A 57,671-nucleotide genomic window follows, 5' to 3' on the forward strand; every position below is an offset into this window, starting at 1 on the left:
CCACGGCACGCAGGTGGTTTTCGAACTGGCTGCACTCGGCGCCTTCGGTGGTCCAGTGCCCGGAGTTGTGCACGCGCGGGGCGATCTCGTTGGCCTTGAGGCCACCGTCGACTTCAAAGAACTCGAACGCCATCACGCCGACGTAATCCAGCTGCTTGAGCACACGGCTGGAGTAGTCTTCGGCCAACGCCTGCAGCGGGTGACCGGTGCTGGCCACCGACAGCTTGAGGATGCCGCTGTCGTGGGTGTTGTGTACCAGCGGATAGAACTTGGTTTCACCATCACGGGCACGCACGGCGATCAGCGAAACTTCGCCGGTGAACGGCACGAAGCCTTCCAGCAGGCAGGCAACGCTGCCCAGCTCGGCGAATGTACCGACGACGTCTTCCGGCTTGCGCAGGACTTTCTGACCCTTGCCGTCGTAACCCAGGGTGCGGGTTTTCAGCACGGCCGGCAGACCGATCGAAGCCACGGCGGCGTCCAGGTCGGCTTGCGATTGAATGTCGGCGAAGGCCGGAGTCGGAATGCCCAGCTCCTTGAACATGCTCTTCTCGAACCAGCGGTCGCGAGCGATGCGCAGGGCTTCGGCGCTCGGATAGACCGGGACGAATTGGGAGAGGAACGCCACGGTTTCGGCCGGGACGCTTTCAAACTCGAACGTCACCAGGTCGACTTCATCCGCCAGTTGGCGCAGGTGATCCTGATCGCCGTAATCGGCCCGCAGGTGTTCGCCCAGTGCTGCGGCGCAAGCGTCCGGCGCCGGGTCGAGGAAAGCGAAGTTCATGCCCAGCGGAGTGCCCGCCAGCGCCAACATGCGGCCCAACTGGCCGCCACCGATTACACCGATCTTCATCTCAACAACCTCAGGCAATACGTGGGTCTGGATTGTCCAGGACGCTGTCTGTCTGCTCGGCACGGAAGGTTTTCAGTACCGCATGGAACTGTGGATGCTTGGCACCAAGGATGCTCGCCGAGAGCAGCGCGGCGTTGATCGCGCCGGCCTTGCCGATGGCCAGGGTGGCAACCGGGATGCCCGCCGGCATCTGCACGATCGACAGCAGCGAATCAACGCCCGAGAGCATCGACGACTGCACCGGAACGCCCAGTACAGGCAGGTGGGTCTTGGCCGCACACATGCCTGGCAGGTGGGCTGCGCCACCGGCACCGGCGATGATCACCTCGATGCCGCGGCCCTCAGCCTCTTCGGCGTACTGGAACAGCAGATCCGGGGTGCGGTGGGCAGAGACCACCTTGACCTCGTACGGGATGCCGAGCTTTTCCAGCATATCGGCGGTGTGGCTAAGGGTGGACCAATCGGACTTGGAGCCCATGATCACGCCAACCAGTGCACTCATCGTCGCGCCTCTTCTCTCTGGGCGCCCGCAGGCGCGTCAAAAACAACAAGCCACGCAGGATTGCGTGGCTTGATTGTACGAAAAATGGCCGGACGTACCGGCCGAAGGCCGCGCAGTATACCGCAAAGAAAGCAATAAACAGCCCCCGAAACGACCATCTGTCAAATCAGCGAAAGGCCCGGTTTTATTGACTTGAAGGTCAGCGACAGAACACCGCAAATCAGCCCTGTGGGAGCGGGCTTGCTCGCTAAGGCGTCAGGTCAGATACATGAATCTCGACTGACACACCGTATTCGCGAGCAAGCCCGCTCCCACAATTGGATCTGCGATGGCTCAGGAAGCCTGTGCAGCGCCGCCTTCAAGCTTGCGCCACAGCAACCGCACGTTGGCCTTGCGCACCAGTGCGCAGCGATACAGGCGAATCTCCAGCGGCACGTGCCATTGCGGGCCGCCGCAGACCACCAGTTCGCCGCGAGCCAGCTCTGCCCGCACACTCAACTGCGGCACCCAGGCGATGCCGAGCCCCTCCAGGGCCATGCTCTTGAGGCTGTCGGCCATGGCGGTTTCATAGATGGTGGTGAAACGCAGCTGACGCTGGCGCAACAAACCATTCACCGAACGTCCGAGAAACGCCCCGGCGCTGTACGCCAACAGCGGCACACTGGCCTCGCCTTCCAGATCGAAAAGCGGTTTGCCATCGGCATCGGCTGCGCACACCGGGAGCATTTCAGTCTGGCCCAAGTGCAACGACGGGAAAATTTCCGGGTCCATCTGCATCGCCGCGTCCGGGTCGTAGAACGCCAACATCAGGTCGCAGCCGCCTTCGCGCAACGCATGCACCGCGTCGCCGACGTTGGTTGCCACCAATCTCGTCGCTATGTTCAGCCCTTCGTTGCGCAGTTGCGCGATCCAGCGTGGAAAGAAACCCAGCGCCAGCGAGTGCGCGGCCGCGACTTGCATCACTTCGCCCTGCCCGCCTTCCAGGTGATGCAGATGGCGCAGCACTTCGCCGAGCTGTTCGACCACGGTGCGCGCGGTCACCAGAAACAATTGTCCCGCCGCCGTCAGCTCGATCGGCGTGCGCGAGCGATTGACCAGCGTCAGCCCAAGCGCCGCCTCCAGGCTGCGGATCCGCCGACTGAATGCAGGCTGGGTCACGAAGCGCCGTTCGGCCGCCTGCGAGAAGCTGCGAGTGGCGGCCAGGGCACTGAAGTCCTCGAGCCATTTGCTTTCCAGATTCATCACGCCCTCCCGGACACGCACCAAAACAGGTCACACGTCTGCCGCGCAGGCGGCGTCACACGGGCATTATGCCGAATGTGCATAGGCCAGTGTTTAACAGCATTGGCCCAAAAAATCCCACAAGCCTAGCATTCGCAGCGTTCCGGCACAGACCGGGTCCATATCGAGATGATTTCTATCATGTCCTCCGCTGCATCTTTCCGCACAGAAAACGACCTGCTTGGCGCCCTCGAAGTACCGGCTCAAGCGTATTACGGCATCCAGACCCTGCGAGCGGTGAACAACTTCCGTCTCTCCGGCGTTCCGATTTCGCATTACCCGAAACTGGTTGTCGGTCTGGCGATGGTCAAACAGGCCGCCGCTGACGCCAACCGTGAGTTGGGTCATCTGAGCGAAGCCAAGCACGCTGCCATCAGCGAAGCCTGTGCCCGATTGATCCGCGGTGATTTTCACGAAGAATTCGTGGTCGACATGATTCAAGGTGGCGCCGGTACTTCCACCAACATGAACGCCAACGAAGTGATCGCCAACATTGCGCTCGAAGCAATGGGTCACCAGAAAGGCGAGTACCAGTACCTGCACCCGAACGACGACGTCAACATGGCGCAGTCGACCAACGACGCCTACCCGACCGCGATCCGCCTGGGTCTGCTGCTGGGTCACGACGCGCTGCTGGCCAGCCTCGACAGCCTGATTCAGGCCTTCGCGGCCAAGGGCAAAGAATTCGATCACGTCCTGAAAATGGGCCGTACCCAGCTGCAAGACGCCGTACCGATGACTTTGGGTCAAGAATTCCGTGCTTTCGCCACCACCATGGGCGAAGACCTGGCCCGTCTGAAGACGCTGGCCCCGGAACTGCTGACTGAAGTGAACCTGGGCGGCACCGCGATCGGCACCGGCATCAACGCCGACCCGCGCTATCAAGCGCTGGCCGTTCAGCGTCTGGCGCTGATCAGCGGTCAACCGCTGGTGCCGGCCGCCGACCTGATCGAAGCCACCTCCGACATGGGCGCCTTCGTGCTGTTCTCCGGCATGCTCAAGCGCACCGCGGTCAAGCTGTCGAAGATCTGCAACGACCTGCGCCTGCTGTCCAGCGGCCCACGCACCGGCATCAACGAGATCAACCTGCCGGCGCGTCAGCCAGGCAGCTCGATCATGCCCGGCAAGGTCAACCCGGTGATTCCGGAAGCCGTTAACCAGGTGGCCTTCCAGGTCATCGGTAACGATCTGGCGCTGACCATGGCAGCCGAAGGCGGCCAACTGCAACTGAACGTGATGGAGCCGCTGATCGCGTTCAAGATCCTCGACTCGATCCGTCTGCTGCAACGCGCCATGGACATGCTGCGCGAGCACTGCATCGTCGGCATCACCGCCAACGAAGCCCGCTGCCGCGAACTGGTCGAACACTCGATCGGTCTGGTCACCGCGCTGAACCCGTACATCGGCTACAAAAACGCCACCCGCATCGCCCGTATCGCCCTTGAAAGCGGCCGCGGCGTGCTGGAACTGGTGCGCGAAGAAGGTCTGCTCGACGAAGCCATGCTCGCCGACATCCTGCGCCCGGAAAACATGATTGCCCCGCGTCTGGTTCCGCTCAAAGCCTGAGCCGACGCGTTATTTGTAGCACCGCTCACCAGGTCGAGGGACTAGACACCTCTCACCTTTTGAGGGCTTGGGGATTTGTCCCCAAGCCCTTTTTTTTAACTTTCTGATCCTGAGACCCGTATGTCTGGGGACTGAACAATGTGGGAGCGAGCCTGCTCGCGAAGGCGGCACATTCAACGCCAATGCGCCTGATACACCGCTTTCGCGAGCAGGCTCGCTCCCACAGAAGAGCAGTTCCCGCACAAGCCCGGCGCCGGTAACGCCGGGTGTTTCAACGCTTCGTTTCGTCGCTTGCACCACGAGCGTGCAGACGGGCGCCGCACTGATCGGTATAGTGCCGCCCCTCTTCGCGTGAGCGGTCGTCGGTAACGAGGCCATAACCCATGCGAAACCCGAACTAATAACAAACCCGCGAAATGGATCCGGGACGAAACCTTCGCCTCACCTGTCGTGCCGCGCGCAAACCGGTGTAACGCGATGTTTCTGAACATCCAGCATTTGCTTACACAAAAAACAGCGAGGAAAAATCCATGCTCGAAGTCATCAACGACTTCCTCTCAGGGAAAGTACTGATCGTGCTCATTGTCGGGCTCGGTAGCTACTTCACGATTCGCTCGCGTTTCGTTCAATTGCGGCACTTCTTCCACATGTTCGCGGTGTTCCGCGACAGCCTGAAAAGCAGCGGCGGGCAACTCAGCTCGTTCCAGGCCCTGATGCTCAGCCTTGCCGGCCGCGTCGGTGCAGGCAACATCGCCGGTGTCGGCATCGCCGTGACCCTCGGTGGTCCGGGTGCGGTGTTCTGGATGTGGGTGACCGCACTGGTCGGCATGTCCAGCAGCTTCTTCGAATGCACCCTGGCGCAGGTCTACAAGCGCGCCGATGGCGACGGTCTGTACCGTGGCGGCCCGGCCTACTACATCCAGCACGGCCTGAAGTTGAAAGGCATGGCAGTGGTGTTCTCGGTCCTGCTGCTGGTCACCTACGGCTTCGCCTTCATCGGCCTGCAGTCCTACACCGTGACCCACTCGCTGCAGAACGCCTTCGCCTTCGACCCAAGCCACACCGGGATCGTCCTGGCGGTGCTGCTGGCCATCACCTTCATCGGCGGCATCAAGCGCATCGCTGCAGTGTCCGATCTGCTGGTGCCGGTCAAGACCCTGGCGTACATCGGCGTGACCCTGTACGTGATCGGCACCCAGATCGAACACGTGCCAGCGATGCTGGAAACCATCTTCAAGAGCGCCTTCGGTCTCGACCCGGCCTTCGGCGGCCTGCTCGGCAGCGCCATCGTCATGGGCGTGAAGCGTGGCGTGTTCGCCAACGAAGCGGGCCTGGGCAGTGCGCCGAACGTCGCCGCCGTGGCCTCGGTGAAACACCCGGGCGCCCAGGGCGTGGTTCAGGCCTTCAGCGTGTTCCTCGACACCTTCGTGATCTGCACCTGCACCGCGCTGCTGATCCTGTTGTCGGGCTTCTACACCCCGGGCTTCGAAGGTGACGGCATCGTCCTGACCCAGAACTCGCTGGCCGCCGTGGTCGGTGACTGGGGCCGCATCTTCGTCAGCGTCGCGCTGTCGCTGTTCGTCTTCACCTGCATCCTCTACAACTACTACCTGGGCGAAAACAGCCTGCAGTTCCTCAGCCGCAACCGCGCCTTGCTGATGGTTTTCCGCGGTCTGGTCCTGGCGCTGGTGGTATGGGGTTCGATGCAGGATCTGTCGACCGTGTTCGCCTTCGCCGACATCACCATGACCTGCCTGGCCTTCGTCAACCTGATGGCCCTGGCCATGCTGTTCAAGGTCGGCATGCGCGTGATGCGCGACTACGACGAACAGCGCCGCGCCGGCATCAAGCAGCCCGTGTTCGACTCCAGCAAATTTGCCGATCTGGATCTGGACCTGAAGGCCTGGCCGACCGAGGCGCCAGCCGCCGGCAAGACCGCAGTCGAGCCGCAAGGCGTGCCTGCAGCGCAACGCTGACAGGTGAATGACGGGCGCATCCCCTGCGCCCGTCAGTTATTGTGATGCAATAACTTGTAGGAGCGAGCCTGCTCGCGATAGCTGTCTTTCAGCCAACATCAATGTTGAATGATGAACCGCTATCGCGAGCAGGCTCACTCCTACAATGTCATCTCTTGTGGAGACCCTCAGATGATTGCCAATTCCTTTCCCGCCGCCCAACACGTCATGGTGCTCTACACCGGTGGCACCATCGGCATGCAGGCCAGTGCCAACGGTCTGGCCCCGGCGTCCGGTTTCGAAGCCCGCATGCGCGACTACCTGCACAGCCAGCCTGAACTCGTTGTGCCGCAGTGGCGCTTCCGGGAAATGTCGCCGCTGATCGACAGCGCCAACATGACCCCGGCCTACTGGCAGCAACTGCGCGAAGCGGTGGTCGATGCGGTGGACGTGCAAGGCTGCGACAGCGTGCTGATCCTGCATGGCACCGACACCCTGGCCTACAGCGCTGCGGCGATGAGTTTCCAGTTGCTCGGCCTGCATGCCCGGGTGTGTTTCACCGGCTCGATGCTGCCGGCCGGCGTCACCGACAGCGATGCCTGGGAAAACCTCGGTGGCGCGCTCGTTGCTCTGGGTCAGGGTCTGGCGCCGGGCGTGCACCTGTATTTCCATGGCGAGCTGCTGGCGCCGACCTGTTGCGCGAAAGTGCGCAGCTTCGGCCGGCATCCGTTCAAGCGCCTGGAGCGTCAGGGCGGCGGGGTGAAAGCGCCGTCGATTCCGGCCGCACTGAACTACAACCAGCCGAAACAACTGGCCAAGGTTGCTGTGCTGCCACTGTTCCCCGGCATCGGCGCCGAGGTGGTTGATGGCCTGCTGGCCAGTGGAATCAAAGGTCTGGTGTTGGAGTGCTACGGCAGCGGCACCGGGCCGAGCGACAATCCCGAGTTCCTTGCCAGCCTCGGCCGCGCACGGGACAACGGTGTGGTGGTGGTTGCGGTCACGCAGTGCCATGAAGGCGGGGTCGAGCTGGATGTGTATGAAGCCGGCAGCCGTTTGCGCGGCGTTGGCGTGTTGTCCGGTGGCGGCATGACCCGAGAAGCGGCGTTCGGCAAGCTGCACGGCTTGCTCGGTGCGGGTCTGGACAACGCCGAAGTGCGGCGTCTGATCGAACTCGACCTGTGTGGCGAATTGCGCTGAGCCTGGTCCGGCGCCGGCGATAGTCCGACGCCCTACATATCTACCACCCACGCTGCATCGTGCCTCCCTAGCATGGAGCGATCCCGAGACTTGTCCTCGGGATCGCCTCCATCACCAGAACGCAGGGACGCACGATGAGTTCAGCAACCACAAGCTCCACCCGGCAGACGGCTGCCGGCACCAATCCCACCGAAGCCCTGATCACCCAATTGAGTGTCGGCCCCGACTTGCGCGACGTGGCCGCCGTGCTGTTGCGCGAACATTTGCGCAAGCTGTACCCCACGCTTGATCTGGAGCCGAGCATTACCATGATCGGCACGCCGCAATGGTCCATCGTCGACGAACAGATCGTTGCCGGAAATCCGACCTACCAGGCCTTGACCGAAATCCTCGCCGCCCAGGTCGTGCAGGGCACGCCGACGCTGTATATCGAAGGTGAACACTTTCTGACGCAACAACCGATCAGCGATCCGGCCGTCCACCTGCCGGTACGGATCGACGAAATCGCCAGCCTGCTCAACCTGCTGGCACCGGTCATGCTCACGGCGTTTCAGGAGCAACAGCTGGCGTACTGGAACAACGCCGACGACAGCAACGGCCCGCGTTGGCATACATTGTCGAACACCCTGCGCGAGATCTGGAACGTCAATCAGGTACAAGGCTGGAGCGAGAGTGACTGCGCAATGGCCCGCGCGCTGTATCGCACTGCCGGTCTGGCCGGCAGGAAAATCGATGACCAGAACAGCGCCTGCCTGATCGCCATTGATCTGATCGATGGCACAACCGTAAAGCATTTGAACGAAGTATCGATGGCCGTGCTGATCGGCACACAACAGGGAAAGACGGTCATCCTCGCCCACTCACTGCTCAAGGGTTATCAGAAGTTCGACTCTCTTGACCAACTGGGCAAATCCTTGCCTGCGCACGTGGGCAATCTTCAGCCGTACCAGCAGTTGAACTGGCGATTGCTGGAACCCTCGGGCAGCATCTTCGATTATCAGGCGTGTGCACTGGTCTCGATTCAGATCGATGTGATCGGCGCGCTGGATTTTTCTCCTGCCACACCTGCCCCGCTCGACAAGCCATTGTCCACGGCCACCCCCGAAGTCGACGCCACGGCGAAAAAGCCCGGCCCGCCATTGAGCTGGTTTCAGAATGCCTTGCCTGACTGGCTCATTGCTGCATCACTGCCGGATCTGAACAACTATTCCCGGCACTTGAAGGATCTGGCTGCACTGCATAACCAGAACACCGGCAAGTCCTATCTGGATGGCATCCTGCCAATCAGCGAATACGCGCTGAGCGAAATGAACGCCTTGCATGCCGAGACCCTTCGCGCGCACGCCGATGCGCAGCGTACCGATCTTGAAACAGCTCTGGAGTCGATCCAGTTGCGGGTCAAAAGTCCGGTGATCTGGGGCACCTTTACTGTTCCGGGAAAAATCGAGACTTACAATTTCAGCGTCACCGATCTGGCCTTGCAGAATCTGATTGCAGTGCCGGTAGGCAACAAGACCCTGCACTCCACCCGTGGCAAGCCATTGCCGACATGGCTGACCGTAAGCTATCTGGAAGACCTGGTAACCCGCGCGGATATCGGTACGACCTACCCGGCGCTGATCAAGCGTCAGTTGGTCGACACCACGCCAGCTTCCGCCGGGAGACAGGCACTGTTCACTCAACACTTGCGCATCCAGTTGCCGCTGCTGGCCCTGCAATCGAAAATTCGCGGCAAGGCCGGTATCGACGCACGCGGTTACCGCTATGTCGTCGCGGTGCTGGATCCCGACAGCAACCATCGCATGGTCGAGGACCAGACCATCGTCATGCGGCCTCTGGCTTTCGTACCTCAACGCAGAACAGACGGCAGCCATGACGAAGTCGCCAACATGTTCGTGATCGGTCCTGAGGACCCGAGCGCCGGGCCGTGCCTGCTGTATCGACCGATGCTCGACCAGCCGTTGACCCAATACCCTTCCCCCAGCAACTTGCTGTACGCCATCCAGCAATCCGCCAGTCTGCGTGACTCGGTGCTCGCCTGGCTCCCGGACCGCGTGCGCAGCGACTACGCCAACTATGTGTTTCCAGGCACGTTGCCCTCCCCCTGGACCGTCACCGAGTTTCTGGTGGATGCGGAAAAAATGAGGGTCATGAGTGGGCCGATCAGCCTCGGTAGAAAGACCGTGGAGGGCGATCTGCCAGGCGCTCTGTACAAAGCCAACGCGTCGGCGCTGGTCGAGCTGGCCGACCGCCAGTCGGTGTCAAATGCGGAAAGTCGCTGGGCCAGTTTCAAACAGGCCGGATGGACCCTGTTCAATGCCGTCTTGCCGTTCCTCGGACGCACGGTGGGTGTCGCGACGTGGATCTGGCAGGTGATGGAGCAACTGCAAGCCCTGAAGGAAGCCCGGGAGCAGGATGACTCTTCCGCGCAATGGTCAGCGTTCACCGAGGTGTTGCTCAATCTGGGGATGGCGATCACGTTGCACATCGCAGGTCGCTCCCGACCACGGCTGGCCCATGAGACAGCGGCACGCGAAACACCGAAAAACCCTGACCCCACGACCACTGAAATCACCGTGCAACAACTGGAAAAAAGTGCTCCCCATGAAACCGCTGACCTGCAGCAAACCCTGAATATCAGCGGCGCCGCGAATCGCACGCCCGCAAGTCTGGGCACCGTGCTGTCCCACTTCAAAATCCTTCGCCCGCAACGTCTGGGTAGCGCCAACACCACGCCAGGGCTCTATCGCAATCTCTACAGCTACAACAGCAAATGGTACGCCCCGGTGGGCCATGACTGGTTCGAGGTCGCGGTGGACGAAAACGGTACCGTCATGATCATCGATCCGCAGGATCCAACCCGTACCGGCCCAGCCTTGATCGGCAATCTGCGTGGCGATTGGTTCGTCGATACCCGACTGCGTCTGCGCGGTGGCGGCTCGGCCGGCCTGACACAGCTGGCTGAAGCACAACGCCGCATCGAAGCGGAAAAACTGCGCACCCGCCTGACCGCCTTCGAAAGCCGTAAGGCGGCAGCGCAAGGCGAGCTGGAACAGGTCCGCCAGGCAATGAACGCTGCCACCGCTCAGACCGCTGCGGCCCACCGCCAGCTCTTTCTACAGTCTCTGGACAGGCAACGCGTCGCTTATGCCCAGGCGTTGAGCGATCTCAAGGCGTTGCATGTATTCTCGCCAACGGCTGACTACCAACAGAGATCCCTGAGCTACCTGAAGGCGCAGCTCGAACTCATCCATGCAGGGATTCGCGAAGCGCTGACCCTGTTCACGCCGACATTGCGCAGCGTGCTCAATCATCTCGAAGACCAGGCTGAACAGCCCCGGAACCGGCACATTGCCGAAACACGGCAGATGCTTGAGCTCAATCTGGACATGATCACGCGTCTGGAGCAGATCCAGGCACAACTGGTGCAGCTCAAAGAGTTCGAGAGAGACGGCTTGCGCTTGATTCAACTGACCCGCAAGGCACTTCCGGCGTACTCGATCGACGATCTCAAGGCACTGCAGGTGACACTGGCGCGCAATGTCTGCCTGCCCGAACATTCGGTGGCGACCGCCGCGGATGCCTGGCTGAGTCTCGACCAGATTGTCGATACCGCCGATATCGCCGTTCAAGCGCTACGCGACACCCTGGAGGAGCGCAGCGTTTCCCGGCTCGACGAACGCATCGACTGCCTCAACGATCTGATCGAACAATTCAACGTACTCGACGAGCGCCTGGCAGACTTCAAGTCCGCGTTCACTGAAAGGGTGCAAGAGGCACCGCTGACAAACCTTCGCCAACAGCTCGAGCAATTCAACCGCAGCGCCCGCCACAACCTGGTGCTGTTGCTCGAAGAGCGCGACACCCTGCGCAGCCGCCCGGCGCCTCCCGTGCAACCGCCAAGGCCGAAAAGGAAGTTCATCCGCACCCGCTACAACGGCGTGCTGATCGGCGAGCCGCGCCTGACGGCACAGGGCCTGGAAACCGACCTGGTCGACATCAAGTCACCGCTCACGGACAAGGTCATCTCGACCTTTCATCAAAAAACTCCCGGGGTGTGGGTCGAACGTATCAGCACTGCCTTGCCGACGCCGACGCCAGCGCTCGAAACCAGCCTGAACAAGGGGCAGGACCTGCTCGACGGCCTGCCGGCGTTCACCCTGCGCATGAACGAACTCATGAAGCAGGCCGGACGCTCGGCGGTCGGTATCGAGTACCTGTTTCACCAGCACGCCCTGCAACTGGAACACGTCAGCGCGGCCATTGAACAGGCCCTGACCGACAGCAACGCCACGGACAGCAGCCAGCGCTCGGCTGCGGTGCTGAACAAGGCGCTGAGCGATGCCGTCGACAGCCTATATCAGCAGGCCAAAACCGCCATGTCGATGATGACCAGGGCACAATCACCCACACCATCAGGTGTCGCCTGGCTTCAGACCAATGACAGCATCCGTATTGCAAAAACTGTCAGTCGACGCCGCCTCAAGGGCGGCAAGGCGCTCTACCTGGACGAATACAGCATCACTGACCAGACCACGCGCAAGGTGCTGTGGTACGCGCATTTTCTGTACTCCACCTCATGGGTGCCGGACAAGGCCTTCCTCTCTGCACGTTTGAAAACCCCCGCGGAGCGGCAACTGGGATCCGATGCCGACAGCACTCGCGGGTTGAGCCGGGCCGAACGGCTGGCGTACTACCGCAGCATGATCGGCGTGGAGCAGGCCCGACAGCTGTTTTTCAGCGCGAGCTAAGGCATACGCTGATGACCGTGCACGACGTCGCCCCTGCCTGTGGGCGTCGTGCACGGCACGCTACTTGCTGCCTCTTTTGCCAAAAACCAGCGGATGCCGCCTCATGCTCCACTCCCACCTCACGACGCTCAATGCCGTCTCACTGGTACTCAACACCTTCAAGACCGAAGGCCTGTCGAGCGAAGCGCTGCTGGCCGGCAGCGGCATCAGTGCGGCGGATCTGGCCCGTGCCGACACACGCATCACCACCAATCAGGAAATGCAGGTCTGCGCCAATGCGGTCGCGCTCAAGCATGACATCGGCCTGGAACTGGGCCGACGGATGCACGTTTCCTGCTACGGCATCCTCGGTTACGCCCTGCTCACCAGTGCCACCTTAGGTGACGCTTTGCGCCTGGCGATTCGCTATCCGGCGCTGCTGGGAACACTTTTCGAACTGAGCCTGGAAGACGACGGCGAGCGGGTCTGGTTCGTCGCCGCCGATTACCGCGAGAGCCCGTCGATGGCGGTGTTCAACGCGGAGTTCTGCCTGGTGTCATTGAAGGTCATCTGCGACGATTTGCTTGGGCATCCGCTGCCGCTACTGGCGACACGTTTTGAACATGCCGCGCCGGATTACCGCGACAGCTACGCTGAGCACTTCAACAGCCCTCTGCACTTCGGCGCCAAGGACAATGCTTTCGCCTTTGACCGGCGCTGGCTCGATCAGCCGTTGCCTTTGGCCGACAGCATCACCCACCAGGCCATGGCCGACCGCTGCCGCAAACAGAACATCGAGTTCACCGGACGTCAGGCGTGGCTGGGGCGGATTCGCCAGTTGCTCAGTGCCCAGCTCAATGCAGCACCGGGGCTGGAGGGGCTGGCCCAGCAAATGAAGTGCTCGCCGCGCACCTTGCGCCGCCATTTGAAGGACATGGGCAGCAGTTATCAGGAACTGCTCGACGAACTGCGCTTCGAGCGGGCCAAGCAGATGCTGTGTGAGGATCAACTGCCGATCTACCGCATCGCCGAGACCCTGGGCTTCAGCGAGACCGCGAGTTTCCGCCATGCGTTCGTGCGCTGGAGCGGGGTGGCGCCGAGCCAGTTTCGCCCTCATTGATGTTCCAATGTGGGAGCGGGCTTGCTCGCGAATGCGCAGTGTCAGTCGCGATCAATTTATCTGACCTACCGTATTCGCGAGCAAGCCCGCTCCCACCGGGACGCATTGCATGCCTGAATCTAAGCAAGGCTGTACTGTAAAGAGGGGCGAATTGCGGTCAGAGTTTTTGGCCATATCGATCCCCTTTTGGCCTTTCCTGTCGTTCTCCGATTCGTCGCGCGCCGCAACACTGGGGGCAACCGAATCAGCCCCCTGCGGAGAACAAAAAATGCTGACGATCTACTCGGACGATCACCACCTGCACCACGGTCGCTGCGAACTCATCGACGGCCAGCTCAAGCCGTGTTTCGAAATGCCGTCGCGCGCCGACCACGTGCTGCAACGGGTACAGCACCAGAACCTCGGCCCGGTAGAAGCGCCAAAGGATTTCGGTCTCGAACCGATCGCACGCATCCACAGCCGCGATTACCTCGACTTCTTCAAAGGTGCGTGGGCACGCTGGACCGAATTCAACACCGACGGCGACCTGCTGCCCTACACCTGGCCCGCCCGCACGCTGCGGCAAATCAAACCGACCAGCCTGCACGGCCAGCTCGGCTACTACAGCTTCGACGGCGGCGCGCCGATCACCGCCGGCACCTGGCAAGCCGCCTACAGCGCAGCGCAAGTCGCCCTCACCGCCCAAGCGGAAATCCAGCGCGGTGCACGCAGTGCGTTCGCCCTGTGCCGTCCACCGGGACACCACGCCGCCGGCGACTTGATGGGCGGTTATTGCTACCTCAACAACGCCGCCATTGCCGCTCAGGCATTCCTCGATGCCGGCCACAAGAAGGTCGCGATCCTCGACGTCGATTACCACCACGGCAACGGCACCCAGTCGATTTTCTATGAGCGCAGCGACGTGCTGTTCACCTCGATCCACGGCCATCCGGAAGCCGAGTTTCCATTCTTCCTCGGCTATGACGATGAACGCGGTGAAGGGGCCGGTGAAGGCTTCAACTTCAACTATCCGCTGCCGGCCGGTTCCGGCTGGGATGTGTGGAGTGCGGCGCTGGAACAGGCCTGCAACGAGATCGACAGCTACGGTGCCGACATCATCGTCGTGTCGCTGGGCGTCGACACCTTCAAGGACGATCCGATCTCGCAGTTCAAGCTCGACAGCCCGGATTACCTGGCCATGGGCAAACGCATCGCCGCCCTCGGCAAACCAACCCTGTTCGTCATGGAAGGGGGTTACGCGGTGGAAGAAATCGGCATCAACGCGGTGAACGTGCTGGAAGGTTTTGAACAATGAACCGACTCAAGCACTGCATTGCGCCAGCCCTGTGCGCCGCGCTGCTTAGCGTCGGCGCCCACGCCGAAGAACGTACCCTGCGCGTCTACAACTGGTTCGACTACATCACGCCCAAGGCGTTGGAAGACTTCAAGGCACAGAACACCCAGACCAGACTGGTCTACGACATCTTCGACACCAACGAAGCACTGGAAGCCAAACTGCTGACCGGCAACTCCGGCTATGACGTGGTGGTGCCGTCCAACGTGTTCCTCGCCAAGCAGATTGAAGCCGGGGTGTTCCAGCCGCTGGATCGCAGCAAGCTGCCGAACTGGAATCATCTCGATCCGAAACTGATGAAGCTGATCGAAGCCAACGACCCGGGCAACAAATTCGCCGTGCCGTACATGTACGGCACCATCCTGATCGGCTTCAACCCGGCCAAGGTCAAAGCCGCGCTGGGCGATAACGCGCCGGTGGACAGCTGGGACCTGATCTTCAAGGAAGAGAATCTCAGCAAGCTCAAGCAGTGCGGCGTCGCCCTGCTCGACTCGCCGTCGGAGATTCTGCCGCTGGCCCTGCAACACCTGGGTCTGGATCCCAACAGCAAAAATCCGGCGGACTATGCCAAGGCCGAAGCGCTGCTGATGAAGATCCGGCCGTACGTGACCTACTTCCATTCGTCCAAGTACATGGCCGACATCGCCAACGGTGACATCTGCGTCGCGGTCGGTTATTCCGGCAGCTTCTCGCAAGCGGCCAATCGCGCCAAAGAAGCGAAGAACGGTGTAGTGGTCGACATGCGCCTGCCCAAGGAAGGCGCACCGATCTGGTTCGACATGCTCGCTATTCCCAAGGGCGCGAAGAACCCGGAGGACGCCTACACCTTCATCAACTACCTGCTGCAACCGACGGTGATCGCGCCGGTCAGCGACTTCGTCGGGTATCCGAACCCGAACAAGGACGCCACCCAACTGGTCGACCCGGCGATCCGCAACAACCCCAACCTGTACCCGACCGATGCGGCGATGGGCACGCTTTACACCCTGCAACCGCTGCCGCGGGATGCCGAGCGGGCACGCACCCGGGCCTGGACCAAGATCAAGTCCGGCACCTGAGCCGACGCTGCCGACAAGACCCGCCGCCGTGCGGGTCTTTTTTTGTCTGCGATATTTATCTACCACCTTCGGTGCTCGGCCCGTCACTACCTTGCAACGCATCGCTCGCCGCCTCTTTCGCGGTGTCTGCTGTTCTGACCAAGGATATGACCATGCCAGAAACCCTCAACTCTCCCGCCGACCACAAGCTACCGGACGATCAGGACGCCCTGCTCACCCAGCTGATCGCCGGCCCCTCAATCAGGGAAGTCGCCACCCGCGCCCTGCAACCGGCACTGAAGACGCTATACCCCAAGTTACAGATCGACCCGCGACTGGCAATGGTGGTGACACCTGGCTGGACCTTGCGTGACCAGCGTGTCGTCCCCGGGCCGCGACACTTCGAATCGCTGACCGATGCGCTGGTGCGGCATGGCGTCGCCAACAAGCCAGTGACCTACCTGGATGGCGAGCACTACCTCACCTTGCATCCTGCGCACGAGACACCGGTACAACTGCCCGTCAACATCGAGGCTATCGCCAGGCTGCTCAATGAACTGGCGCCGCTGCTGTTTGTTGCCTTCGAGGAACAACAGGTCGATTACTGGAACCAGTTCACCCGCGCCTCCGCCCCGCGCTGGCAGGGATTGTCCAGGTCCCTGCGCGAACTGTGGAACGTCGGGACGAACCCGGCGTGGGACGACGACCAGCGCGCCATGGCCCGGAGTCTTTTCGACCATCCGCAAAAAACTGCCCGCAGTATCGATGATCGCTATCAGTCCCGCGCCTGCCTGATCGATCTGGACACCACGCGCGATGGTACTTCCAGTCACCTGCACGTCCTCGACATGGCCGTACTGATCGGCACGCTCGGCAGCCGCACGCTGATTCTCACCCACACCATCACTCGCGGTTTCCAGGCCTTCGATACCCTGCAGGAACTGGGTGCCTCACTGCAGACCCAGACGGAGGGACCGCCGCCTGCAACCCTGCAATGGCGGCTGATCGAACCTGACGGTGACTACTTCGATCATCTGGCTTGCAATCTGATCGCCCTGCAGGCCGACGCGATTGGCGAGCTGGCAAACGAACCGGCGACAACCAATCTGACGCCCCACGTCAGCCGCACGACCAACGAACTCGATCCCACGGACAAGCAGTCGTCTTCACGCTTCAACCTGGTCGAGCAAGCGTTGCCAGAGTGGATGGTCGACGCCTCGCCCAGCGACCTGACTGCCTACAGCCGTCATCTGATGGATCTGGCGCAGGTGCAAAGTCAGAACGCCGAGCAGTCCTTTGACGACGGCATCAAACCGATTCGCGAGTTCGCGCTGGAGCAACTGCAGGCGGCCCTGCTCAAGGAGCATCCCGAAGCCACTGAACTGAATCTGGCCGAGATTCGCATCGTGGTCGACAGCGTGGTGGTGTGGGGCAGTTTCACGCCGTTGCTGGAGCCCGAACGCAGCACCTTCAGCCTGGTCGATCTGGCGTTGCAAAACCTGATTGCCTTGCCGCTGGGCAACAAGACCGTGAGCAATATCGGCAGCACTGCGGTGCCGGCATGGATGACGGCCGATTATCTGGAGAGATTGATCGTCAGTGTCGACATCGGCCAGACCTATCCTGCGCTGATCAGGCAAAAACTGCGCGATGACCCGCTGGAAAGCCTGCGACGGCAGAACCTGTTCACCAGCCGGCTGCGTGTCGAATTGCCGTTACTGGCGTTGCAGCAGAAGATTCGCGCGCAGGGCGGGGTCGACGAGGCAGGCTATCGCTATGTCGCGGCCGTGGTTCAGGTGCTGGACGCCAATCGCCGGGTGGACGGTCAGGAGATCGTCATTCGACCGCTGGCCTTCAATCCCGCGTGGCGCCCGGGGACGACCACCGATGAAGTGGCCAACATGTTCGTGATCGGCCCCCGACAGATGGACAAGGGACCCTGCCTGCTGTACCGGCCGCTGTCCGATCACGCTTTGCTCCAGTACCCGTCGCCGGCCAACCTGGTGTACGCCATCAAGCATTCACCGACATTGCGTCAGGCGGTCCTCGCCTGGTTGCCGGTCAGTGCGCGCGCCAACTATGCCAATTACGTGTTCAGCGATGATCGACCCTCGGTATGGTCGCTCTCACAACTGCTCGCCGATCCACTGACTTCCTTGCAGATGAGCGGCACGCTGACCTTGGGAACAGCAGTCATCGCTACCGATTACTTGGCTGTTCTGTTCAAGGCCAACGTCAGTGCAATGGTCGAACTGGCGAATCGGCAATCGGTGTCCAATAGCGAAAGTCGCTGGGAAAGCTTCAAGCATGCGGGCTGGATGATCCTCAGCGCCGCGCTGCCGTTTTTCGGTCGAACCGTCGGTACCGCCGCCTGGATCTGGCAAGTGCTGGACGATCTGCAACAAACCTTCGATGCCGCTGCCACAGGCGACACCGGGCAGCAGAAAACCGCGATGACCGATCTGTTGCTGACCCTGGCCATGGTGCTCGCCCATCACGCCAGCACCCGTAACGCGACGCCTCGGGACATCACTGAAAAGAAGCCGGTGACCGTCGAAACCGAGCCCAGGGAGCCGGCACCACCAACGCCGGTAAGCATCGTGCAACGCCCTGATGTGATCGGTGAGTATCCGGCGCAACACCAGACTTCGCTGATGACCGACACCGCCCTGAGCTTGACCCAAACCCTGGATCGCTTTGCCGTTACGCGCCCCGAAGCGCTCACCCCGACCACCAGCGACGCCGGCCTTTATCGTCACCTCTATCGGCATGCCAACGGGTACTACGCACCCGTGGGTGAGCGCTGGTTCGAAGTGGCGGTCGCCGACACCGGTGAGGTATCGATCATCAATTCGCAGCGACAGCCCGGACATCAGGGCCCGGGCTTGATCCGCAATCGGCGGGGCGAGTGGTTCGTCGACACTCGCCTGCGTCTGCGCGGTGGTGGTCTGTCGAGTCGGCGCAAGGCCAAACGACGGGAAAACAATGAACGCATCGCCGAACTCAAGAAACAACTGACCGAGTTCGATAACACCCGCGAGCAGGCCCGCGCAGAGCTGACAGCCGCTCACACCGCCATGACCACGGCCAGCGATGACACTCTGGTGGCGCAGCAGACCACGTTTCTTGCAGCACTTGAACGCCGCACCGAGGAATACGCGGCTCCCATCGACCAGCTGAAATCGCTGAACCTGCTTGAGACCGTACCCCATTTCCGCACCGCCATGACCGAGATGCTCGGTACCCAGTTGTTCTTCAACCAGACATGGCTCGCTCAACGTGATCCCCTCTTCGCCAGAACCCTCAAGGAAACCCTGGTGCTGCTCGAGGCCGAAGAAACGGCGGCAGGCACCGGTGACCCTGTCACCTACCGCAGAATGTACGATTTGACCGAGGGCATGATCAGCAAGATCGAGTTTGCCCAGTCACGTTTCCAGGAGTTGAGCCGACTGGGCAAACGTGCCGCTGAAGTCGCCAATACCTATCGCGCAAAGCTGCCTGTGTTCAGTCTCAATGATCTCAAGGCACTTCAGGTGTCGCTGGCTCGCGACATCTGCCTGCAAGAGCAGGCTTCGCCAGCGCTGACTCAGGCGCAAGGCGATCTGGTACGCCTGCTCGACACAACCAACCTGGTGATTCAGACCTCACAGGAACTGCTGCTCGACCACACCAGCCTGGGGGCCAACGAGCGGATCGAAGGCCTCAACGGCATGCTCGAACAGTTTGCCGCCATCGATCAGTCGTTCGAGGATTTCGCCCTCAACCACAAGGATGTGCTGCTTGACGAGCCCTTCAGCCATACGCGTAAACGAATCAACGAGTTCCAGCGCCAGACCGAAGAGCAACTGGCGCAATTGCTCCTCGAACACCGGCCGGTGGAGCCTCGGCCCGGTCCTTCAAGGCCAGCGCCAGCCTCACGTAAACGGATTATCAAAACCCGCTTCAAGGGCACAGTGGTCGGCGAGTTGCGTTCCTCGGCGCCAGGGCAACCGGTTCTGCTTGACGTGAAAGCGCCCATGACCGGGAACGTCATCGCCACGTTTCACGAGAAAACGCCCGGTGTCTGGGTCGAACGCATTCAGCCCGGACGGCGCCGCCCGCCTGCTCCGGTAGCGGATCTCGCCACCCAGATCAGCCAGGGCCAGACGCTGCTCGATGGCGTAGAAAGCTTCATCCGGCAAACCGAAGCCCATGCCAAAAAACCCGGTCGGATTCCGGTGGAGATCGAAGAGCAGTTCCAGCGCAAGGCCGAACAGCTCGACGAAAGCGCGAAAAGCCTTGAACAGGCCCGGCTGCGGGCGAACAGCACCGAGGAGCCGCCAGCCCTGATCGCCCAATTGAACCAGGCGGGTGAACGCCTGTACGCCGAGGGCTACCGGATACGGGTCGAGATGACCAAGCAACAACCGCCAACCGCCGCCCGGGTCGAATGGTTATTGCACAAAAATGAGATCGACATTGTGTCTGGCGGTGCCCGGCGTCGCCTCAAAGGCCCGCGCAGGGATTATCTGCAGGAGTACGAAATTCGCGAGCGGCGCAGCGGCAAGACGTTGTGGTACGCGCACTTCCATTACAACAGCCTCGATGCACCGGCCGACGCCTTCACCGCCGCCCATTTGAAACTGCAGGAGCAACGGCGGATGGCCGGCGCCTTCGACCTGGACTCAGCCACCAGCAGCCCGCAAATCATCGCTATCTATCGCAGCGCGATCAGCCCGCAGCTGGCGCGTTCGCTGTTTTTCTCATAAGCCCCAAACGTCAAAAAGGACAATGACAATGACTGAGCATTCAGCGAACACCGAAACCCATGCATTGCTGCAAAAGAGCCAGATCGTCCACCAGACCAGTCGCGGGCCCACGGTCGATGAAGTCGCCAGCGCAGTGCTGCGCCAGGCGCTCGAAGCGCTGTATCCACAACGCAAGATCGATCCCGAGCAGGCCATGATCGGCACGCCACAATGGCAATGGCTGAACGCGGAACGAGTGGCCCTGCCGACCCGATTTGAATCACTGACAGAGGCACTCGTCCGGCAATTTTTCAACGGCTCCAGCGCCAACTATCTGGAGGGTGAACACTTTCTGACCTTGAACCACCAGGCCACGCCAGTGGTGCATATGGATGTCGATATCGAGGCCATTGCCGATCTGCTCAACGATTATGCGCCCCTGTTGTTTGTTGCCTTCGCCGAGCGACAGCTGGATTACTGGAACAGCACCCGACGCCAGTTGCCGCGCTGGCAAGAACTCTCCGATGCCCTGCGCGAAGCCCTGAACGTCCATAACGCCGAGGGCTGGGACGATGAACAGTGCCTGGTCGCCCGGGCGATTTCGCGGCGCCCGGACAAACAGGAGCGCCAGCGTCACGACATAACACTGTCGGACATCCGGGTGTGCCTGATCGACATCGACTCGGTCGATGCTCAAGGCGCTGCCCGGCACCTGATTCTGGGCGGCGCCGTGGTGATTTTCGGACGCTATGGCCTGCGCGATCTGGTCATGATGTACACCGTGGAAGATGGTTACGAGACATTCGACTCTCTGCAGCAACTGGGTGAATCACTGCCGCAGCGTATCGAACTGTTGCCGGCCGGACAGAATCTGCAGTGGCAGTTGTTCGAACCCGAGGGCAATTTTTTCGACCACATGGCGTGGGTCCTGATTGCCAACCAGCTCGATGCCATCCGGGCAATCACCCGACAAAGTCTCGACGAGGAAAGCGAGGACGGCTCCTCCCTTCTGCCCCTGATCGAGCAAGCCAGCGAACCGCAGAAAAACACCCTCATCGACCTCGATGATTCGATACCCGACTGGTTGCTCGACGCTTCGGCTTCCGAGCTCGATCAATACAGCCAATCGATCAATGCGCTGGGCCAGTTGTACCGGCAGGCAGACAAGGCGCTGTTGCCAATCCCGCCGATCGATACCTATGCACGCAATTGCATGCGTGAGGCGATCATTGCCGATCAGCCATCGGCGGCCGGGCTGCCTTTGGACAAATTGCAAATCCGCATCACCAACAGCTTCGAATCGGGAGGCGTGACACTGCCCGATCCGCATGACACCCATGTCGAAACCCTGGGCGAGTACGCCTTGCAAAACCGCACGCCGTATCTGGCGACTCTGCAATTCGACCCGCCACAAGCGCTGCCGCAGTGGCTGACTGTCGCCTACCTGACGAAGATGGCAAACAAGATCGACATGGGTGAGGTATACCCCGGCTTGATCAGGAACAGACTGATCAACGATCCGCAGCAGGCCCCCCTGCAGCAGCGCTTTTACATCCGCCAGTTGCACGCACTGCTGCCGCTGATTGCACTGGAATCCAAGCTGCGTCGCCTCGGCGGCGTGGATGAGCAGGGTTATCGCTGTGTCCAGGAGTGGCTCAAACCGATACCCGGTCATCCACACACTGTGGTCATTCGTCCGCTGACGTTTATCCATGCCGGGGAGACTGTTGGCGATGTTGTCACCAACATGTTCATCATTGCTCCGCGTCTGCCTGGAGCCGGGCCATGCCTGCTGTATCGTCCGTTGCTTGAGCAGCCATTGCTGCAATTCCCTTCAACGCAAAACCTGCTGTACGCCGTCCATCAGCCAGGCGAACTGAGAGATTCGGTGCTGGCGTGGCTGGCGGATTCCCAAACCAGCTTCAAATATGCCCAATACACCTTCCCCATCGGTCTGCCCAGTCCGTGGCTGGGCGCGCAATTGCTCGCCGAGCCCTGGACCAGCGTCAAGTGGGCCGGGCCGGTCGGGCTTGCCTCCACGGCGCTGACTGGCGACGTGTTCCCGGTGCTGTTCAAGACCCATGCACTGGCGATGGCCGAACTCGCCGACCGACAGTCGTTGTCCAATGCGCAACGCCGCTGGGCCTTGCTGCGAGACAGCGGGTGGGCGTTGTTCAACGTTGCCGCGAACTTTCTCTGCGGCCCGGCAGGCGCGGCGATCTGGGTCTGGCAAAGCATCAGCGAAATCGATCAGGTCGTGGATGCCCACAACCGTGGCGATACCCACGCCCAGTGGAGCGCGGTTGCCGATATGTTGCTGAACCTGGGCATGATCCTGGCCCATCATGCGGCCACCCAACGCACAACCGGCCCCCGCACAGCGTTGCGCAGCGAAGGCGCAAGCGATATCGAAAGCGAAGGACTGCCCCGGATCCAGACCGCCCCTGCACAAGCGCCTGTCCCGCCCACGGTTACACACGTCACCACGCTGCTGAAGGACCAACTCCCGGCCAGCCATTACTCCTCGCTTGAAGCCTACGGCTCGGTGCCCCGGCGTTCGCCCGGTGCCTTGGCAACGTTTCTGAATACTCTGGCCGTGCCGGCGCCCGACCTCACGGCAGCCGCCGTGGAAACCCTGCTGCGCGGCAAGGCGACCCTGTATCGCCTCGCTACCAGCACCTATGCGCAGGCGGGCGATCGCTGGTTCCGCGTGATTGAAAACGATGACCAGCAGGTGCAAATCGTTGATCCGCAGACACCGTCAAAAACCGGTCCGCTGCTGATTCACAACCAGCAAGGCCAATGGTTCGTGGATACCCGACTGCGTCTGCGCGGTGGCGCCGGGGGCACCAGCCTGCAAAGTCAGCTCAAGGCCCAGCGCAAGGAAAAGGAAACCCAGAGGAACCAGCTCGGTACGGCTCTGGAAGCATTCAGAAATCAGGAAGCCGTCGGCAACGCTGCTCTGGAACAAGCCCAGTCAGCCATGCTTGGCGCCTCCGGACAAGCCCACGAAGAGGCGACCCGGCGTTACCTTGAACACGTCGAAAAGCTGATCGGGGATTACGACGAGGCCTTGAAAATACTCGGCCAATGGCGCCTCAAAGGGGGGAGCGATGGCTATTTCGTCGAATTGCAGCGCATGACCACTTTGCTGCAAAAAAACCTCAGCCTCTGGTTCGTTCTCAAACGCAACGCTTACGCAGTATTGACCCGTAAATTGGCTCAACACACGGTCATCGATACACCGCAAGCGCTGCAAAGTTACAACGAGGAACTGCACCAGGCTCTGGCGTTGAGCCAGGACATGATCGCCCGCCTGCAACTGTCCCGTACCTCCCTGGAAACTCTCGACACCATCGGCAGTGCAGGCATGACCACCGCGCAACGCTTGCGCCAACTGCTCCCGGCGTTTAACCAGTGGGACCTGAAATCCAATGCCATCGGCATGTCTCACGAGTTGTGCATGCAGGAAACTGCCACCGAAGCGGCGCGGGAGGCCACCGGTTGGCTGATAATCGAAGCCGCCACCGCCACACACCGCCATGCCGCCCTGATCAGGAAACCCGACAACGGCGACAGCACTGCGCTGCGCATTGATCGTCTGAGCCGACTGATCGATGTCTATGTCGATGCCGATCAGCGTCTGGGGGACTTGCCAGGCGAATACCCGGGCATGGTGGTTGCGGCGGAACTGACACGGATGAGGAGCTTGCTCGGCGAATTCAGACAACTGGCGCAGGAGCAACTGAGCGAACTGCTGCCGGAAACCGGAGCCCGCAGCACGCCGGCCACACCGGGCCCCTCTGTCGCAGGACCGTCCCGACCGGTTGGCAAGGTCACCAAGAGCCGGCCTCGTGACCCTGCGCCCGCCAGACCCGCAGCCGCCAGCGAATCACCTCTGGAAGAAATGCTTCCCGTCAGACCCACCGCCTCCCCGACGACGCAGGTGGGCGACATCGAGTTCATTGCCGATGCCCTGAACCAGAATGAGCGAGTGCAGGCGTTCATTGACCGGACCCGGCGTGACGCTCTGAGGCCCAACCGCATACCGGCAGACATGCAGGATCTGTTCGATCAGCAGGCTCGGCGACTGGAACAGATTGCGGTCAGCGTCGAACAGGCGCAGGCCCGCATTGTCGCCGCCGGTGGCACGCGGTTGCCGGTGGGCAACTTGAGTGCGGAACTCAACAGCGCCGCAATCCGGTTACGTGCTCAAGGCATCGCCGTGCGCGCCAGTCTGCTCAAGGACCGCCAGCCTCGACAAGCCTATTTGAAATGGTTGCTGGACAATCATCAGGTACGAATCGTCAGGAACGTCCAGGGCCGGATCAAGACCAAAAAGCGCCAGGATTATTTTCAGGAGTATCAGATACTCGACAGCACCCAGCATGATCAGCCGTTATGGCTCGCGCATTTTCACTACGACTCGCCCGAAGCCGCGCCGGAACAATTCACCGCGGCGCACCTGAAAATCGCCGATGCGCATTTGAAGACCCTCAGCGCAGAACGTCGACAGGCTCTGACAAACCTGACGCCAATCGATTACGTGCTGCGCCGGATTGGCGATCCGAGCCTGTTCCTGCAACTCGAAGCACAACCGTGATACCACCGTCGGGCGCATCGATCTGCGCCCGCTTCAGAGGGTGTGCCACACGGTTCGCAAACGCTCGAGCGCCGCTTCGATTGCGCGCTCAGGCACCGCGGCAAAGCCCAGCACCAGTCCGGCGCGCTGGTCGACCGGGGTCGTGGAATCAGGCAGCCAATAACTGCTCAGACCATTGATCTCAACGTCGACGCTACGCGCCAGTTCGATCAGTTGGCTTTCACGCGCCACACTGGCGACCGGCACGGTCAGGTGCAGCCCGGCGGCAACGCCGGGCAACTGGCCGACGCCCGCAATATTCTGCGGCCAGCCACCGAGCAGGACATTGCGTCGGCTCAGCGCCGCGCGGCGCATGCGTCGGATGTGCCGCTGGAAATGCCCGGCGGCCATGAACTCGGCCATCACCGCCTGGGTACTGACTTCGGAGTGACGCACATCCACCGCACGCCTTTGCGCAAATGCCTTCACCAACCCCGGCGGCAACACCAGATACCCCAGGCGCAACGCCGGGAACGCGACCTTGCCGAACGTTCCCACATACAGCACTCGCCCCTGTCGATCGAGAGCGGCCAAAGGCGCCAGCGGCGCGCCGCTGTAGCGATACTCGCCATCGTAATCATCCTCGACGATCCAGCCCTGCGTGCGCTCGGCCCAGGCCAGCAATTCGAGGCGGCGGGCCAGACTCATTACCACCCCCGTGGGGTACTGGTGGGATGGCGTGACATAGGTCAGGCGACAATCGGTCAGTCCTGCCAGTTGCTGGCAGTCGATTCCCTCGCTGTCCACCGCCACCCCGTGCAACCGGGCACCGGCCACGGCGAAGGCATGACCGGCCGCTCGATACCCGGGATTTTCAATCGCTACGCCGTCGCCCGGCGCTACCAGCAACTGTGCACAAAGGCTTATGCCCTGCTGTGCGCCACTGGTGATCACAATTTGCTCAGCCGTGCACTGCATGCCCCGTGAGCTGCGCAAATAGGCCGCGATCATCCCGCGCAACCGCGCATCGCCCGCCGGATCGCCATAACACAACTGCTGCAAATCCGGCTTGCGCCAGAAAGCCGCGTTCAGCTTGGCCCAGACGTCAAACGGGAACAGATCGAAGGCTGGAACGCCGACCCGAAAAGCACGCGGCGGACCACTGGGTGGCAGGGCCAGATGATTGTTTTCAACCCGCTGAATTGCGTCGCTGTGGATAACTTTACTGGATGGAACCACAGGTAAATCCAGCCAATTTGTGGATAAGGCTGTGGGTAAGCTTGTTGAAAACCCTGTGGATACTTTTGTGGATAGTTTTTTCGTGGGCAATGCGCTGCGCAGCAACTGGGCGACATACGTGCCGTCCCCGACCCGGCCTTCGATGAAGCCTTCGGCGTACAGCTGATCGTAGGCGCGCACCACGCTGTTGCGGGAAATCGCCAACGCCGTCGCCAGATCACGGCTGGCCGGCAGCCGCGTGCCACTGGCCAGACGCCCGTCCAGCACGCGCAGACGTAGCGCCTGATAGAGCTGGCGGCTCAAACCCTGACGGCGGTCGAGCTCGATACCGGCCGGATTGAACGGCATGGACAGCGTGGGCGATTCGGGCATGACAATGGACCTATGAAATTGGTCATCAATGGCTCTTACAACAGACCAATAGCCTGCCTAGGATGCAGGCATTCGCCAAGGAAAATCTATCCATGTACACGCCCCGCGCCTTTGCCATCGACGAACTGTCGCAACTGCACGAACTGATCCTCGCCACTCGCCTCGCGATTCTGGTGAGCCACGGTGAAAACGGCCTGCAAGCCAGCCACGTGCCAGTGCTGCTGCACCGCGAACAGGGTCCGAACGGCACGCTGTACGGGCACCTGGCCAAAGCCAATCCGCAATGGAAAGACCTGCGCGACGGCGCTGAAGCGATGCTGATTTTTGCCGGCCCCGACGCCTACGTCAGCCCGGGGTTTTACCCGAGCAAGGCCGAGCACGGCAAAGTCGTGCCGACCTGGAACTACGTCGCCGTGCACGCCTACGGCCACGCCGAAACCTTCAGCGACGGCGGGCGCCTGCTCGACATCGTCAGCACGCTGACTGATCGCCATGAAGCCGGTCGCGCACAACCGTGGAAGGTCGACGATGCGCCGGCCGACTACATCGACGGCATGCTCAAGGCCATCGTCGGTTTCGCCATTCCCATCGACCGCCTCGAAGGCAAGCGCAAGCTCAGCCAGAACCGCAGCGCCGAAGACATTGCCGGCGTGCGCGAAGGCCTGGCTGCCAGCCCCGACATCGCCGACCGAACCCTCGCCCACTTGATGCGTTAAGGAAATCAGCATGAGTCAGATCCAGATCCGCCCGGTGACCGCCGGTGATCACGCCGCCTGGTTGCCGCTGTGGCAGGCCTACCTGCGCTTCTACAATACCGAGTTGCCGGACGCCGTCACGCACAGCACCTGGCAGCGTTTCCTCGACGCGAGTGAGCCAACCCACGCCGCCCTCGCCTGGGCTGACGGCAAAGCAGTGGGCATGGTGCATTTCATTTATCACCGCTCCAATTGGAGCATCGAAAACTCCTGCTACTTGCAGGATCTGTTGGTGGCACCGGAGACTCGTGGCACCGGCGTCGGTCGCTTGCTGATCGAACACGTCTACGCCACTGCCAAGGCCGACGGTTGCTGCAAAGTGCATTGGCTGACCCACGAAACCAATGCCACCGCGATTCAGCTCTACGAGCGCATCGCCGAGCGCCCGGGATTCATCCAGTTTCGCAAAGCCATTTAAGGAGCCGCGTACATGACCACTGCACTTGCCGACTGGAAAGGCGTCCCCGCCCCCACCGCCACCTTGCTCGAAGGCCGGTTCATCCGCCTGGAACGCCTCGACCCGGCGCGCCACGGCGACGAGTTGTTCAACGCGCTCGAAGGCCCCGGCGCCGACCCGAAGCTGTGGGATTACTTGCCCTATGGGCCGTTCCCGCAACGCAGCGTTTTCAATGACTGGCTGAACAACCATGCGGCCAGCAGCGATCCGTATTTCTTCAGCGTGATCGACCGCGTCACGGGCCAGGTGCAAGGCATTCTGAGCCTGATGTCGATCGTCCCGGCGCAGGGGCGCATCGAGATCGGCCACGTCACCTTCGGTGCGCCAATGCAACGTTCACCGAAGAGTACCGAAGCGGTTTACCTGTTGGCCAAATACGCCTTCGAACAGGGCTATCGTCGCCTGGAGTGGAAGTGCAACAACGGCAACGCCCGCTCCAAATACGCCGCCGAACGCCTGGGCTTCAGCTTCGAAGGCGTGTTCCGCCAGCACATGGTGGTCAAGGGCCAGAACCGCGATACCGCGTGGTATTCGATTGTGGATTCGGAGTGGCCGGCGATTGCGACAGGGTTCGAGCAGTGGTTGAGCGATGCCAACCAGACGCCGACCGGGCAGGTGAAAGGTTTGGTCGAGTGCCGTTCCTGAGTCTGTAAATGTAAAAGATCGCAGCCTGCGGCAACTCCTACAGGGTGAACGTCAATCCCATGTAGGAGCTGCCGCAGGATGCGATCTTTTGATTTGTTGTTTACCCCAACTTTTGCGCCAGCACCGCGATGTGTTCCGGGCCGATCCCGCAGCAACCGCCCAGGTGACTGGCACCACGCTGCTGCCAATCCTTCGCCCAGTGCAGATACCCTGGCGGATCCAGATCGTCGCGCAGCGGGTCGAGACCGTCGTTAGCGGTCGCCTCTTTCGGTTGCGGTGGAAACGCATTGGCATACGCGCCGATATGAATCTGCACACCCAGGCGTTCGAAGGTATCGCGCGCCGCATCAATCGCCGCACCGATCACTTCCGGCTGGCTGCAGTTGAACAGCAGCGTCTCGACGCCCAATTCCGCCGCCACCGCCGCTGCTTCGGCCACCGGTTCGCCGGAACGCAGACGCGGCACCTCATCGGTGTCTTCATCCTTCAAAGTAAACGACAGCCAAAACGGTTTGCCGTCCTGCGGCAGACCGGCGCGAATGGAACGCGCCTCGATGATCGAGCTCTGGGTTTCCGCGAGCCACAGGTCGACATGTGGCGCCAGGCCGGTCACCAGTGGCGTCAGCAATTCGTTCACCCGCGCCGCTTCGAACAGATCCGGGCGATAGGAGCCGAACAGCGGCGGCAACGAACCGGCCACTCGCACCGCTTTGCCCGAGGCCTGCACCGCACGCTGCGCCAGCTCTCCGGCCAACGCCGCCAGTGCCTGACCTTCAGCGGCAAACCGCGCCTCGCCGATGTGAAACGGCACGACCGCATAGCTGTTGCTGGTGATCACATTGGCGCCGCTGGCGATGTAGGCGGCGTGCACCGCTTCGACAGCTTGCGGTGCTTCGATCAGGGCCAGCGCCGACCACTCGGGCTGCCGAAACGGCGCCCCGGCGCGTTGCAACTCACGGCCCATGCCGCCATCGAGAATTACCGTGCTTGCTGTGCCCATATGCTTTTCGCTCATATGCTTATGAAAATTACTCACTACCAGAGTGGTTCTTATAACTATTTAATACGCACCATTCGGTTAATAACAACCCCTTTTTTTCAGGTGTCGACTGTGAAACTTCAACCGCTACTGGCCCTGGGCCTGACGATTCTGGCCGCGTCCACTCAAGCCTTCGGCGGCGCCACACTCGATCGCGTCGAACAGAAAAAACAACTGGTCGGCGTGCTGATGGAAAGCTACCCACCCTTCTCGTTTCTCAATGAGCAGAATCAGCTCGACGGCTTCGACGTGGACGTCGCCAAAGCCGTTGCGGACAAGCTGGGGGTCAAGCTGCGCCTCGAAACACCATCCTGGGACGTGATCGCTGCCGGCCGCTGGAGCGGGCGCTATGACATCTGCATCTGCTCCATGACCCCGAGCAAGGCGCGCGCCGAAGTGTTCGATTTCCCGGTCGAGTACTACGCCTCGCCCGCCGTGATCGTGGTCAACGCCAAGGACGATCGCATCCACGGCGCCAAAGACTTGAGCGGCAAGAAAGTCGGCCTGACCAGCGCCTCCAGCTACGAAAGCTATCTGAACAAGAATCTGGTCATCGAAGGCGCCGAAGACACGCGTCTGGAGTACCCGTTCGAGGATGTGCAGATCGCTCCGTACGATACCGACAACGTTGCCTTCCAGGACCTGGGCCTGGGCGCCGGTGTGCGCCTGGACGCCATCCTCACCAACCTGGTGACCGCGCAGCCGCGCCTGAATCAGGACCAGCGCTTCAAACTGGCCGGCGCGCCGCTGTACTCGGAGCCGAACTCGGTGGCCATCGAAAAGGGTGATGCCGAGTGGGACGCCAAAGTGCGCGAGGTGTTTGCGCAACTCAAGCAGGACGGCACGCTGAGCAAGCTGTCGCAGAAATGGATCGGCGCCGATATCAGCCAATGACTGCCTTCCCGACACCTCCACAGCCGCCGCAACCGGTGGCTGAATCGCGCCTGCAACGGCTGCTTGGTTTCCGCACGCGCCTGTACCTGACCTGGGCGGCGATGTTCAGCCTGTTTGCCGGTTTTTTCCTCAGCTTCGACCTGAAGCTCTCGATCATCCTCGACAAGCTGCCGAATCTGCTCGGCGTGCACCTGGCGCCCAACGGCTTTCTGCAGGGCGCGGCACTGACCCTGTTTCTCTGCGCCTGCGCGATCGTCGCCTCGTCCTTGCTGGGCTTCGTCACCGCTCTGGCGCGCCTGTCGAAAAGCGCCGTGGCATTCGGGATCGCCAGTTTCTACACCTCGTTCTTTCGCGGCACGCCGCTGCTGATCCAGATCCTGCTGATCTACCTCGGCCTGCCGCAACTGGGTGTGGTGCCCGGCGCGGTGGTGGCGGGGATCATTGCCCTGTCACTTAACTACGGCGCCTACCTCAGCGAAATTTTCCGCGCCGGTATCCTCGGCGTGCCCTACGGCCAACGCGAAGCTTCGCTGGCGCTGGGCATGCGCGAGAGCGTGATCTTCTGGCGCATCACCCTGCCCCAGGCGATGCGCACGATCATCCCGCCGACCACCAACCAGTTCATCTCGATGCTCAAGGACTCGTCACTGATCTCGGTGATGGGCGTCTGGGAAGTGATGTTTCTGGCGCAGTCTTACGGACGCTCGAGCTACCGCTACATCGAGATGCTGACCACGGCGGCGATCATTTACTGGCTGATGTCGATCGGTCTGGAGCTGATCCAGGCGCGCATGGAGCGGTATTACGGCAAGGCTTATGTGCGGCGTAGCTAGGTTAATCAGCACCTTGCGCCAGCGTCGGTTTTTAATTGATCTCTCGTCGGATCCGCACCACGCCCATTTTCAGTCCAAACGGACGAAACACCGCATTCAACGATTTCAATGTCTGATTGCCCTCGCCATGCTCGATATGCACCAGCGTGCGAACCGATATTTTGCACATCCTGGCAAACTGGGTTTGATGCAGACCGGTCACTTCCACGCGTAGACGACGAACCGCTTCACCGATCTCCAGTGTCCCTTGGGCCAGCGCCTCTTGAATGTTTTCGATGAGCACCGTGCGCTCGGCTACTGTCATGCTCATTTCAGATCCCACTCTTTCAAGCGTTGCTCCAGATTTTTCAGATGGATTCCCGGGTGGTTCATCGTTCTGTCGGGCAAACCACTCGCCGTCAATATGTCGGGGAGCGCCGCCAGACGCTGGGCATCTTCACGCAAGCGTTCGAAAGGATCTGATGCGTCGGTCAAACCTGCCAAAGGGTCTTTAGGATCGGTGATATCAGCCAATGCGCGGCACACTCCCCGCCAATCGACCTCTCCCGCCCTCTCCAGATCTTTTGGCCATTTGGTTGTACGGGTCACACCCTCGTCATCCATGACCATCGGGGCCAAGTCATAGATCGGCGCCAGACGAAACGAACTTTCCTGGCGAATTATCGCGGTGTTACGACCATGGTTATCCGAGTTACCGAGGATCTTGTTGATCAGGTCCCGACGTAAGTAATCCGTCACCAGTGCGGGAATCTGACTGGCCTGTCCTGCTTTTCGCCAGAGCCCGGCGAGCATGCGGATGACATCCATATGGTTCATTGCACTTCCCGGCGCCGTTACTTGAGCCAGTGAATAAATCGACTCGACAGCAAAACGACTGACTTCACCGTTCGTTACTTCTCGATCAAAGCGCTGCATCCACAAGCTCGGCTTACTCGCCTCTTCTAGTGCCAAACCTTCTACCGCGATCGTTTCAATGCCGAGTTTCTGAAGCGCCTTGTAGTAATGGAACTCGCTGCGCAGGATATCTTGATCGACCAGACTTCCTTTGTTTCTGGCAAATTTTATAAACCAATGCTGCCTGACCTCTTCATCGCCCAATACCGCATCGGGGTACAAAAGGCCGGCCTTGTTTTCAGTCAACAATAGCTTCGGTGCTTCACCGCCTGCCCCTGTAGCACCACCAATTGCCGCACCTTGCTCATAGGCATATTCCAGAAAGCGACTGTCGCGGTGAACAACATCCTCACGCTTGAATCCGATGGGCTCACGCTCATCGACAGCCTCGGCCGACTCTTTTATGCGCATATTGCCAATGGGAGCTGGAGTGCTCTGGCCGAGCAGATACAGATCGGTACCGATATGCGCCGGTTTCTCCTGCCCCAGACGCGCAAGCAGAAATCTTTTTGCCGCTCCTGCGGGGGCAATGTCATAGACAAATGCGGGCGTACTGGAGCGTCGCCCTTCCCAATCCAATGGATACAACGCACTGACGGCCTTGGAAAACGGAGAGCCTGTGGCTTCAATATTTTCGACAAGGTATGGCGTCTCGTAGCCGAAGCTGCAGCGACTTTCGAACCCCTTTTCAGGATTGTCGAACCTGAGAATCATTGCGTCGTGCCATTTTCCAGCACTGAATATCTGTAATGTCAGGTCGTACATGTCTCGACACCTGCATTTAATTGCATTCAAACAGAGGATTTATTGTTCGCAGATGCAATATAGTGCATTTCGACGGATGATGGGGCGTTGCAATCTGCAACAAAATGCAGATACGACTGAGCTTAAGATCATCTGAACGCAAAATAATGCAGGTCATCCTCCGACTTCATTCTGTAAGAACCCCTCGATTTACGGACCGCCCGCTAGTAACAAAAGGCCCTCCATCCATGCCTTTCTCGCCCTGCAGCGGCGAGATTGGAAGCAACCGTCGCAACCACGGGTTGATCGGCACTGGCAAATGAATTTCTGATCATTACAAGCGGCTAATGGCAATTCAATTTGTAGGAAAAGACAACGCGACGGCACGACGTAATCCGCCAATTTTTGTCGAGCCGCTCTTTTCCGAAGATCAAACAGACGCAGCCCGCAGCACCGAGCGATCCGGCTGACATCGGCGCCTGCCGGCTCCAACTTAGAGTTTGGCCTCCTTCCACGAGAGGCTGAACTCGATGCCCGTTCAATTCCACTTTCGACCAAAACACCTGACACTGGCCATTACTCTGGCCATGGGATGTGCCGATCTGTCCATGGCTCAGGACGCACCGCCCGACACTCAAGGCATCTCTCGCGCATCCCCTGAAGCATTCAAATCAGCGATCAACGCTTTCACCAATCATCCGGAAACCGTCCAACTGAAGGTCAGCAAAGCCTATCCGGCACAGGAGGGTGTGGCGCTGGCGCTTGATGAGCGCAATGACCTTGTCACCGTGCAATCTCGGGGCAGCTTCGCCGGCCTGGTCGACGGTGGCGGGGGCGACAACCTGCTGCAACTCGACGCGAACAGGAAAGGCGTGCTGGGTGAAACCCGTAACTTCAGTGGGCTGGAGGTCAGGCGCGGGAGCTGGACCCGCAGCGGACCGGGTGATTTCAGCCTCGGTGTACTGGTTCATCCAAAGGCATTGCTGGTCAATGAAGGGCAAATTCTGGGTACGGCAGTGACCGAGGGCATCTTGATCAACAAAGGGGCGATCAATGGCGGCGCCACTGTCGCGTCTGGCGGCGACCTGACCAACCAGGGCCTGATTGACGGCATGGTGGAGGTTCAGGAAAACGGCCATATAGCCGGGAATGGTGCGGTTAATCATTTGAACGTATACGGACGCATGACCGTCGACGATGTCTACGGCGCACCCAAGGTCGCGGGAGATCTGCGCCTGGCCCGTTCTGCCGTGCTGGCCTATGCCGTGGATGCCTCCGGCAACAGTCCCACCGTGATCGTCAAGGGAACCGCTCATTTGGGTGACGCCACCCTGAAACTCGTCACCGCCGGCGACTACCCGCAAAGCAGTCAGCACACCGTTCTGGAAGCGGGAAAGATTGAGGGACAGTTCGGCACCGTTGAAAACGATCTGGCATACATGACCCCGACGCTGCACTACGAAACACAACGAGTGGGCTTGCTCTATGCCCGTAACGATGTGCCGCTCGAAAACCTTGCGACCACGCAGAATAGTCAGGCGCTCGCGCAAAGCATTGACGAGACACCCTCCACCCCTCAGCAACCTCAGCAACCTCAGCAACCTCAGCAACCTCAGCAACCTCAGCAACCTCAAGAACCTGCGGTATCTCGCCAACCAAGCACAGCCATGGGCGCGGCCACACCTCAAAATACTGCCGTCACGGCCCTGCTCGGCGCCAGCAAGCCAACGGCCAGCGTGGCTCTCGAACAACTCGCCGCCGGCAGCAACGCCAACCTCGCCAAAGCCACACTGAGCAGCGTCAATCCGCTCAGCGCCAGCATGCTTTCGGCCATGCATCAACTGGACAGCGCCAATGGAGCGCGGAGCTCAGGGAATGCACCACGTCTGGCTGCTTCCGACGAAGGCAATGGACGGGTCTGGCTGCAAGCTCTGGGACATGGCGGCAAGGTCGACCGGGACGCCGACAGTGTCCTGAAGCATTCCACTCAAGGTCTGATCATGGGGGCCGACTGGCGAATCGACGAGCAATGGCATGTCGGCCTGATGGGGGCGAAAGCGCAAACCCGGCTCGATGCCCAACAGTTTGACGGCGATCTCGACAGCTGGCACCTCGGCGCCTACGCGCTGCGTCAGGACGGCCCGTTCGCCCTGCGCCTGGGGGCCGCTTACGGCAGTCATGACGGCAGTGGCAAACGTCGCGTTGCCTTCAATGGTTTCAGTGATCGCCTCAAGAGCAGCTATGACGCCAGCACCCAGCAGGTGTTTGCCGAAGTCGGCTACAACCTGGGACGTGGCAACGTCAGCTTCGAACCGTTCGCCAGTGTCGGTTATCAACGCTATCAGCGTGATGGTTACACCGAGAAAGGTGGCGATGCGGCGCTCAAGGTTCAGGGGCAGACCCGGGCGAACCCGAGCAGCACCGTCGGCCTGCGCCTGGCGAAAACCAGTCACCTGGCCAACGGCATGCAGTTGACGCCACGTCTCAGCGCCAGCGTGAAACATACCTACGGCGAGCTCGATAACGAAACGCGCCAGCAACTGGTCAAGGGTGGCAGAAGCTTTGAAGTCGCCGGGGCCGAGATGGATCGCAACAGCTTCACGCTGGACGCCGGTCTGGATCTGACCCTGTCCGCCCGTAACACTCTGGGCGTTGGGCTCACTGGCGAGGCCGGTAGCGACAGCCGCAGTTACGGCATGATGGGCCAGTGGCGCATGGCGTTCTGACACAAAGCGACGTGTAGCTGCCGCAGGCTCGGGCCTGCGGCAGCCCCTACAAAGAACAGCATATTGCAGGCGAAAAAAAAGGGGAGCACATGCCCCCCCGAGGTTTAAAACGTTGAATCGCGGCAGTTATCTCAGCCTTCGATCTCGATCAGGATTTCGCCAGGATTCACCCGGTCGCCCTTGGCCACATGGATGGCGGTGACCTTGCCGGCAATCGCTGCCTGAACTTCGGTTTCCATCTTCATCGCTTCGGTGATCAGCACCGCCTGACCGGCCTTGACGGTGTCGCCTTCCTTGACCAGCACATCGACGATGTTGCCCGGCATGGTGGTGCTGACGTGGCCCGGTGCCGATGCTTGTTTGCGTTTGCTGCTGCCACCGCCGACAAATTCGTTGAGCGGTTCGAACACCACTTCTTCCGGCATGCCATCGATGGACAGGTAGAAGTGACGCTTGCCTTCGGCCTTCACGCCGACACCGGTGATGTCGACGCGGTAGGTTTCGCCGTGGACGTCGATGACAAACTCGGTCGGTACGCCTTCGCCACCGGCCTTCGCCACACCGCCGGCCTCAGGGATCGGCAGCAGCACTTCCGGAACCAGGGTGCCGGCGGCACGCTCTTCGAGGAATTTGCGGCCGATGTCCGGGAACATGGCGAAAGTCAGCACGTCTTCTTCAGACTTGGCCAGTGCGCCAATGTCGGCACGCAGCTTGGTCATCTCCGGCTTGAGCAGATCGGCAGGACGTACGTCGATCACCTCTTCGCTGCCGATGGCCTGACGACGCAGTTTTTCGTTAACCACGCCCGGCGCCTTGCCGTAACCGCCCTGCAGGTACAGCTTCACTTCGTTGGTGATGGTCTTGTAGCGCTCGCCGGCCAGCACGTTGAAGAACGCCTGGGTGCCGACGATCTGCGAAGTCGGGGTCACCAGTGGCGGGAAACCGAGGTCTTCACGCACCCGCGGGATTTCCGCCAGCACTTCGGCCATGCGGTTCAGTGCGCCCTGCTCTTTCAGCTGGTTGGCGAGGTTGGAGATCATCCCGCCGGGTACCTGGTTGACTTGCACACGGGTATCGACGGCGGTGAACTCGCTTTCGAACTGGTGGTACTTCTTGCGCACGGCGTAGAAGTACAGACCGATTTCCTGCAGCAGCTCCAGGTTCAGACCGGTGTCGTACTCGGTGCCTTTGAGCGCAGCAACCATCGACTCGGTGCCCGGATGACTGGTGCCCGAGGCGAAGCTGGAGATCGCGGTATCAATGTGATCGGCACCGTTTTCGATGGCTTTCAATTGGCACATCGCCGCCAGACCAGCCGTGTCATGCGAGTGGATGAACACTGGCAGCGATTGCTCGGCTTTCAGTGCGCGAACCAGTTCGCCGGTGGCGTACGGTGTCAGCAGACCGGCCATGTCCTTGATCGCCACCGAGTCGCAACCCATGGCTTCCATCTGCTTGGCTTGCGCCACAAACGCGTCGATGGTGTGCACCGGGCTGGTGGTATAGGCGATGGTGCCCTGAGCGTGTTTGCCGGCAGCCTTCACCGCTTCGATCGCTACGCGCAGGTTACGCACGTCGTTCATTGCGTCGAAGATGCGGAACACATCAATGCCGTTGACCGCTGCCTTGGCAACGAAAGCTTTGACCACGTCGTCGCTGTAGTGGCGGTAGCCCAGCAGGTTCTGCCCGCGCAGAAGCATTTGCAGACGGGTGTTGGGCAGCGCGGCGCGCAGTTGGCGCAGACGCTCCCACGGGTCTTCTTTCAGAAAGCGCACGCAGGCGTCGAACGTCGCACCGCCCCAGCACTCCAGCGACCAGTAGCCGACCTTATCGAGCTTGTCGCAGATCGGCAGCATGTCTTCAGTGCGCATGCGGGTGGCGAGCAGCGATTGGTGAGCGTCGCGCAGGATGGTGTCGGTTACGAAAATTTTCTTGGACATTGTTGTATTCCTCACAGGCCTGCGTGGGCGGCGATGGCGGCGGCGATGGCCAGGGCCAGCTCTTCGGGTTTGCGCTTGATCGAGTAGTTTGTCAGTTCAGGGTGGCTTTCCACGAAGCTGGTATTGAACTGGCCGCTACGGAATTCCGGGTTGCGCAGGATTTCCTGGTAGTACGCGGCGGTGGTCTTCACGCCTTGCAGACGCATGTCGTCGAGGGCGCGCAGGCCCCGGTCCATCGCCTCTTCCCAGGTCAACGCCCAGACCACCAGTTTCAGGCACATCGAGTCGTAGAACGGCGGAATGGTGTAGCCGGTGTAGATCGCCGTGTCGGTACGCACGCCGGGGCCGCCGGGGGCGTAGTAGCGGGTGATCTTGCCGAAGCTCGGCAGGAAGTTGTTCTTCGGATCCTCAGCGTTGATGCGGAACTGCAACGCGAAACCACGATGCTGAATGTCTTCCTGCTTCACCGACAGCGGCAGGCCGGAGGCGATGCGGATCTGTTCGCGGACGATATCGATCCCGGTGATTTCTTCGGTGATGGTGTGTTCCACCTGCACCCGGGTGTTCATCTCCATGAAGTACACCTCGCCCTCGGCGAGCAGGAACTCCACGGTGCCGGCATTCTCGTAGCCCACAGCCTTGGCCGCACGCACCGACAGGTCGCCGATGTAGGCGCGCTGTTCCGGGGTCAGTTGCGGGCTCGGGGCGATTTCGATGAGCTTCTGGTTGCGGCGCTGGATCGAGCAGTCACGCTCGAACAAGTGCACGACGTTGCCGAAGCTGTCGCCGAGGATCTGCGCCTCGATGTGTTTCGGGTTAACGATGCATTTTTCCAGGAACACTTCTGCCGAACCGAAGGCCTTGGTCGCTTCGGAGATCACCCGAGGGAAGTTCTGTTCGAGTTCTTCGCGGCTGTTGCAGCGACGGATACCGCGACCGCCACCACCGGAGGTGGCCTTGAGCATCACCGGGTAACCGATGCGGTCGCCCTCGGTCAGGGCTTCTTCGATACCCGACACGTTGCCTTCGGTGCCCGGGGTGACCGGCACACCGGCCTTGATCATGCTGCGCCGGGCTTCGGTCTTGTCGCCCATGCGGCGAATGACTTCTGCCGACGGGCCGATGAATTTGATCCCGCGTTCGGCGCAGATGTCTGCCAACTCGGCATTTTCCGAGAGGAAGCCGTAACCGGGGTGCAATGCATCGCAACCGGTTTCCACCGCCAGATTCACCAGCTTGCGCGGGTTGAGGTAACCGGCCAGTGGCTCGGCACCGATGCTGTGGGCTTCGTCCGCACGCTTCACATGCAAGGCATGGCGGTCGGCGTCGGAAAAAATCGCTACCGAGCGAATGCCCATCTCGGCGCAGGCCCGCACGATTCGTACGGCAATCTCACCACGGTTGGCGATCAGGATCTTTTTTATCACTTGGAAATTCCCTTGAGCCGGTGGCACCACGACCTGCTAGACCCAGGTCGACGCGTGACTAAATGTTTCAATTTAGTCGCAGCCCCACACTAGCCCTCACAAGGGATTAACAAAAATGAATAAAAATTGGGTCAGGCATAAGCAAAGACTTATAGTTAAACCATCAGCCTGCCGTCAGAGCCCATAAAAAATGCGTAAGTCCTTGATGCGTATGACATTACGCCAATTGCAGATTTTCAACGAAGTGTGTGATTTACGTTCCTACAGCCGCGCAGCCGATGAAATGTCTCTGACACAACCGGCCGTCAGCCTACAGATTCGTCAGCTGGAAGAGCTGATCGGGCAACCATTATTCGATTATGTCGGCAAAAAACTCTACATGACCGAGGCCGCCGAAGCCCTGCAGCGTGCCAGCCGGGACATCTTCGGGCGCCTGGAAAACCTCGACATGCAGCTGTCGGACATGCAGGGCTCGCTGCAGGGGCAACTGAAACTGGCGGTGGAATCCAGCGCTAAATACTTCGTGCCGCATCTGTTCGCCGCGTTCAAGCGCCAGCATCCGGAAGTGAATCTGCAACTGACGGTGGTTAACCGTGGCCAAGTGATCCGCCGCCTCTCCGACAACCGCGATGATCTGGTGATCATGTCGATGGTGCCACAGGACATGGGCCTGGAGTTCCTGCCGTTTCTCAATAATCCGATTGTCGCTGTCGCGCGTCCGGACCATCCGTTGGCACACATGGGGCCGCTGCGCCTGCAGGATCTTGAGCCTTACACACTGCTGATCCGCGAACCCGGTTCGGGTACGCGGCTGGCCTGTGAAGAGTATTTCAAGGAGAAACGCGTGCACTTCACCCAGACTCAGGAAGTGGCCTCGGCTGAAGCCCAGCGCGAATGCGTAGTGGCGGGTCTGGGCCTGGCGCTGTTGACGCGCCACGCCCTGAACCTGGAGCTGGCGACCGGCGGCCTGGTCGAGCTGCCGGTCGAAGAGTTGCCGCTGTTTCGCAGCTGGTGCCTGGTGCAAGCCAAGGCCAAACGCCTGTCACCGGTGGCGCACGCCTTCCTGGCGTTTATCCGCAGCGAACGGGTGCAGATCAGCGCGCTGGTTGAACGCTTCGACGGGAAGCTGCGGGCGCTGCCTGCCAGTGATTAAGTTCGAGTTCCTCGGGAAAACCACCGATTTCAGCCTGAAGCTGACGGAGTTCGAAGCGATCTTCGATCGCGCGACGGAATTCCATGCGGCGCTGGTCTTCCTGCTGACGACGGGTTTTCGCGGCGCTGTTGCGTTCTTCGTAGGGCTGAGCCATTTCGAGTCTCCCAAGGCGAGTACGGGAGTTTCACGATAGGCGGGAGGGATGACGGTTTGGCTGCGCGGGGATGACAGTGCGATGAAAGTTTTGAAAAGTGCGGTGCTATTGAGGACGCCTTCGCGAGCAGGCTCGCTCCCACAGTGGATCTTCTGTGAGCACAAATTTTGTGTCACACCGAGATCAAATGTGGGAGCGAGCCTGCTCGCGATTAAGGTCGGAACGACCTTAGATAACTTCAGTCATCCAGGGCTTTCACGGCCTTGGGGGATAGCCGCAAGCTGCGCAGGCTGCGCTTCACGCTCTTCAGGTGGTTGACCAGACTCGGCCCGCGCGCCATGGCCACGCCCATCGCCAGCACGTCGATTACCACCAGATGCGCGATTCGCGAGGTCAGTGGCGTATAAATCTCGGTGTCTTCGTGCACATCGATCGCCAGGTTGACGGTCGACAGCTCAGCCAGCGGTGTCTGGCTCGGGCACAAGGTGATCAGCGACGCGCCGCTCTCGCGCACCAGGTTGGCGGTGATCAGCAGATCCTTGGAGCGCCCGGACTGGGAAATGCAGATCGCCACGTCGGTCGGCTTCAACGTCACCGCCGACATCGCCTGCATGTGCGGGTCGGAATACGCCGCCGCCGTCAGCAGCAGACGGAAGAACTTGTGCTGCGCATCCGCCGCCACCGCGCCTGACGCACCAAAGCCATAGAACTCGACACGCTGGGCCTGGGACATCAGCGTCACCGCGCGCTGCAATTCCACCGGATCGAGCTTCTCGCGAACCTCCATCAGAGTGTGCAGGGTAGTGTCGAAAATTTTCAGGCTGTAGTCGGCGACCGAGTCGTCCTCATGGATCGCGAACTGACCGAAGCTGGCCCCGGCGGCCAGGCTTTGCGCCAGTTTCAGCTTGAGATCCTGAAACCCGGAGCAGCCGATGGCCCGGCAGAAACGCACGATGGTCGGCTCGCTGATGCCGACGCTGTGGGCCAGGTCGGCCATGGAACTGTGCATCACCGCCGCAGGGTCAAGCAGCACGTGGTCGGCGACCTTGAGCTCCGACTTGCGTAACAGGTGACGTGACTGGGCGATGTGTTGCAGCAGATTCAATGGGCTGGACTCTTCTTATGGGCAAGGATGTAGCACGCTTGTAGTTATACTACATGAATTGGCTTTTTGCCTGCTCAATGCGTAACTCCAGTCCCCGTATCAGGCGCGATGGAGTGCATGTAGCCCTTAAAGCGGATTTCCCTGTTCGCGCAAAAGCCCAGCCAGACGCTCAGCCTCCACCGGGCGACTGATCAGATACCCCTGCACTTCGTCGCAGCGTTCAGCACGTAAAAATTCCAGCTGTTCTTGCCGCTCGACGCCTTCAGCCACCACTTTCAACGACAGCCCGTGCGCCATGGCGATGATCGCCCGGGTGATCGCCGCATCCTCACTGCCCTGCCCCAGCCCGCGAATGAATGCCTGATCGATCTTCACGTAATCCACCGGAATTCGCTTGAGGTAACTCAGCGACGAATAGCCGGTGCCGAAATCATCGATTGCCAGCTTCACCCCCAGATCGCGCAACTGCTGGAAGGTCGCGATGATGTGTTCGACGCTGTCGAGCAACTGGCTCTCGGTGAGTTCGAGTTCGAGGTAGTGCGGGGCCAGACCGGTTTCTTCCAGCACCTGGCGCACCAGACTGACCAGTTTGCCCTGACGCAGTTGATGCACCGACAGGTTCACCGATACCCGAATCGGCTCCAGCCCTTGCCGCTGCCACTCGCACGCCTGCCAGCAGGCCTGGCGCAGTACAAATTCGCCGATCGGGCCGATCAGTCCGGTTTCCTCGGCCAAACCAATGAAGTCCCCCGGCGGCACCCGGCCCATGCTTGGATGATCCCAGCGCACCAGCGCTTCCGCCGCATTCAGGCGCCCGGTTTGCAGACACAGCTTCGGCTGGTAGAACACCTTGAGCTGCTTGTCTTCGATGGCTTTGCGCAGCTGGTTTTCCAGTTGCAGGCGCTCAAGGGTGCTGGCCTGCAGGCTGTCGGTGTAGAACTGGAAATTGTTGCCGCCCAGATGCTTGGCGTGTTGCATGGCCATGTTCGACTGACTGACCAGCGCAGAGATTTCCCGGGCGTTGTCCGGCAGCATGCTGATGCCCATCGAGGCACTGACCACCAGTTCATGCCCTTCGACCGTCAGCGGCAGACGCAGCTTGCTCGACAGCCGCGTCGCGACCCGCGCCAGGCTCGACAGGTTGCCGTAGGCATCGAACAGCACGGCAAATTCATCACCGGATAGTCGGGCAATGGTGTCGGCCTCCGGCAAGGCGTTGACCAGGCGTCGAGCCATTTTCTGCAACAGCTGATCCGCCACCTCGTGGCCGAGGCTGTCGTTGAGCAGCTTGAAGCGATCGAGATTGATGTGCAGCAGCGCCAGACTGCGGCGCCCGCCCTGACGCACGCGCTGATGGGCTTCGTGCAGGCGTTCGCGGAACAGAGAGCGGTTGGCCAGCCCGGTCAGCTCATCGTAGTGCGTCAGGAAGCGCATGCGCTCCTCGGATTCGCGCCGCGCCGATAGATCGGCGAAGAAGCCGACGATATGGCTGACATTTCCTCGACTGTCGCGCACCGCGTTGAGTTGCAGCCACTGCGGATACAGCTCGCCGTTCTTGCGGGTTTCCACCAGTTCGCCCTGCCAACTGCCGTGCTGCTCTAACGCGTGGCGGATCGAAACGTAATGCCGGCGGGCGTCGCGACTGCACGGCAGCTCGACGACATTGCGCCCGAGCATGTCTTCAATGTCATAACCGGTGACGCGGCTGAACGCCTGATTGATCGCGATCAAGGCATAGTTCGGGTCGAGAATGACGATGCCTTCACTGGCTGCTTCGAACACCGTGGCCGCCAGTCGCTGCTGTTCTTCGAGGCTTTTGCTCGCGCTGATGTCGCGCCGGGTGCCGACCATGCGGATCACCCGCCCACTGTCACTGCGCTCCACGGCGCGGCCGCGATCCTCGATCCACACCCAATGGCCGTCGCCGTGACGCACGCGGTATTCGATCTGATAGTCCTCGGTGCGGCCCTTCAGGTGCTCGATCAGCGCCTGCTTGAGCGACGGCACGTCCTCGGGATGCAGGCGTGGCTTGAGGTCGCGCAAGATCGCCGTGACGTACTCCGGCGCGAGGCCGAACAGCTCCTGGATCTGCGTGTGGTGGACTTCGTCGGTTTGCAGGTTCCAGTCCCACAGCCCCAGCTCACTGGCCTTCAACGCCAGGGCCAGCCGGGCTTCGCTTTTGCTCAACGCCTGATTGGCTATGTCCAGCTCGCGGCTGCGCTGGGCCACGCGGTCTTCCAGCTCGATCTGTGCTTCACGCAATTGGCCCTCGGCACAGCGCCGCTGTTCGATCTCCTTGGCCAGCGCCTGATTGAGCTGCTCGCTGCGGTTCTGCGCTTGCTGCAGGTGTTCGATCAGGTGCTGATTCTGAAACCGTCGCAGCAAGCCACGATCAATCAGCCGATTGACCTGCCAGGCGACCACGCTCAGCGAACCGAGCAGAATCAGCCCGAGCCAGCCCCAACCGCGCGCCTGCTCATCTCCGCCCCAGAACAGGTAGCCGATCGCCGGCAGCAGGCACGGCAAGGTAAAGGACAGAAACGCCGGCAGACTGACGGCGTAGGCAACGCTGGCCGATAACGTCGCGGCACCGATCAGGCCGAACACCCAGGCTTGCTGCATGAAGTTGTCGGCAGGCACCAGCGCGATGCCGGCGCCGGCCAGGGTCAGACCGGTCATGGTCGAGCCGAGCAGGAACATGCGAAACCAGATCGGCTGGGCCTGGCGATCCGGGATCGCCGAATCGAACGCCGCGACCTGAATCACCCGCAGCGCCACCAGCGACAACAACCAGACCAGCCAGATGCTGACCACGAAATAGCGCTGCGGGCTCCAGAGCAAAGCGGCGCAGACCAGACCATTGAGTAACATGAACATCGTCGGCAGCAGCGAGCCCTGATACAGCAGGCGCGTGCGTTCTACCGCCATTTCGACGGCGTAATGCTTGCGGATGACCCGGGGTTCCACAGAGGGGCCCGACAGGTCTGAGCTGAGGGTCTTGTGCAATGTTGTTGTTCTTATAAGAGTGAGCATGGGCCCGAAACGTGGACGGAGCATACACAAGCCAACCCCGTTGCCAAACTGCTCCAGATCATAATTTGCCGGAAACTTTCCGCCGTCCGATCACCGGCAAAACCCGCAGAGTGAGGCGGGCCGAAGCCTGTAGCCAGTGACCGACCGGTCGTCATCGACGGCGCTTTCATCGGCTAATGCAAAGCTCGGTTTGCCCGGGCCTGCGGCGCACCCTAGAATGCCCCGATGCGCGATGATCTCTCCCTTCTGCTGAACTCCCTCAACGATGCCCAACGCCAGGCCGTAGCAGCCCCCGTTGGCCGTCAGTTGGTCCTGGCCGGTGCCGGTTCCGGTAAAACCCGAGTGCTGGTGCACCGTATCGCCTGGTTGATCCAGGTCGAAAACGCCTCGCCCCACTCCATTCTGTCGGTGACCTTCACCAACAAGGCCGCTGCCGAGATGCGTCATCGCATCGAACAGTTGCTGGGTATCAACCCGGCCGGCATGTGGGTCGGCACCTTCCACGGCCTGGCGCACCGCTTGCTGCGGGCGCACTGGCAGGAAGCCGGGTTGAGCCAGACTTTCCAGATTCTCGACAGCGACGACCAGCAGCGGCTGGTCAAGCGGGTGATCCGCGAGCTGGGACTGGACGAACAACGCTGGCCAGCCCGTCAGGCCCAGTGGTTCATCAACGGGCAGAAAGACGAAGGTCTGCGTCCGCAACACATTCAGGCCAGCGGCGACTTGTACCTGGCGACCATGCGCGGCATCTATGAGGCCTACGAGGCTGCCTGCCAGCGCGCCGGCGTCATCGACTTCTCCGAACTGCTGCTGCGCGCCCTCGACCTGTGGCGCGATCACCCGGGTCTGCTGGCGCACTATCAGAAGCGCTTCCGCCACATCCTCGTCGACGAATTCCAGGACACCAACGCCGTGCAGTACGCCTGGTTGCGCCTGCTCGGCAAGGGCGGCGACAGCCTGATGGTGGTCGGCGACGACGACCAGTCGATCTACGGCTGGCGCGGGGCGAAAATCGAGAACATTCATCAGTACTCGTCCGACTTCCCGGATTCGGTGACCATTCGTCTGGAGCAGAACTACCGCTCCACCGCCGGCATCCTCAAGGCGGCCAACGCTCTGATCGCCAACAACACCGGACGTCTCGGCAAAGAGCTGTGGACCGACGGTGGCGATGGTGAAGCGATCAACCTGTACGCCGCGTTCAACGAACACGACGAAGCACGCTACGTTGTCGAAACCATCGAAAGCGCGCTGAAAACCGGCCTGGCTCGGAGCGATATCGCGATTCTCTACCGCTCCAACGCCCAATCGCGCGTTCTCGAAGAAGCCTTGCTGCGCGAGCGCATTCCGTACCGCATCTATGGCGGCCAGCGCTTCTTTGAACGCGCGGAAATCAAGAACGCCATGGCCTACCTGCGTTTACTTGAAGGCCGTGGCAACGACGCAGCACTGGAGCGGGTGATCAACGTCCCGGCCCGTGGTATTGGCGAAAAAACAGTCGAAGCGATCCGCGACCATGCTCGCCACAGCGATGTATCGATGTGGGAAGCGATGCGCCAACTGGTCGCCAATAAAGGCCTGACCGGTCGCGCTGCCGGCGCCTTGGGTGCGTTTATCGAGCTGATCGAAAACCTTGCCGCCAAGTGCATGGAGATGCCGCTGCACTTGATGACTCAGACCGTCATCGAGCAATCGGGGCTGATCGCCTATCACGAAGCGGAAAAAGGCGAGAAAGGCCAGGCCCGGGTGGAAAACCTTGAGGAACTGGTCAGCGCCGCGCGCAACTTCGAAACCACCGAAGAAGACGAAGAGCTGACGCCACTGGCGGCATTCCTCGGCCACGCGTCGCTGGAAGCCGGCGACACTCAAGCCGACGAGCACGAAGACAGCATTCAGCTGATGACCCTGCACAGCGCCAAAGGCCTGGAATTCCCTTACGTGTTCCTGGTGGGCATGGAAGAAGGCCTGTTCCCGCACAAGATGAGCCTGGAAGAACCGGGTCGCCTTGAAGAAGAGCGCCGCCTGGCCTATGTGGGCATCACCCGTGCCATGCAGAATCTGGTGATGACCTATGCTGAAACCCGGCGCCTGTACGGCAGCGAAACCTACAACAAGGTCTCGCGTTTCGTCCGTGAAGTGCCGAAGGGTCTGATTCAGGAAGTGCGCCTGTCGAACAGCGTCAGCCGACCGTTCGGCGGCAACCAGTCGATGAGCGGCAGCAACCTGTTCAGCGGCAGCGAGATCCCGGAAACCGGCTTCAGCCTCGGTCAGGCGGTACGACATTCGATCTTCGGCGACGGCGTGATCCTCAACTTCGAAGGTTCCGGCGCGCAGGCGCGGGTGCAGGTGAACTTCAGCGAAGGCAGCAAGTGGCTGATGCTGGGATACGCCAAGCTGGAAGCGATCTGACGCCGGTTTCGCTTTTCTGTGGGAGCGAGCCTGCTCGCGAATGACATCACCGTGGTTGATCTGATAAACCGCAGCGTGGCTTTCGCGAGCAGGCTCGCTCCCACAGGGGTCGGATGATCTAACAAGGATATTTGCATGGGCTCAGGCTTCTTCTCTTCCTGGACATTCTGGGCCCTGCTCTCGGCAACTTTTGCCGCGCTGACGGCGATCTTCGCCAAGATCGGCATCGAAAACGTCAATTCCGACTTCGCTACCCTGCTGCGCACCATCGTGGTCCTGGTCAGCCTGGCCTTGATTTTGTACGCGACGGGCCAATATCAGTCATTGGGATCAATTTCCGCCAAGAGCTACTTGTTCCTGCTGTTATCTGGCCTGGGTACCGGCGCATCGTGGCTGTGTTACTTCCGCGCGCTGAAAGTCGGCCCGGCTTCGCTGGTCGCGCCAGTGGACAAGCTCAGCGTGGTACTGGTGGCGGTGCTCGGCGTGATCCTGCTGGGCGAGAAACTCGACCTGCGCCAATGGGGCGGCATCGGCCTGATCACCGCCGGTGTGGTAATGCTGGCGTTGCGTCGATAAGCAGGTTTCCCGCTGAACCTATCCCATTTTCCTACAGACAAAAGTACATGGCCTTATTGCTTCGATGGAGCTGAACCTAAGCTGTCAGGCAAAAGCCCGAAACACTCTCTCGCTAGCCAGTAACACTTCAGCTGTGCAACATGGCGCGCGTGTCTCCACAAACGGGAATTCCCTTTATGAAACGTTTTCTTAGCATCGCCATGGCGTTGTGCATCGGCCTGACGATGAGCCTCGACGCCAACGCCAAGCGCTTTGGTGGTGGCAAAAGCGCCGGCGCTGCGCCGACGCACCAGACCAGCCAGATGGCTCCTTCTTCCCCAGGCATGGGCGGCGCAGCAGCGACCGCTGGTGCAGCCGGCGCTGCCGGTGCCGCGGCCAAGGCTGGCGGCGCTTCTAAATGGCTCGGCCCTCTGGCCGGTATCGCCGCCGGTGGCCTGCTCGCGTCCATGTTCATGGGCGGCGGCTTCCAGGGCATGCAGATCTTCGACATCCTGATCATGGCCGTGATCGCGTTCGTGATCTTCCGCTTCATCGCTGCGCGTCGACGCAAGCAGCAGGAGCACCTGGCTCCGGCCGGCGCGCCGATGCAGCGTGAAGTGTTCGAGCAGAAGCCTGCCGCCATGGGTTCGATCTTCGGTGGTTCGGCCGCGCCGGTTGCCGCTCGTCCGGTGATCAACGCACCGGCCTGGTTCAACGAGCAGAACTTCCTTGCCGCTGCGCGCAGCCACTTCCAGTCGCTGCAGCAGCACTGGGACGCCAACGAAATGGACAAGATTGCTGAGTTCGTGACCCCGCAAATGCTCGACTTCCTCAAGCGTGAGCGTGCGGACCTGGGCGACGGCTTCCAGTCGACCTACATCGACAACTTGCAGGTACAGCTGGACGGCGTGGATGATCGTGCCGACAAGACCATCGCCACCCTGACCTTCAGCGGCGTGTCGAAGACCTCGCGTTTCGATCAGGGCGAAGTGTTCAGCGAAAGCTGGAACATGGAACGTCCACAGGGCGACAACCAGCCTTGGCTGGTGGCCGGTATCCGCCAGAACGGCTGATCCCTCGGCGTTACGCATGCGGTAATAAAAACCCCGGCCTCGGCCGGGGTTTTCTATTTCGCGGTTGCATCTATAGCGAGCTACTGTATAAACCGGCCCATATAAACCGCGCCATTCAAGCAAGAGGATCCCGGACGTGGAAGAAATCATCGAACAACTGCGCGAAGCCAACGAACCCGTACCGGTTCCCCTGGAATTGCCCGACGAAGACCAGCTGGTAGAAATCGAAGAAGAACTCTTCATCAACATCCCGTTCGTCTTCAAAGAGTTTCTGCTGACCGTCAGCGACGTGGTGTACGGCAGCCTCGAGCCGGTGACCGTCACCGACCCGCAATCACACACCTACTTGCCGGATGTCGCGGCCAATGCCTGGGACGCTGGCGTACCGCGCGACCTGATCCCGATCTGCCAGGACGGCGACAACTACTACTGCGTCGAAGAAGACGGCACCGTGGTGCTGTGGTCCGGCGAAGAAGAGCTGATCACCGAAGAGTCCTGGGAATCGGTGTGGCACTGGGCGCGGGACGTCTGGCTGGAAAGCTGATTCGCCAGACGCCCGGGTCGGTCAGTGCCCCGACGACTCCTTGTGGTTGTCGAGGGTTTCCAGCAGGGCCACCTGCATCCGCGTGTGCACGCGGATGAACCAGCGCCAGAGCAGCGCCGCCACGGCGGCCGCGACCACGGCGACCAGCACCAGCAACTTGTTGGTCGGCAGGATACTGGCCGACAAGGCTGCCAACAGCAGGAAGATCACCAGCAGCGAGAGGATCGGGATCACTTCGGAGATCACCCGACGCACTCGCTGCGTGTGCCGCCCAGCCATCTCCGGCTTCACACCCATCTCCGCCAACAGCATCGACAACGCCTTGAGCTTGCGATACGCCGCAATCAGGAACGGCAGCGACAGCAGCAGCGCCCCGCCCCAGATCAACGCCTTCTGCCAGCTCGGATCAGTGATCCAGTCCTGCATCCACACCGACAACCGTCCGGCGAAGAACGCGCCGCTGAAGAAGATCGCGATCACCAGCGCCAGATTGACCCCGACCTGCAACAGGATCCGCCGGATCATCGCCGCCAGCATCGCGCCCTCGCCTTGCGGCTGAATGCTGCGCAGCCATTCGCCATACATGCCGAACACCCGGCCCAGGCGTTTGGGCACCGCTGCCGAGAGCTTGATCGACAGCGGATCGGCCGCGCGGATCAGATACGGCGTCAGCAGCGTGGTGATCACCGACACCGCCACCGCAACGGGATAAAGGAAGTTGCTGGTGACCTGCAGCGTCATCCCGAGCGCGGCGATGATGAAGGAAAATTCGCCAATCTGTGACAGCCCCATCCCCACACGCAGTGAGGTGCGTCCGTCATTGCCGGCGATAAACGCCCCGAGGCCGCAGGACAACATCTTGCCGAGCACCACCGCCACGGTAATGACTGCAATCGGCCACGCGTATTGCAGCAGGATCATAGGATCGAGCATCAGGCCGATGGCGACGAAGAAGATTGCACTGAACAGGTCGCGAACCGGCTCGATCAGCCGTTCGATCTTCAGCAGCTGCCGCGACTCGGCCATGATCGCGCCGATCAGGAAGGCGCCGAGCACCATGCTGTATTCAAGCTTGACCACCAGCAGGCAGAAACCGAAACACAAACCCAGCACGGTAATCAGCAGCATCTCGTTGCTTTCGAATTTGGCGACATACGCCAGCAGACGCGGTACCAGCAAAATGCCGACCACCAGCGCGACGATCATGAACAGCGACAGTTTGCCGACCGTGGAGAACACTTCGCCGGAGCTGACCGTGCCGCTGACTGCGATGCTCGACAGCAAGGCGATGATGCCAATGCCGAGGATGTCCTCGACGATCAGTACGCCGAAGATCAGTTGCGCAAAGCGCTCGTTCTTCATCTTCAGGTCGTTGAGCGCCTTGACGATGATGGTGGTTGAGGAGATGGCGAGGATTGCGCCGAGGAACAGCGAGTCCATGGTGTTCCAGTCGAACCAGCGACCGATCTCGTAGCCGATCCAGATCATCAGGACAATTTCGAGGAATGCCGCGATAAACGCCGTGGCGCCAACCTTGAACAACTTGCGCAGGCTGAATTCCAGCCCGAGGCAGAACATCAGGAAAATCACCCCCAGCTCGGCGAGGGTCTTGATGGTTTCTTCGTCGTGGATCAGGCCGAACGGCGGTGTGTGCGGGCCGATGATGAAACCGGCGACGATGTAGCCGAGCACCACCGGCTGCTTGAAGCGGTGAAACAGCACGGTGACCACACCTGCGACCAACATGATCACTGCCAGGTCCTGAATAAAGCTGATGGCATGCATGGTGTGGGCTCCTTGTATGACGTGACCCGCCGTCAGACTTCAGAAAGGTCTGAGCGAGTTGGGTAAAAATCCGCTTTTCGTGTAGGAATTGCCCTTGGGCAGGGCCTTTTGCAGGTTAACACCGCGACTTCCGGCTGGAAGGCGGTGCAATATAAGGAAACAGATCGGTCGCGGCGTGACGGCAGCCAGTCGTCTGGCGTCCCGATAACGGTGCTTTTGAAAAAGCCACCAGGCACCCGCAGAGGTGCGTCCAGCCATCCAGCCTTGATCCGTGAGAACGTTATGGAACCCGGAAACGCCCAACTGTCGATGACGGTATTGATGACCCCCGACATGGCCAACTTCTCTGGCAATGTCCACGGCGGTACCCTGCTCAAATACCTCGACGAAGTGGCCTACGCCTGTGCGAGCCGCTATGCCGGCCGCTACGTGGTAACGCTGTCGGTGGATCAGGTGATTTTCCGCGAGCCGATCCATGTCGGCGAACTGGTGACCTTCCTCGCGTCGGTCAACTACACCGGCAACACCTCGATGGAAGTCGGCATCAAAGTGGTGACCGAGAACATCCGCGAGCGCTCGGTGCGCCACACCAACAGCTGCTTCTTCACCATGGTTGCGGTGGATGACCAGCGCAAACCGGCCGCCGTGCCGCCGCTGCAACCGCAGAACAGCGAAGACAAGCGTCGTTATATGCAGGCCCAGCAGCGTCGGCAAATTCGCCAGGAGCTGGAAAAGCGTTATCAGGAGATCAAGGGCGACGCCTGATCAGCCCTTTGGAATGATGTCGCTTTACAGATCGCCTTCGCGAGCAAGCCCGCTCCCACATTGAATCGCAGTCCTCCCATGGGAATGCAGTCGAACGTGGGAGCGGGCTTGCTCGCGAATGGACGTAATGCGGTCTTACAGACTGATCGCCGTCGCCTCGAACTTCACCCGCGGATGCGCAATCCGGTCCTGCGCTCGCACCAGTTGCAGCTCGTAACTGGCACACGCCTGGGTTTCCAGCAGCACCTCATGCACCGCCGCTGCGGTGAACTCAAACGCCGCCACCAGACTGTCGCCGAGCAGTACCCGCGCGAGGAACAGCCCAGACGTCAGATCGCCGACACCCACTGGCTGACGCGGAAACGCCAGCAGCGGACGGCGCAGGTGCCAGCTTTCGTCTGCGGTCACCAACAACATCTCGAAACCGTCCGCCGGCTTGCCCGGATAATCCAGATGCTTGACCAGCACCGCTTTCGGCCCACGTGCCAGCAATGCCCGAGCCATCGCCAGACAATCGAACAGCGACTGCGGCTTGCGCCCGGAGAAGCTGTCCAGCTCCAGTTGGTTCGGGCACATGATGTCCGCCACCGCAGCGGCTTCCTCCAGCAGGAAATCGCTGACTTCGGCCGGCACACTGCAGCCCTTCTCCGGATGGCCCATCACCGGGTCGCACAGGTACAACGCCTTCGGATTGACCGACTTGATGCGCTCGACGCCACTGAGAATCGCCCGGCCCTGCGCCGCGCTGCCCAGATAACCGGAAAGCACGGCGTCGCAGTTGCCCAGCTCGCCAATGGCGGCAATGCCTTCGACCAGTTCGGGGATCTGGTGCGGCGCCAGCACTTCACCGGCCCACTGCCCGTACTGGGTGTGATTGGAAAACTGCACGGTGTTGAGCGGCCAGACATTCACCCCGACCCGCTGCATCGGAAACACGGCGGCGCTGTTGCCGGCGTGGCCGAAGACCACATGGGACTGAATGGCGAGCAGATGAGGCGTACGTTTCATTCGGGTTATTCCGTAAAACGATTGAAATTCAAGCCGCGCAGTATGCGATGAAACACAGCCTGTACGACAGACCGGCGACGCAGTTAAGCTGAGCTTATCTTTTGGAGTTTCCTGTTGATGCTGACCCTCGAAAACATCTTCGTGCTGATGCTGTTCGCCGCAGCCGGCGCATGGCTATGGCACAACCACGGCTTGCGCGAGCGGGCGCTGGAGCGGGTCAAGCAGCATTGCATCAACGTCGGCGTCGAGCTGCTGGACGGTAACGTCGCGTTGAAAAAAATCGGTTTGATCAAGGATGCCAGCGGGCGGCGGCGCCTGGCCCGGGTCTATAACTTCGAGTTCACCGTGACCGGTGAAACCCGGCACAACGGCACCATCACCCAGTTCGGCGCGCACAGTGCGCAAATCGAACTGGCGCCCTACCCGGCGCCGTTCGACGATACGCCGCCGGTGGTCGAAGTTACCCGCCCAAGGGCCGAAGTGATCGAACTGAGCCAGTGGCGGCAGGAACACAACAAGTGGAAGCCTTGAGCTAACCCGCCTGCACCCGGCATTGCGTCAGGCCTGACTGCAAAGCATCGATACGTTGTGCATCGGCAAAGATCAGCTCTATACGTGAATCCCGTCGCCACTCACTCGGTTGCCAATCCAGTTCGGCGTTATCCACGGCATTGGCCGACACCCAGCCCTCGGCGCTGTGGATAACCAGTTTGGCCCGCCGCCAGTCCAGGCTCTGCAGCCATTGGCTCAGACGTTGCGTATCGAACGTCTGTCCAGGGTGCCAACGCCAGCCGATGCTCCAACCGCCCTCCTGTGCCTGACTCAGGCAGATCGGCGATGCCGGGTCGCTCCAGATCGCCGGAATCGGTCCCGATCCCTCGGGCACAACAAGGTTATCCACCGCAGCCCCCGCTTGCGCAGCCACACCCGGCAGCTCGCTCAACGGCAGTTGCGCCTGCTGCGTCCAGATCATTTTGACTGCCGGCAAACGCTCGACGATGGTCTGCCGTGCAGCCTCATCCAGACTTTCTGCCTTGTTCAGCAACAGCAGGCCGGCGCTGGCCAAAGCCTCCTGCTGAGCGGGCGGCAAGGCTTTCCCGGCGGCCAGCGCCTGGGCATCCAGCACTAACACACAGGGCTGCAGCGCCAGTACACCCAACCACGGTGCTTCGCTTAACTGCTTGAGCAACTGCGCCGGATGGCCCAGCCCGGACGGCTCGATGAACAGCCGATCCGGCCTGGCTTTGCGCAGCAAACGGCCGAGGCCGATTTGAAACGGCGCACCATTCACGCAGCACAGACACCCTCCGGCGACTTCGCCCAGTGCGATACCATCGGCGTCGCGTGTCAGCAACGCGGCATCGAGGCCGATCTGACCGAACTCGTTGATCAGCACCGCCCATCGCTCGCCGTCCGGCCGTTGGGCCATGAGCTGGCGAATCAGGCTGGTCTTGCCAGCGCCCAAAGGGCCGGCGATGACATGGGTAGGAATGTTCTGCAACATGACTGGGCGTTTTCTGAGGGGATTGGACATGCGTTGGATGGGATGGTCGTTGCTGTTGATGCTGCTGTCGAGCGAAGCATGGGCCCAGGCTTGCGTGGTACACAGCCAGGGCGAGCGACTCGACGTCAAAGTCTGCCAGCAGAACCGCAATATTCCCGAGAAGCTGTTCAGCGACGGCTTCTGCCAACCGACCCTGGCCGGGCAGAAAGTCGAGGTGCAGTACGTCGATCAATGCCCGAGCGGCGCGTTCGGCGTGTGCAGCAACGCGCAAGTCGCCAATATGCCCTATCGCCAGGATATCCACTATTACGGCGTCGCCTCCGACGCGGCGTATTTGCAGCCGTACTGCGAAGGCCAGAGCCAGGGCAAGTGGCTCAAGCCTTGAGCCGTCAGCCGAGCCAATCGAGGGTGAGCAGCAGACGTCGCTCACCCGGCGCCGGTTGCGGGGAGCGATGAATCAAGCCATAGCCTTCATTGCCGTGCCACTTCTCGCCTTTCAATAACGCCACGTCACCGCTCTGCAGTTGCTGGATGTTCGCGATGTCCCGTGGTTCGGCGTTTGCCTGGCCCAATTGCTCGCGATCCATCACGCCTTCCTTGAGCCACTGACTGCCGATCCCGCCGTAGGTTGTAATCAAGCGCACCGGCACATGATCGACATGGAAGCGTGGGCACATGGCTTTGTCCAACACCCGCAGGCGCAAACCGATGCGGCGAGCGCCCAGCAGACAGGCGAAGGCACTCACCAGCCATTGCAGGTCCGCGATGAAGCCCTCGTAGCCTTGCAGATCACGGAACCCGGCGGCCAGTCCTTGCAGATCAGGGTCGGCGTCTTCATTCGGCAATTCGATGCACAGTGATTCCGCCAAAGGCTCGTTGAGCGACAGCAGCAACTCTGCGAAATCGGCGATGTGCAGCGGCAGTTGGCGCTGCCAGACCGCGAGATTGACGTCGTCTTCGAGGATTCGCGTCAGCGTTTTCGGCGTCACCCCCTGATGCTGATGGCGCGCCCGGTTTTGCTGCAGTTTGAGCGCAAGCATCAGGCGGCCTCTTCGTGCCAAGGGCCGAACGGGTCCGGCAGCCTGCGCCAACCATCTGCGCCAATGGCCATTTCTTCATCAGTCAGCAGGCAGGCGTCGAGCTCCGACTTGAGCTGTACGAAGTCGATGTTCTGGCCGATGAATACCAGCTCCTGACGACAATCTCCAACGCTCGGTGTCCAGTTCTCCATGATCGCTGTGGTACTTTCCTGATCCTGCGGCCATTGGTTTTTCGGCACGAAACGCCACCAGCGACCGGCGAAACCATGGCGCATCAAACCGCCGGCCTGCGACCAACTGCCTGCGTCGGAGGGTTTGCTGGCGAGCCAGAAGAAGCCTTTGGAGCGCAGCAGTTTGCCGTTCGGCCATGGCCGATCGATGAAGTCGAAAAAGCGCTGCGGATGGAAAGGCCGGCGTGCGCGGTAGGCCGTCGAGGCGATGCCGTATTCCGTGGTTTCCGGCACGTGCTCACCACGCAATTCCTGCAACCAGCCCGGGGCCTGAGCGGCTTTCTCGAAATCGAAACGCCCGGTGTTGAGGATCTTCTCTAGCGGCACCTCGCCCATCACCATCGGGATGATCTCCGCTTGGGCGTTGAGACGCTTGAGGATGGCCATCAGCTCTTCGCGCTCCTGGCGGCTGATGAGGTCGATCTTGCTGATCAGCAGTACATCGGCGAACTCGATTTGTTCGATCAGCAGATCGGTGATCGAGCGTTCATCTTCATCGCCCAGTGTCTCGCCTCGGGAAGCCAGACTCTCGGCGGCCTGATAGTCGAGGAGGAAATTCACGCCGTCGACTACCGTCACCATGGTGTCGAGCCGCGCGACGTCAGCCAGGCTCTGGCCCTGTTCATCGCGGAAGGTAAACGTCTCGGCTACCGGCAGTGGTTCGGAAATACCGGTAGATTCGATGAGCAAGTAATCGAATCTTCCTTCGCGGGCAAGTTTGCTGACTTCTTCGAGCAGGTCCTCGCGTAACGTACAGCAGATACAACCGTTGCTCATCTCCACCAGTTTTTCTTCCGCACGGTTAAGGCTGACATCGCGCTGGACTTCGCTGCCATCAATGTTGATTTCGCTCATATCGTTAACGATGACCGCAACGCGCAAACCTTCTCGATTACGTAGTACGTAATTCAAAAGTGTACTTTTTCCGGCGCCGAGAAAGCCCGATAGAACGGTCACGGGAAGTGGAGATGACATTGGATAATCCTCATCAGGTTGTGGCCGATGTGCGCTTTGGCCTGTTTTGGCGTAGCTCACCGCGTACTTGAGCTTCAAAACAGCGCTTTGGCAGAAGCAGACGCTTGCAATCGGCGAGCTCAGGCTCAATTCAAATTTATGTTATAGCATAACAATATAAATAAGCCAGCCTCGCTCTTGCCCAAACCGATAAAGCGCTGGAAGCTGCACGCAAACTACCCATCGGATACCGAGATGAAAATTGCCCTGAAATGCTCGCTGCTGAGTCTCGCGTTGCTATCGTGGGCCAACGCATGGGGACAAATTCCTGCACTCGCCAACTGCACACGCAGCGCCAATCTGCTGGCCTGCATCGATGCGCAGGGCAATACCTACAGCGTAAACACGGTGGGCAGCACGATTTACCTGCGGGGCTTTGAAAAGGGCGGCAATCGCTACTGGGCACAGACCAACAGTCGTTTCGGCCAGCTGACGTTCTTCACCGGGCTCACCTCTGACGGCGAAGCCTGGGTTGGCTACACCCGTCGCGTTGGCTGGACGACGATCAATCGCTTTTCCAGCTCTGGCGGCAGCAGCGCCAAGTTCACCTGCAGTCGGATCACCGGCTGCTAAACCTGCGCTTCTTGCTGCTCCTGCTGCCAGGCGATGTAGCTATCTACTGGCGGATTCTTCTGGAAGTAACGCTGCAGTCCTTCGAATAAACCATCCGCCACGGCCTGCTGATGTCGAGGCGTGACCAGGCGCTGGCTGTCACGGGCGTTGGAAATGAAGCCGGTTTCCACCAGAATCGACGGCACGTCCGGCGACTTCAGCACGGCAAACCCTGCCTGCTCCACGCGCTTCTGATGCAGCGTGGTAATGCCCGCCAGACTGCCGAGAACGGTGCTGCCGAGTTGCAAACTGGCGGCAATGGTGGCATTCATCGACATGTCGAGAATCACGCCGGCGAGCATCGGATCTTTGTCCTTAAGGTTGAGCAGACTGGTCGCGCCCAGCAGATCCGCGCCATTCTCTCGCTGTGCCATGAAGCGTGCAGTTGCTGACGTCGCACCACCTTCAGACAAGCAATATACAGATGCTCCCGACGCGGTAAGACGCGGCGCCGCATCGGCGTGCACCGAAATAAACATGTCGGCCTTGTGCTGACGTGCGATGTCCACACGCTTGCGCAGCGGCACGAAGAAGTCGTCATTGCGCACCAGTTTGACGTCGAAGCCTTTCTCCCTTTTCAGGCGTTTGGCGAGCAACTGAGCGATGGCAAGAACCACATCTTTTTCCCGCTCACCCTTGGCGCCGACTGCACCTGGATCTTTCCCTCCGTGCCCAGGATCAACGACAACGATGATGTCGCGCTTGGGGTGAGTCTGAGGTGTTTCACGTGGAACCATTGCCAGACTGGATGCCTGTTTGGCGTTTACCAGATCCAGCACCAAGCGGTGTCCTTGACCATCTTGAGGCGCCAAAAGGAAGCTGTTCAATAGCACCGGATG

At 60.7% G+C, this 57,671-nt stretch carries 42 protein-coding genes (2 of these 42 running past the window's edge); 24 read left to right on the forward strand and 18 right to left on the reverse strand.

All coding sequences use genetic code 11. The features are described 5' to 3' along the window. The 3 genes from QRN61_RS06560 to QRN61_RS06570 all read right to left on the reverse strand — a co-directional run. Positions 1-853 carry the 5' portion of a 5-(carboxyamino)imidazole ribonucleotide synthase gene (locus QRN61_RS06560; protein WP_285373442.1) on the reverse strand. Its footprint begins 230 nt before the window's first position, so the window shows 853 of its 1,083 coding nt (coding positions 1-853); it begins with the start codon at positions 851-853; its stop codon lies off the left edge, out of view. A 10-nt stretch (positions 854-863) separates the two neighbouring features. Next, positions 864-1,355 carry a 5-(carboxyamino)imidazole ribonucleotide mutase gene (gene purE / locus QRN61_RS06565; RefSeq protein ID WP_003229641.1) on the reverse strand — a complete coding sequence of 164 codons (492 nt, stop codon included), beginning with the start codon at positions 1,353-1,355 and terminating at the stop codon, positions 864-866. A gap of 333 nt (positions 1,356-1,688) precedes the next feature. Then, positions 1,689-2,597, reverse strand: coding sequence for a LysR substrate-binding domain-containing protein (locus tag QRN61_RS06570; RefSeq protein WP_007962273.1), 909 nt, complete (start codon positions 2,595-2,597; stop codon positions 1,689-1,691). Between the two features lie 180 nt (positions 2,598-2,777). Between QRN61_RS06570 and aspA the strand changes: the two genes are divergently transcribed. The 9 genes from aspA (at position 2,778) to QRN61_RS06615 (ending at position 24,904) form a co-directional block, all read left to right on the forward strand. Beyond that, positions 2,778-4,202: an aspartate ammonia-lyase gene (gene aspA / locus QRN61_RS06575; protein ID WP_027610364.1), complete on the forward strand. Its 1,425-nt coding sequence runs from the start codon at positions 2,778-2,780 to the stop codon at positions 4,200-4,202. A 530-nt stretch (positions 4,203-4,732) separates the two neighbouring features. Next, positions 4,733-6,178, forward strand: a complete 1,446-nt coding sequence (locus QRN61_RS06580) for an alanine/glycine:cation symporter family protein (protein WP_097089448.1) — start codon at positions 4,733-4,735, stop codon at positions 6,176-6,178. Positions 6,179-6,349: 171 nt separating this feature from the next. Further along, positions 6,350-7,354: an asparaginase gene (locus QRN61_RS06585; RefSeq protein WP_285373443.1), complete on the forward strand. Its 1,005-nt coding sequence runs from the start codon at positions 6,350-6,352 to the stop codon at positions 7,352-7,354. 134 nt (positions 7,355-7,488) lie between these two features. After that, positions 7,489-12,105: a coiled-coil domain-containing protein gene (locus tag QRN61_RS06590; RefSeq protein WP_285373444.1), complete on the forward strand. Its 4,617-nt coding sequence runs from the start codon at positions 7,489-7,491 to the stop codon at positions 12,103-12,105. 103 nt (positions 12,106-12,208) lie between these two features. Next, positions 12,209-13,204, forward strand: coding sequence for an AraC family transcriptional regulator (locus tag QRN61_RS06595; protein WP_027610360.1), 996 nt, complete (start codon positions 12,209-12,211; stop codon positions 13,202-13,204). Between the two features lie 268 nt (positions 13,205-13,472). Further along, positions 13,473-14,498: a histone deacetylase family protein gene (locus tag QRN61_RS06600; protein ID WP_225136807.1), complete on the forward strand. Its 1,026-nt coding sequence runs from the start codon at positions 13,473-13,475 to the stop codon at positions 14,496-14,498. Continuing rightward, positions 14,495-15,595: a polyamine ABC transporter substrate-binding protein gene (locus tag QRN61_RS06605; RefSeq protein WP_096795420.1), complete on the forward strand. Its 1,101-nt coding sequence runs from the start codon at positions 14,495-14,497 to the stop codon at positions 15,593-15,595. The genes QRN61_RS06600 and QRN61_RS06605 overlap by 4 nt, the downstream gene beginning before the upstream one ends. Positions 15,596-15,747: 152 nt before the next feature. Then, on the forward strand, positions 15,748-20,322 hold the full coding sequence (locus tag QRN61_RS06610; protein ID WP_285373445.1) for a hypothetical protein: 4,575 nt from the start codon (positions 15,748-15,750) through the stop codon (positions 20,320-20,322). Positions 20,323-20,350: 28 nt separating this feature from the next. Beyond that, on the forward strand, positions 20,351-24,904 hold the full coding sequence (locus QRN61_RS06615) for a hypothetical protein (RefSeq protein ID WP_285373446.1): 4,554 nt from the start codon (positions 20,351-20,353) through the stop codon (positions 24,902-24,904). A 33-nt stretch (positions 24,905-24,937) separates the two neighbouring features. On the opposite strand, the gene pdxR is transcribed toward QRN61_RS06615, so the two are convergent. Further along, a complete protein-coding gene (pdxR, locus tag QRN61_RS06620) occupies positions 24,938-26,494 on the reverse strand; it encodes a MocR-like pyridoxine biosynthesis transcription factor PdxR (RefSeq protein ID WP_285373447.1) in 1,557 nt (518 codons plus the stop codon). 92 nt (positions 26,495-26,586) lie between these two features. Between pdxR and QRN61_RS06625 the strand changes: the two genes are divergently transcribed. From QRN61_RS06625 to QRN61_RS06635, 3 genes are read left to right on the forward strand one after another with little or no spacing between them, the layout of a single operon-like run. Continuing rightward, positions 26,587-27,210: an FMN-binding negative transcriptional regulator gene (locus QRN61_RS06625; RefSeq protein WP_027610354.1), complete on the forward strand. Its 624-nt coding sequence runs from the start codon at positions 26,587-26,589 to the stop codon at positions 27,208-27,210. Between the two features lie 10 nt (positions 27,211-27,220). Beyond that, on the forward strand, positions 27,221-27,667 hold the full coding sequence (locus tag QRN61_RS06630) for a GNAT family N-acetyltransferase (protein WP_027610353.1): 447 nt from the start codon (positions 27,221-27,223) through the stop codon (positions 27,665-27,667). Between the two features lie 12 nt (positions 27,668-27,679). Further along, positions 27,680-28,351, forward strand: a complete 672-nt coding sequence (locus tag QRN61_RS06635) for a GNAT family N-acetyltransferase (protein WP_285373448.1) — start codon at positions 27,680-27,682, stop codon at positions 28,349-28,351. A 100-nt stretch (positions 28,352-28,451) separates the two neighbouring features. Here the strand turns inward: QRN61_RS06635 and QRN61_RS06640 are convergent, their stop codons facing one another. Then, the gene (locus QRN61_RS06640; RefSeq protein WP_027610351.1) at positions 28,452-29,351 is read right to left on the reverse strand and encodes a homocysteine S-methyltransferase family protein; all 900 of its coding nucleotides are present in this window, start codon (positions 29,349-29,351) and stop codon (positions 28,452-28,454) included. A gap of 111 nt (positions 29,352-29,462) precedes the next feature. Between QRN61_RS06640 and QRN61_RS06645 the strand changes: the two genes are divergently transcribed. Continuing rightward, a complete protein-coding gene (locus tag QRN61_RS06645) occupies positions 29,463-30,284 on the forward strand; it encodes an ABC transporter substrate-binding protein (protein ID WP_027610350.1) in 822 nt (273 codons plus the stop codon). Beyond that, a complete protein-coding gene (locus QRN61_RS06650) occupies positions 30,281-31,117 on the forward strand; it encodes an amino acid ABC transporter permease (protein ID WP_095137758.1) in 837 nt (278 codons plus the stop codon). The genes QRN61_RS06645 and QRN61_RS06650 overlap by 4 nt, the downstream gene beginning before the upstream one ends. A gap of 31 nt (positions 31,118-31,148) precedes the next feature. Here QRN61_RS06650 and QRN61_RS06655 read toward each other — a convergent pair whose 3' ends face one another. Beyond that, positions 31,149-31,427 (reverse strand): helix-turn-helix domain-containing protein, encoded by a 279-nt coding sequence (locus tag QRN61_RS06655; protein WP_027610348.1) that lies wholly within the window; start codon positions 31,425-31,427, stop codon positions 31,149-31,151. Further along, on the reverse strand, positions 31,424-32,776 hold the full coding sequence (locus QRN61_RS06660) for a HipA domain-containing protein (protein ID WP_285373449.1): 1,353 nt from the start codon (positions 32,774-32,776) through the stop codon (positions 31,424-31,426). The genes QRN61_RS06655 and QRN61_RS06660 overlap by 4 nt, the downstream gene beginning before the upstream one ends. 509 nt (positions 32,777-33,285) lie before the next feature. Here QRN61_RS06660 and QRN61_RS06665 point away from each other — a divergent pair. Beyond that, entirely contained in the window at positions 33,286-35,481 is a 2,196-nt protein-coding gene (locus QRN61_RS06665; protein WP_285373450.1) for an autotransporter outer membrane beta-barrel domain-containing protein, read from the forward strand. A gap of 131 nt (positions 35,482-35,612) precedes the next feature. Here the strand turns inward: QRN61_RS06665 and oadA are convergent, their stop codons facing one another. Beyond that, the gene (oadA, locus tag QRN61_RS06670; RefSeq protein ID WP_007962245.1) at positions 35,613-37,421 is read right to left on the reverse strand and encodes a sodium-extruding oxaloacetate decarboxylase subunit alpha; all 1,809 of its coding nucleotides are present in this window, start codon (positions 37,419-37,421) and stop codon (positions 35,613-35,615) included. Positions 37,422-37,432: 11 nt separating this feature from the next. After that, positions 37,433-38,848, reverse strand: coding sequence for an acetyl-CoA carboxylase biotin carboxylase subunit (locus QRN61_RS06675; protein ID WP_027610345.1), 1,416 nt, complete (start codon positions 38,846-38,848; stop codon positions 37,433-37,435). A 190-nt stretch (positions 38,849-39,038) separates the two neighbouring features. On the opposite strand from QRN61_RS06675, the gene QRN61_RS06680 reads away from it, so the two are divergent. Further along, positions 39,039-40,001, forward strand: coding sequence for a LysR family transcriptional regulator (locus QRN61_RS06680; protein WP_097089426.1), 963 nt, complete (start codon positions 39,039-39,041; stop codon positions 39,999-40,001). Here the strand turns inward: QRN61_RS06680 and QRN61_RS06685 are convergent. The 3 genes from QRN61_RS06685 to QRN61_RS06695 form a co-directional block, all read right to left on the reverse strand. Further along, complete coding sequence (locus QRN61_RS06685; RefSeq protein ID WP_095137820.1) at positions 39,943-40,155, reverse strand: PA3496 family putative envelope integrity protein; 213 nt, start codon at positions 40,153-40,155, stop codon at positions 39,943-39,945. The two genes, QRN61_RS06680 and QRN61_RS06685, sit on opposite strands and share 59 nt — an antisense overlap. A 238-nt stretch (positions 40,156-40,393) precedes the next feature. Then, a complete protein-coding gene (hexR, locus tag QRN61_RS06690) occupies positions 40,394-41,260 on the reverse strand; it encodes a transcriptional regulator HexR (protein WP_007962240.1) in 867 nt (288 codons plus the stop codon). 126 nt (positions 41,261-41,386) lie between these two features. Next, positions 41,387-44,317: a GGDEF domain-containing phosphodiesterase gene (locus QRN61_RS06695; RefSeq protein WP_285373451.1), complete on the reverse strand. Its 2,931-nt coding sequence runs from the start codon at positions 44,315-44,317 to the stop codon at positions 41,387-41,389. A gap of 201 nt (positions 44,318-44,518) precedes the next feature. Between QRN61_RS06695 and uvrD the strand changes: the two genes are divergently transcribed. The 4 genes from uvrD to QRN61_RS06715 all read left to right on the forward strand — a co-directional run bounded on the left by uvrD (position 44,519) and on the right by QRN61_RS06715 (position 48,874). Beyond that, positions 44,519-46,702: a DNA helicase II gene (uvrD, locus tag QRN61_RS06700; RefSeq protein WP_095137765.1), complete on the forward strand. Its 2,184-nt coding sequence runs from the start codon at positions 44,519-44,521 to the stop codon at positions 46,700-46,702. Positions 46,703-46,837: 135 nt separating this feature from the next. Beyond that, positions 46,838-47,278 carry an EamA family transporter gene (locus tag QRN61_RS06705; protein WP_027610340.1) on the forward strand — a complete coding sequence of 147 codons (441 nt, stop codon included), beginning with the start codon at positions 46,838-46,840 and terminating at the stop codon, positions 47,276-47,278. Between the two features lie 176 nt (positions 47,279-47,454). Beyond that, a complete protein-coding gene (locus tag QRN61_RS06710) occupies positions 47,455-48,330 on the forward strand; it encodes a Tim44 domain-containing protein (protein ID WP_102356656.1) in 876 nt (291 codons plus the stop codon). Positions 48,331-48,466: 136 nt separating this feature from the next. After that, entirely contained in the window at positions 48,467-48,874 is a 408-nt protein-coding gene (locus QRN61_RS06715; RefSeq protein WP_024164487.1) for an SMI1/KNR4 family protein, read from the forward strand. A 21-nt stretch (positions 48,875-48,895) separates the two neighbouring features. Here QRN61_RS06715 and QRN61_RS06720 read toward each other — a convergent pair whose 3' ends face one another. Continuing rightward, complete coding sequence (locus QRN61_RS06720; RefSeq protein WP_097089419.1) at positions 48,896-50,659, reverse strand: cation:proton antiporter; 1,764 nt, start codon at positions 50,657-50,659, stop codon at positions 48,896-48,898. 282 nt (positions 50,660-50,941) lie between these two features. Here QRN61_RS06720 and QRN61_RS06725 point away from each other — a divergent pair, with 282 nt between their 5' ends. Next, positions 50,942-51,424, forward strand: a complete 483-nt coding sequence (locus QRN61_RS06725; RefSeq protein ID WP_003229693.1) for an acyl-CoA thioesterase — start codon at positions 50,942-50,944, stop codon at positions 51,422-51,424. A 135-nt stretch (positions 51,425-51,559) separates the two neighbouring features. Here QRN61_RS06725 and pdxY read toward each other — a convergent pair whose 3' ends face one another. Next, positions 51,560-52,432, reverse strand: coding sequence for a pyridoxal kinase PdxY (pdxY, locus tag QRN61_RS06730; protein WP_027610337.1), 873 nt, complete (start codon positions 52,430-52,432; stop codon positions 51,560-51,562). 117 nt (positions 52,433-52,549) lie between these two features. On the opposite strand from pdxY, the gene QRN61_RS06735 reads away from it, so the two are divergent. Continuing rightward, positions 52,550-52,963: a DUF3301 domain-containing protein gene (locus tag QRN61_RS06735; RefSeq protein WP_025112628.1), complete on the forward strand. Its 414-nt coding sequence runs from the start codon at positions 52,550-52,552 to the stop codon at positions 52,961-52,963. Position 52,964: 1 nt separating this feature from the next. Here the strand turns inward: QRN61_RS06735 and QRN61_RS06740 are convergent, their stop codons facing one another. After that, positions 52,965-53,936: a CobW family GTP-binding protein gene (locus tag QRN61_RS06740; RefSeq protein ID WP_096795430.1), complete on the reverse strand. Its 972-nt coding sequence runs from the start codon at positions 53,934-53,936 to the stop codon at positions 52,965-52,967. A 28-nt stretch (positions 53,937-53,964) separates the two neighbouring features. On the opposite strand from QRN61_RS06740, the gene QRN61_RS06745 reads away from it, so the two are divergent. Continuing rightward, positions 53,965-54,321, forward strand: a complete 357-nt coding sequence (locus tag QRN61_RS06745) for an NADH:ubiquinone oxidoreductase (protein ID WP_096795431.1) — start codon at positions 53,965-53,967, stop codon at positions 54,319-54,321. A 4-nt stretch (positions 54,322-54,325) separates the two neighbouring features. Here QRN61_RS06745 and QRN61_RS06750 read toward each other — a convergent pair whose 3' ends face one another. Together QRN61_RS06750 and zigA are read right to left on the reverse strand one after the other, a co-directional pair. Further along, positions 54,326-54,976: a DUF1826 domain-containing protein gene (locus tag QRN61_RS06750; RefSeq protein WP_123585917.1), complete on the reverse strand. Its 651-nt coding sequence runs from the start codon at positions 54,974-54,976 to the stop codon at positions 54,326-54,328. Further along, on the reverse strand, positions 54,976-56,181 hold the full coding sequence (gene zigA, locus QRN61_RS06755) for a zinc metallochaperone GTPase ZigA (protein ID WP_285373452.1): 1,206 nt from the start codon (positions 56,179-56,181) through the stop codon (positions 54,976-54,978). The genes QRN61_RS06750 and zigA overlap by 1 nt, the downstream gene beginning before the upstream one ends. 234 nt (positions 56,182-56,415) lie before the next feature. Here zigA and QRN61_RS06760 point away from each other — a divergent pair, with 234 nt between their 5' ends. Next, a complete protein-coding gene (locus QRN61_RS06760; protein ID WP_285373453.1) occupies positions 56,416-56,793 on the forward strand; it encodes a glutamine synthetase in 378 nt (125 codons plus the stop codon). On the opposite strand, the gene QRN61_RS06765 is transcribed toward QRN61_RS06760, so the two are convergent. After that, positions 56,790-57,671, reverse strand: the 3' portion of a protein-coding gene (locus QRN61_RS06765; RefSeq protein ID WP_285373454.1) for an N-acetylmuramoyl-L-alanine amidase. It continues 315 nt past the right edge of the window; the window shows 882 of its 1,197 coding nt (coding positions 316-1,197); its start codon lies off the right edge, out of view; its stop codon occupies positions 56,790-56,792. The two genes, QRN61_RS06760 and QRN61_RS06765, sit on opposite strands and share 4 nt — an antisense overlap.

The sequence above is a fragment of the Pseudomonas sp. lyk4-TYG-107 genome (assembly GCF_030209055.1).
In the GTDB taxonomy this organism is placed as follows: Bacteria; Pseudomonadota; Gammaproteobacteria; order Pseudomonadales; family Pseudomonadaceae; genus Aquipseudomonas; species Aquipseudomonas putida_A.

Excerpts from the sequence above, each read along its gene's own strand:
- QRN61_RS06660 (WP_285373449.1), bottom strand. The coding sequence starts at position 32,776 with ATGTACGACCTGACATTACAGATATTCAGTGCTGGAAAATGGCACGAC.
- zigA (WP_285373452.1), bottom strand. The coding sequence starts at position 56,181 with ATGTCATCTCCACTTCCCGTGACCGTTCTATCGGGCTTTCTCGGCGCC.
- QRN61_RS06640 (WP_027610351.1), bottom strand. The coding sequence starts at position 29,351 with ATGGGCACAGCAAGCACGGTAATTCTCGATGGCGGCATGGGCCGTGAG.
- QRN61_RS06720 (WP_097089419.1), bottom strand. The coding sequence starts at position 50,659 with ATGCATGCCATCAGCTTTATTCAGGACCTGGCAGTGATCATGTTGGTC.
- purE (WP_003229641.1), bottom strand. The coding sequence starts at position 1,355 with ATGAGTGCACTGGTTGGCGTGATCATGGGCTCCAAGTCCGATTGGTCC.
- pdxR (WP_285373447.1), bottom strand. The coding sequence starts at position 26,494 with ATGCCCGAATCGCCCACGCTGTCCATGCCGTTCAATCCGGCCGGTATC.
- QRN61_RS06605 (WP_096795420.1), top strand. The coding sequence starts at position 14,495 with ATGAACCGACTCAAGCACTGCATTGCGCCAGCCCTGTGCGCCGCGCTG.
- aspA (WP_027610364.1), top strand. The coding sequence starts at position 2,778 with ATGTCCTCCGCTGCATCTTTCCGCACAGAAAACGACCTGCTTGGCGCC.
- QRN61_RS06685 (WP_095137820.1), bottom strand. The coding sequence starts at position 40,155 with ATGGCTCAGCCCTACGAAGAACGCAACAGCGCCGCGAAAACCCGTCGT.
- uvrD (WP_095137765.1), top strand. The coding sequence starts at position 44,519 with ATGCGCGATGATCTCTCCCTTCTGCTGAACTCCCTCAACGATGCCCAA.
- QRN61_RS06630 (WP_027610353.1), top strand. The coding sequence starts at position 27,221 with ATGAGTCAGATCCAGATCCGCCCGGTGACCGCCGGTGATCACGCCGCC.
- oadA (WP_007962245.1), bottom strand. The coding sequence starts at position 37,421 with ATGTCCAAGAAAATTTTCGTAACCGACACCATCCTGCGCGACGCTCAC.
- QRN61_RS06650 (WP_095137758.1), top strand. The coding sequence starts at position 30,281 with ATGACTGCCTTCCCGACACCTCCACAGCCGCCGCAACCGGTGGCTGAA.
- QRN61_RS06615 (WP_285373446.1), top strand. The coding sequence starts at position 20,351 with ATGACTGAGCATTCAGCGAACACCGAAACCCATGCATTGCTGCAAAAG.
- QRN61_RS06655 (WP_027610348.1), bottom strand. The coding sequence starts at position 31,427 with ATGAGCATGACAGTAGCCGAGCGCACGGTGCTCATCGAAAACATTCAA.
- QRN61_RS06725 (WP_003229693.1), top strand. The coding sequence starts at position 50,942 with ATGGAACCCGGAAACGCCCAACTGTCGATGACGGTATTGATGACCCCC.
- QRN61_RS06695 (WP_285373451.1), bottom strand. The coding sequence starts at position 44,317 with ATGCTCCGTCCACGTTTCGGGCCCATGCTCACTCTTATAAGAACAACA.
- QRN61_RS06680 (WP_097089426.1), top strand. The coding sequence starts at position 39,039 with ATGCGTAAGTCCTTGATGCGTATGACATTACGCCAATTGCAGATTTTC.
- QRN61_RS06570 (WP_007962273.1), bottom strand. The coding sequence starts at position 2,597 with ATGAATCTGGAAAGCAAATGGCTCGAGGACTTCAGTGCCCTGGCCGCC.
- QRN61_RS06580 (WP_097089448.1), top strand. The coding sequence starts at position 4,733 with ATGCTCGAAGTCATCAACGACTTCCTCTCAGGGAAAGTACTGATCGTG.
- QRN61_RS06740 (WP_096795430.1), bottom strand. The coding sequence starts at position 53,936 with ATGTTGCAGAACATTCCTACCCATGTCATCGCCGGCCCTTTGGGCGCT.
- QRN61_RS06610 (WP_285373445.1), top strand. The coding sequence starts at position 15,748 with ATGCCAGAAACCCTCAACTCTCCCGCCGACCACAAGCTACCGGACGAT.
- QRN61_RS06745 (WP_096795431.1), top strand. The coding sequence starts at position 53,965 with ATGCGTTGGATGGGATGGTCGTTGCTGTTGATGCTGCTGTCGAGCGAA.
- QRN61_RS06635 (WP_285373448.1), top strand. The coding sequence starts at position 27,680 with ATGACCACTGCACTTGCCGACTGGAAAGGCGTCCCCGCCCCCACCGCC.
- QRN61_RS06590 (WP_285373444.1), top strand. The coding sequence starts at position 7,489 with ATGAGTTCAGCAACCACAAGCTCCACCCGGCAGACGGCTGCCGGCACC.
- QRN61_RS06705 (WP_027610340.1), top strand. The coding sequence starts at position 46,838 with ATGGGCTCAGGCTTCTTCTCTTCCTGGACATTCTGGGCCCTGCTCTCG.
- QRN61_RS06710 (WP_102356656.1), top strand. The coding sequence starts at position 47,455 with ATGAAACGTTTTCTTAGCATCGCCATGGCGTTGTGCATCGGCCTGACG.
- QRN61_RS06760 (WP_285373453.1), top strand. The coding sequence starts at position 56,416 with ATGAAAATTGCCCTGAAATGCTCGCTGCTGAGTCTCGCGTTGCTATCG.
- QRN61_RS06600 (WP_225136807.1), top strand. The coding sequence starts at position 13,473 with ATGCTGACGATCTACTCGGACGATCACCACCTGCACCACGGTCGCTGC.
- QRN61_RS06750 (WP_123585917.1), bottom strand. The coding sequence starts at position 54,976 with ATGCTTGCGCTCAAACTGCAGCAAAACCGGGCGCGCCATCAGCATCAG.
- pdxY (WP_027610337.1), bottom strand. The coding sequence starts at position 52,432 with ATGAAACGTACGCCTCATCTGCTCGCCATTCAGTCCCATGTGGTCTTC.
- QRN61_RS06735 (WP_025112628.1), top strand. The coding sequence starts at position 52,550 with ATGCTGACCCTCGAAAACATCTTCGTGCTGATGCTGTTCGCCGCAGCC.
- QRN61_RS06585 (WP_285373443.1), top strand. The coding sequence starts at position 6,350 with ATGATTGCCAATTCCTTTCCCGCCGCCCAACACGTCATGGTGCTCTAC.
- QRN61_RS06625 (WP_027610354.1), top strand. The coding sequence starts at position 26,587 with ATGTACACGCCCCGCGCCTTTGCCATCGACGAACTGTCGCAACTGCAC.
- QRN61_RS06665 (WP_285373450.1), top strand. The coding sequence starts at position 33,286 with ATGCCCGTTCAATTCCACTTTCGACCAAAACACCTGACACTGGCCATT.
- QRN61_RS06595 (WP_027610360.1), top strand. The coding sequence starts at position 12,209 with ATGCTCCACTCCCACCTCACGACGCTCAATGCCGTCTCACTGGTACTC.